This is a genomic window from Aquiflexum gelatinilyticum, assembly GCF_024741135.1.
Classification (GTDB): Bacteria; Bacteroidota; Bacteroidia; order Cytophagales; family Cyclobacteriaceae; genus Cognataquiflexum; species Cognataquiflexum gelatinilyticum.
The window spans coordinates 865,072-919,742 of the sequence record NZ_JANSUY010000001.1 but is presented as its reverse complement, the minus strand read 5'-3'; the positions used below and the strand labels follow the sequence as shown (position 1 = coordinate 919,742).

The following is a 54,671-nucleotide window of genomic DNA, read 5'->3' as shown; positions in this document are numbered from 1 at the left end:
ATTTTTTAGTAAAAGTCACCAACTATTTTTGACCACATTACCAAATAAAAAAATAGACGTAAAAAAAGTCTTCGGAAAACCGAAGACTTTTTTAATATAATAAGCCCTAGTAAAATTTTTCGTTAAAAGCCTAGCCCTAAAGCCATGGCTGTCACATGCACATTGAAATCTGATATTTTTGTCGCTGCCCCAGTACTTAGGTTAATGGTATAAATGGCAGACATATCCCCTACTTTTAAATGAGCAAATGCTGAATTGGATGCTCCACCTATATCAAATCCATTTTCATCCTTGAAGTTGATTCCCAATGAACCAACCGGTACCAATACTCCGTCATTCGGAGGAACCTGCATATATAACATATCAGTTTCTGAATCTAACACATATAGTGTCGTATTTGTAGAACCTGCGAAACTGTTGTTGTATGCAGCTCCATTAACCATTGGAGAACCTGGCTTGAGGTTTCCATCATTGAAGACCACCGATCCCAGATCAGGATGCAACCTGAGGTTTTGTGCTGTGTTACTCACCAAACGGATTCTATCTACGGTAGGATTGAAATCAAATCCAAAAGTTGTACCTGAAAGCATTGGATTTAGTCCTGAACCTATTGGTGTAACTTGCCCATTGGATGTATTTACGGTTAACAACCTACTTTTGTTTGTAATTGCATAAAGGGCCCCATTGATAGGTCTAAAGTCCAAGCCTACTATGTATTCTTCAGCCATCATACCTACCAAATTTATTTTATTCTCCGATGGGGATAATGGATTAAACCTAAAGAATTCATTATCACAATTGGCTGCATATGCTACCGGATTGGTTTTGAATGCTATGCCAATAATCGGCATTTTGAATTTTCCTACCCACTTTGCCCTTCCCGAAGCCAAATCGACAGAAAAAAGTCTCGATTGATTATTCTCAATTGCCACCAAAAGAGCTGATGAATTATCCGGATTGATATCAAAATCACCCATGCCTTTAATGTTGATTTTAAGATCCCCAACTTCCTGAAGACCGCCATCATTGGGAGGAGTTTGGATAAATAGCTTATCCCCTTCAAAATCGATGTCGTACAAAGTTGTCATTGTTGTTCCGGCTACGCTATTGGTATAAGCTACAGCACCGATTTTTGGATTCATTCCTCCATTGATATTCCCATCTGTGGCAACCACTGTTCCCAATTCAGGATGAAGCCTCAGGTTTTGACCTGATTCAGTGACTAATCTGATCCTGTCAACTGTGGGATTAAAATCTATAGAAGCATTTTCTCCTGATATGGCAGGGCTGAAAGAGTTAATCCCCAAAGCAGTAGCCACACCGGAATTTTCATTGATGATATATAATCGACTTGACGAACCTAAAGCGTACAATTGGCCTGTGGCAGGTCGATAATCAATGCTGATAATCATTTCAGAATCAGGTAATCCTGAAATATCCAATATTTCAACCGGTGAGTCCAGGTTTCTAGCCTGATACTTCACAACGCGGTTGTCATCGGTCAAGGCGGTAAACATGACATCAGGGGCCATTTCAGGCAAGTCCACAACAGGCATTCCCTCATTTTTTCTTTCACAGGAAAAAGTCAATCCTGAAACCACAAAGAGAAAAAGCACTCTCGCCATGGTTGCTTTGTTTAATTTGATCATAGTTGGTAAAATTTGGTTAGATGAAGGCAAATACGAAGTGGTTGGCCTTTTTGGATTATGGGGAAAGAAAAAAATGACAATCAGAAAAAAGTAATCAGGTCAATAAGTATTGGTTAATTGGAAATTGGGATGAAATAATGCAGATAAATGAAAAGAGTAGATGCGAGAGGACAGATTGAAAATGAGAAATGAAACCAACAAAAAAATAATAAATCAGAAAATCAGGAGATTAGGGAATATCAGTTGTAATTTGAAGTTGCCGGTTTTGCAAATTCAAAGTTAAGGCATACATTTGCAATCCGTAAACGACCTATCCGTTTTAGAATAAACTTAGAGGAGTGGCAGAGTGGTCGATCGCGGCGGTCTTGAAAACCGTTGTACCGTGAGGTACCGGGGGTTCGAATCCCTCCTCCTCTGCACTTTAAAGCCTGGCTGATGCCGGGCTTTTTGTGTTTGAGTCCTCGGGAGCACACCTGCATCCCGGCCCTGACCTAAAACAGTCCTTCCCTACTCTGAATTAAAAGCAACACGCTTATTTTGGCATTTTTACTATCTCACAATTAGGTCAGGTTCGAGAGTTGTTTTTTAAATTTAAGTGTTAAATTCACACTTATCTCAAATGAGACATGATGCATAATGGTCAATTCAATGAAATTTGATATCAGATCCGGAATTCATAAGGTATACCTTTTCAATAGAAACATAAAATCTAAACCAATATATCAGGCTTTTCTGCTCTTATTTTTGATTCAATTGGTATGTTTCAATTTTCTGTTTGCCCAAAACCCAAAAGCTACGAATCCCATCATCCATGCTGATGTTCCTGATTTGTCCATGGTTAGAGTTGGTGATACTTATTATATGAGTAGCACCACGATGCATATGAGTCCGGGAGTACCAATCATGAAATCGAAAGATCTTGTGAATTGGGAGATCGTCAATTATGCCTATGACATCCTGGATGCAGGGAAAGCCATGGGTCTGGAAAACGGGGAAAATGGGTATGGAAGAGGATCATGGGCTAGCTCGCTCCGATACCACAATGGCACATATTATGTCATGACATTTGCAAAGACAACGGGTAAAACCCATGTGTACACCACCAAGAATATAGAAAAAGGACCTTGGAAATCAATTTCATTTCCACCTTCACTTCATGACCTGACTTTGTTCTTTGAGGAATATGGAAAGGTTTATTTGATTTGGGGCGCAGGAACATTGAAAATTCTTGAATTGGAACCTGACCTGTCCGGCATCAAACCCGGAACCGAAAGAGTTTTGATCGAAAATGCCACTGCCCCTGCCGGAGACAATGTCGGATTGCCTGCAGAAGGTTCACAACTCTTCAAAGTCAATGGCAAGTATTACCTCTTCAACATCGCTTGGCCAAAAGGCGGCATGAGAACCGTCATTGTTCACAGAGCAGACAACATCAATGGACCCTATGAAGGAAAAGTGATGCTTCAAGACAAAGGAGTTGCACAAGGTGGGTTAATTAATACTACGGAAGGCGATTGGTATGCTTATCTCTTCCGCGATTATGGAGCTGTAGGCAGGATACCTTACCTGGTTCCGGTGAAATGGGAAGACGGTTGGCCGGTAATGGGAACTGACGGACTGGTTCCGGATTTTTTGGATCTTTCTCCAAATAAGAGCTTGTTACCCGGAATAGTCGCTTCAGATGATTTTGAAAGAAATGCAGGAGACAAAGAATTGCCTTTGGTTTGGCAATGGAACCATAATCCTGTTCGAGAATTTTGGTCATTGGACGAGCGAAAGGGATTTTTGAGATTGAAAACAAGCCGAGTTGATGATAGTTTTTTAACAGCTAGGAACACCTTGACCCAAAGGACTGTAGGTCCTGAAAGCAGCGGAGAAGTGATGGTGGATGTTTCGAATATGAAGGAAGGAGATTTTGCCGGTTTGGGGCTTTTGCAGAGAGATTATGGAACAATAGGCATCTCTTTTCAAAATGGAAGGAAAAATATTGTGATGAAGAGGGCAGAAAATGGAAGTGAAATTGAAATCCAATCCATTCGGCTCCTTCAAGAAACAATTTATTTAAAAGCAGTCTGTGACTTCAAAAATAAAATTGACAAAGCCAGATTCTATTACAGCCTAGATGGGAATAATTGGATACAAATTGGAGATGTTTTGCAAATGAAGTACACGCTTCCCCATTTTATGGGTTATAGGTTTGCATTGTTCAACTATGCAACCAAGGAAGCCGGAGGTCAAGTGGATTTCGATTATTTCAAAATCAATGTTGACGAGGATCCTTTAGAAATCGGAAATTGAAACAGAAAATCAAATGCTTTTCAAAAAGAAGTACCTTAAATGTAAACCAACAAAAAACCATTGATAACCTTAAACCTATAACCATGAAAATATCCAAACCAATTTTATTGAGCCTCTTTTTTATTTTGCTTTCATTCTCGGGAGCATTCAGTCAGAAGAGCAATGGACCCATATTTTCCAAAACTACTTATCAGGGAAATGACCAAGTCTACAAGGATTATCCATTGGCAGCAGATGAATTTTACAATCCAATCCTACAGGGCTGCTATCCGGATCCTTCCATCACCAGAAAAGGAGGTGACTATTACCTGGTAAATTCGTCCTTTGCGATGTTTCCGGGTGTTCCGATTTTCCATTCCAAAGACCTTGTCAATTGGACCCAAATCGGTCACGTACTTGACAGGAAATCCCAACTTAAAGTGGAAGATTCAGGAATCAGTGCAGGTATTTATGCTCCTGATATCCTGTACAACCAATACAATGATACCTTTTATATGATTACCACGCAGTTTTCGGGAGGAATGGGAAATATCGTTGTGAAGACCAAAGACCCGAAACAAGGATGGAGCGATCCAAATAAACTTAATTTTTCAGGTATTGATCCTGCATTGTTTTTTGATGAAGACGGGAAAGCATACGTCGTCCATAATGATGCACCGGACAAAGGCAAGGAACTCTACAACGGTCACCGCGTGATCAAAATCTGGGAATACGATATGGCGGCAGACCAAGTCATCGAGGGATCTGACAAGATCATTGTTGACGGTGGGGTGGATATCAAACAAAAACCATCCTGGATCGAAGCGCCACATATCTACAAGAAGAACGGAAAATATTACCTGATGTGTGCTGAAGGCGGAACAGGTGGCTGGCACAGCGAAGTGATTTTTGTAAGTGATAATCCCAAGGGCCCATACATCCCAGCTCCAAGCAATCCTATCCTGACACAAAGGTATTTTGCCAAAGACAGAAAGAACAAAGTGGATTGGGCAGGTCATGCGGATCTGGTTTTGGGACCGGATAACAAATACTACGGAGTCTTTTTGGGAATCCGACCAAATACCAAGGATAGGGTGAATTCAGGTCGTGAGACTTTCATTCTTCCTGTAGATTGGTCGGGAGAATTTCCGGTCTTCGAAAATGGCCTGATCCCGATGGAACCCAAAATCAAAATGCCAAAAGGTGTTACAGAAAACAAAACAGGAAAGGATGGCTTTTTTCCAAATGGCAATTTTACCTACACGGAAGAATTCAAATCAGACAAGTTGGATTACCGATGGATCGGTTTGAGAGGTCCAAGGGAGGATTTTATGTCCATTTCCAAATATGGCGTAGAGATCAAACCTTTTGCAGTGAATATCAAGGAGGTAAAACCAATCTCTACCCTATTCTACAGACAACAGCATAAAGATTTCTCCTTTTCCACCACCATGGATTACAAACCTGCTTCAGAAAAAGATCTTGCAGGAATCACCTGTCTTCAAAGTGAGAAATTCCATTATGTTTTTGGTGTCACCAAAAAAGGTAGCGATTTCTATCTCGTCCTTGAAAGAACAGAAAAGGGAACTTCCACCATCATCGCCAGCCAAAAAATTGAGTTGAAAGGAGCCATTCAACTGGAAGTAAAGGCCAAAGGAGATGACCATGAATTCAGCTATAGCATTGATGGCGGCGCAATGAAAAACCTTGGAGGTGTGGTTTCAGGAGATATTTTATCCACCAATGTCGCTGGAGGTTTCACTGGAACCCTGCTCGGATTATACGCCACTGCGGCGAATGATGCAGTACCTCAATAAGTGATCAAGTAGGTTACTTTAATGAAAAGGGCGGAATTAAAAATTCTGCCCTTTTTCTTTTCTAACTAGCACTTGAATTTCAACCAAAACCAAAGATAATCTTTGGTTTTGCTAAAAAGTGAGAATTACAAATTCAAATCATATAAAGCCGTCGTTACAAATCTCGCCTAGCGCCAACTCCATTCTACACCTAGTTGGGAGAGTTCTCAATGATATTCGTTGAAAAACCATTTTAATCTAGATATTTAAACATACAAATTATCTATCTCTCGAATTAATTAAAGGCTTTTTCAAGAAACCATACCAAATTAAAATTCCCAATCCAACCAACCCAAGAAAAGCTACACTGTAAAATTTAGATCTTGGATTTTCGTAAGGAAACAATACAATATTTGATCCATTTAAATACTTCAATTCCTCAATGTCACCAACATTATGTGCCTCACAATAATTTCCTGAAATCCTCTTGATGAAATTCAGGTTTTCGTACGACACTATCATATTGTAATTACTTTTTGTACCCAAGCAAGAATTTGGTATATCTATGATTTGCATTTTTACAATTTTACCATGCTTGTAAACTTCCATTTCTCTCTGGATTTGGATGATGCCGTTTACTGATAAGAAAATAAAAAACATTCCTCCAATTATAAGAATCAGTCTCATCTTAATATTCTAATTGTTCCATCCCCCACAGGGTGTAGTATAACGTTCGATGGTGCTCTGGGTGTAATTTGCAATTACACCCTTTTATCCTAACCAATATGAAATTGGTCTTTTAGACAAAACTCTCAATCGAAAGGTAATTCTAGTTTATTGAATTACAAATTCGAAACCTTAAGAAAGCGTAATTGCAAATCCCTACGCCTAGCAGCAGATTTACTACTTTTTAAAAAAATCCTTTATCGGCAAAATCACGAAATTAAGAAATGTCAATTTTGAAAATGGATAAACCAGTTTAACAATTAAATAATACGACAATGCAGCACCTGGTAGATACAATATCAAATCATACCAACTAAAGAAAAACTTAATTACCACAACTTCCCCGTTTTCAGGAAAAATCTTCCTAATCAAGTTTAAAATTGAAAGAGGAGCTAAAAGGAAAACTATAACGATTACTGCAATATTCGCTAACCCAATAATAATTAGCAAAAGCCATGAAATGAGTTTTAACGGAATTAATACTATCCATTCAATAAGTTTTTTAACCTTCATTTCTTTTATTCTGTCTCCTAATTGTATTGGTTAACATTGAGTTTGGCTAGGGTGTGGGATCTAATCTACTATTCTATTTTAACCAATTTGAAATTGGATTCAAAAGTGAAAGCTCTATTCGAAAGGTAATTCTTGACTAATTGAATTACAAATCATACAAAACAGAAACCTGTAAATACAATCTAAACCAAACTGAAGCTAAGCCAAAACACCTCTGAATTTTATTTGTAGATTTGGCTATACCGCAATCAGGAAGCCATTATGAAACAACAAATCTTATCAGCGATATTATTTTTAATTCCATTTATCGCTATTTCCCAAACCGACAAGTACCACAGTTCATTTAAGGAGAATTTTTCGGACTCAACTTTAATTCACTTTAGATATGGATCAACAGGAAACAAATCTGATTTCAAATATAAAATTGGGGTGGACTCTCCTTCAGAGCCCGGCACCAAAATCCTCTCCTTCAAATTGGATCCAGAAGAAAATGCAGGTGCAGGCCGCGGACCAGAAATCATCTCAAAAGAATTCACACATTTTGGCACCTATTCCGCGCGTCTGAAAGTTCCTGAGGCAGTTTCCATTCAACCCAATGTTGGTGCAGTAGTGGGCTACTTTACCTACCATGTGGACAGTGCGCCGGGTTTGAGCGAAATTGACTTTGAGTGGCTGCTTGCCGATCCCACGATCATTTATGTTGGCACATGGACCGGCCAATCCGGTGCGCTAAGGAGAGTTGGCCGCATCATCAACCTTGCCAAAGGAATTGTTTATGAGACGATTTATAGGGAAAGCGATACCGGATTCAGGACACCGTTATCCGGGATTCAAAATCAGCCTGCCACCATTGAAGCCATTGAGGATTTTGATGCTTCGGCTAAATTTTATACTTATGGATTTGATTGGTATGAGGACCGCATCACTTGGTGGATGGTACATCCTGTCAGTGGTGAGAAAATAGTCTTATGGGATTATCACGGCACTACCATTGGAATACCTCAACATCGGACTAGGTACAGAATGAACTTTTGGCATACTAATGATTGGGCTGTGGAAACCAACCCTAATTCTCTTGAAAAACCCATTCAGCCATTCGAATTGGAGGTAGATTGGATGACGTATGAGCCATTGAATGGTGGTTCAAAGTAAATCATTGGATTTTCCATTTGACGATCCCTTTTTTCTTTACAGCTGCCGGGTTAAGTTCAAATGCCAGGAAGTGGGATTGAGTGGATTCTGATCGCTATCAGTTTGTAATTTCACCATTTCATTCTTTTCCTTCACAACAATTGTCGGGATGGTTTTGGGCCGTTCAACCAAAATTCCTTTTGGAAATCAGATTAATGCCCTTACGCTTTCGACTCTTTGTTTATAGATATCACTAACCTGATCCATACCTATTTTAAGATACTGTTGCGCAGCTGTGAGGTTCGTCCAAATTTCCCTTAGTGCCTCTGTAATCTGACTTCCCTCTGTCTGTTCGATTTCAAATATCCAATCATTAAAACCCAAGTCATAGTACATATGGCCTTTGATGGTATCTTCGGGTTGGCGGAGGTAGAAAAACGGTGTTTCATTGACAGCTGCTATGATAGGAGAATGACATTCAAAACTCAGCACTGCAAGGGCTTTTCGATAAACAGATGCAGCTTCATCAGGAAACCAATAGCCCCGCTTGATAACAAAAGGCTTGATTTCTTCAGGAAGCGGATTTATCAACAGTTCGTCCATAATATCCACCTGATAGGTCATTTCCGGGCATACCAAGACCTTATTTCCCGTTTCTTTTACATAGGCAATCATTGCTTCACGCAACTTGGCATGGTCTTCTTCCTTCTTGGCTGCGTTTACAGTTTCAACCTCTTTTATTTTAGTATCTGACCAACCGTTTTTGTTTGGATTGAATTCGTGGTAAGGTGTAAATCGAAGTCTGGGAATGACGCAGATAAATTTCCTGTCTTCAAGTCCAGCCTCTTTCAAAAACTGATCTCCTTTCTCATCATTTCTGATATCCATAAAAAATGTTGCATCCGGCGCAAACTGGATATGAGAACCGGCTATTCCGACCCTTTCGAGATGCTCGATAGAAAGAGTTTCTCGGGTATAAATAAAACTTGCTTCCTTGAGGATACTTTGGTGATACTCATTTGGGGACTGCAGCGTCGTTCCGAAAACACCAAAGGGTTTGTCCGTATTTTTCATCCAAAAAGCAAGGTTATCCGCAGCTACCAGCAATGGTCCTGATCCATGCACCATTACATCAGCTTGTTTCAACGCTTCCATGATTTCAGGATTATCTACATTTTTTTCCTTATCGACATTTCCATAAATGATTTCCACTTTCGGAAAATACTTTTTTAGCAGTTTACCCACTTCCTCCCCTTTACTTCTTTTCCAAAGAATGATTTTGGCATCAGGCATAAAGGTTTCAAAAACATTCAGAAGCCCCGGCGTGTGGGCAATATCCCCGATATTAACATCTTGCCATCCTGAAACCAATAAAATGGTTTTTGCTGATTTGAGCGTTACTGAAAAGCTTGCAAATGGATCAATCAGGCCTGCAAGAAAAAACAGACTGGTGTTCTTTATTAATGTTCTTCTGGTAATATTTTCCATGTTTTTTCCGCTTTATTGGATGGGGAATTAGAAATCCTGTCTTCAGTGCGTGGTTTAATGTTTGGAAACGGCATTGAATGCAATGGCGAATCCACTCACATACCCTAAACCGCGAAGGTATCAATCAGGATGAAGTTGGAGTCCAAAATATCCCAAAGACAACTAAGGTAATGCCGAAAAGGAGAAATTGCAAATCCCAAATCAACAGAAGACAGTACGATATCTTACCATATTTTGAATATTTGAAAAGACTTAACCCCTTTACCTTGCAGGAAAATTCAAATGATTCGAATCCTCTTTCATGGAAGTTCTATAGATTTATTGGCTTTTTTGTATTCGCATAATTGAATACTTTTATACAGTTCCAAATTCAAAAAACAACCATGCATAAGATAAATCCAATCCTCTCCGTTTTTGCTACCCTCCTACTCTTTGTGGTTGCTTGCAGCCAAAAATCAAACCATGACAAATTACCCCGGATCGGCATTGCAGGCATTGCTATTGAATCGAGTACTTTTTCTCCTGCCGTCAGTGAAATGGATGCCTTTCGGGTAAGTCGTGGAAAAGAAATCTTCAACTTATATCCTTTTTTCTCCGAGGATTCTACCAACCGAAAACGTGCGAATTGGCTTCCTGCTCTGTATGCAAGGGCTATTCCCGGAGGCGCTGTCACCCGGGAAACGTATGAATCCTTGGTCACGGAAATGTTGGATTCCCTTAGAAAAAATTTGCCTTATGACGGTCTTTTTTTGGATATACATGGTGCGATGAGTGTGGTGGGCCTTGATGATCCTGAAGGCGATATGATCATGAGAATCAGAGAAGTCATCGGTACCGAAACAGTGATATCTACTTCCATGGACCTGCACGGGAGCGTTTCTCCAAGGTTGGCTAAGCATACAGATTTGATCACCTGCTATCGTTTGGCACCCCATGAAGATGCCATGGAATCCAAAAAAAGAACGGTGGACAATCTTTTGGGCCGTTTGGAAAAAGGAATGGGAAAACCTGCTTATAAAGCATGGATTGCGGTTCCTATCTTATTGCCGGGTGAAAAAACAAGTACAAGAATAGATCCTGCCAAAAGTCTGTATGCCAAGGTCGCACCAGCTGCAGCTCAGGAAGGGATTACCGATGCAGGCATTTGGATTGGCTATGCATGGGCCGATGAACCCCGAAATCAAGCTTATGTCATGGTTACAGGAGATGATGGTGAATTGGTAAAGAAAACTGCAGCAGAACTTGCCAAAAGCTTTTGGGATGTCAGGCATGAATTTGATTTTATAGCACCGACTGCCACTTTGGAGGAAAGTCTGAATAAGGCGATTTCCAGTGACAAGCGTCCATTTATGATCAGCGACATGGGTGATAATCCCACAGCCGGAGGTGCAGGGGATGTTACCTGGACCTTAAATGAAATCCTGAAGCGGCCTGAATTCAAAAGTGCCGATGGTCCTTCACTGATTTATGCTTCTATTCCCGGTCCAGAGTTTGTGGAAGAAGCTATAGCTGCCGGCATTGGAAGAAAGGTCGAAGGCTATGTGGGTGCGGCTGTGGATTCGAGGTTTTCCCCACCGATTTTCTTATCCGGCACAATAACTTCCATCGTCGAAGGCGATCAACATGCCGTGGCAGAAGTGGTAGTCAAAAGAGGCTCCGTCTCAGTGATCGTAACCAAAAAAAGAAAACCTTACCACTTGGAATCCGATTTCACGAGGTTGGATTTGAATCCAAGGCAAACTGATATTGTGGTGGTCAAAATCGGCTACCTCGTACCCGAGCTTTATGACATGCGCGGAGATTGGATCATGGCACTTACTCCGGGAGGCGTGGATCAGGATCTGGAAAGGATGGAATTCAAGAGGATAAACAGGCCTATGTTTCCTTTTGACAGGGACATGGAAAATCCTGACTTAAATCCAAAATTGATTCCTCTGTCCCACGAAAAATAAGGTTAGATTTTGAAAATCATAACTGGAGGGACTATTGGATAAAAACAGAATGATTTCAAATCTTATTAGGTAATGAAAAATTTTTACACAGATTATTTACAACAAGTTACAAAATGGCATCTAACATCAATTAAATAAGGAAATTGGTAAAGAATTGTTCCTGGTTCTTTGTTTCGGACACTGACCAAATGAAGATTTGTTAGAGCTATTTATCAAATAAGGCAGGCCTGATAGACCTGCCTTATTCATTCTATGAGTTTTAAATTCCATTAGAACCTATACTAAACTGAATTCCATTTTTTTAATCTTATTAATTATCATTTAGAAAAAAATTTGTTCCAAAACTAAATTGAGAAATACCGGAAATACTGAATTGGAAATCTTGGATCAATCAGGTTGAAAATGAGGGATTTGACTGTCAAGAGCAATAAGGCCGATATTCTTTAAAATATTCATCAACATTATTTAAGTCATCCCGAAATTCACACAGATAGAAAAGGTTGAGCTTCTATTTCCTTAATTAGTGTCAATTTTACACTAAAAGTATTACAAGCGGTCAATCCTCCTTTTGACATTCTTTGCTATAATTGATTCTGCACATATATTTAATCCTGCATATTGTTACAAAATCCAAACGTTCAATAAATGGAACATGAACTTTGTAATTAAAATGTAAAGTGCCTATTAACCTTCTTTTGAAATGTTACAAAACCCAAAAAAACCACGCTACTTATCATTATTGATTATTGCCATTCCCTTGGCTATCGGATTATTTTCCGGTTGTAAACAGGAAGATTCAGATCACCATACCTCTTGGACACATTATGGAGGATCACCTGACCAATCCAGGTTTTTCAATGCCCAGGAAATCACCAAAGAAAATGTCTCAGAACTTGAAGTAGCATGGATGTTTCCTACGGGAGACGAATCACCCTATTTCTTCAGCCCAATCATTGTTGATACGACGATGTACCTGATGGGGAAAAATTCCTCCCTGATCGCTGTGAATGTGGTCACGGGAAAGGAAATTTGGATCCATGCAAACTTGAATGGCATCACAAGAAGGGGGATAAATTATTGGGAAAGCAAAGATAAAACCGACAAGCGCTTATTGTTTACCATTAACAATACCCTTCAGGCGATTGATGCCGTCAACGGACAATCCATTCTTAATTTTGGTACCAATGGCTATGTAGATTTAAGGGAAGGACTTGATAGGGACCCAACTTCCATCCGAAGAATGCAGGCCATGATGCCCGGAGTTTTATTTGATGACCTTTTGATATTGGGTTCAGCGCCGGGGGAAAGCTACTTTTCTCCTCCCGGATATGTCCGTGCATACAATGTCGTGACCGGACAACATGTCTGGACTTTCCATACCATCCCGCATCCGGGAGAATACGGGTATGAAACCTGGCCAAAAGACGCTTACAAATACGTAGGTGGCGTCAATGTCTGGAGCGAGATTTCTGTTGATCCAGATAGAGGCATTGCTTATTTGCCCATCGGTTCACCGACATATGATTACTATGGCGCGGACAGGATCGGCAGCAACTTATTTGCAAATTCATTGGTAGCCATCAATGCCCGGACAGGTGAGAGAATCTGGCATTACCAGACTGTTCACCATGACCTGTGGGATTATGACCTTTCCCCTGCACCTCAGTTGATGACGGTAAAGAAAGAGGGAAAAGAAATTGATGCAGTCGCAGTGGCAACCAAGCATGGTTTTGTTTTTGTTTTTGACAGAGTGACCGGTGAACCGGTATTTCCAATCGAAGAAAAACCTTTTCCAAAAAGTGAAATGCCCGGTGAAGAATCTTGGCCAACCCAACCTATCCCATCACTTCCGAGCTTTACTAAGCATGAAGTGACCCTTGGGACTTTAAATCCATATTTTCCTGATAGCCTCAAACAAGTTTGGAATAACAGGATTAATGCAGCAAAATCCGGTTTATACATTCCTCCTTCAGACAAATACGAAACCGTCATGATGCCCGGAGCTTTGGGTGGATCCAATTATGGAAATACTGCTGCCGATCCTGAAAACGGGATCATGTACATTCTGACCCAAGAGCATGCCTCGATTTACAAGCTCAACAAAGTTGAACCTCCAAAAATCAACCTGTCAGATAATGAGCTGAAAAAGGTAAAAACCATGTATGCCACCACTTGCAAAACCTGCCACGGGGAAGATATGTCGGGAGGTGTCGGTCCTTCGCTATTGAATGTCGGCCAACATGTGATCTATGATGAATTCAGAAGTACAGTTATCAACGGCCGTGGGCAGATGCCGGGTTTTGTGCATGTGGATGAAGAGACGCTAAAAGCCATGTACAGGTACCTCGGTGGAAATCCGGCTACTTTCAATTTCCGAAGAAATGCAGAAACCAATACCCCGGAAGGTAATGTGGTAGCTTCTGGAGGCGCTAAAATAAAACCGGATTCGACCAAAGGAGCGCCCATGTCAGACTATCCCGAGGGAGTTGAACACCCTGAGGCTCGCTATACGACCGAGTATGGACTTGAATGGCCCGGATTGGCAACTCCGCCTTGGTCATCCTTATTGGCTTATGACTTAAACAACGGCACGATCAAATGGAGCAAACCGGTCGGTCAGGATTCGCTTTATGTGCAGGGCGACCAGTCTAAAGGCGCTCCGGGAGGTGTTTTGAGAAAAGGGATGGTCGTCACTTCCACAGGTATTGTATTCGCGACCGCAAAGGGAGGGAAACTGTATGCCTTTGATGCTGAGAACGGAAATATCCTTTGGGAGGAAACACTCAGCCATGAATCAAATGCCCAGCCAAGTATGTACACTATTAATGGCAAACAATATCTTGTCATCAATGCTACTTCCAATTTTGCGAAGGACAGTTACAACCATTCCAAGAAGGAAGGTGCTTTGCCCAAAGGCTATATCGTGTATGCACTTCCGGATAAGAAATAAATTCTAAATACCTTTAGAGTAGATCATTCAAATCAGACATCAAAACCCAGACATACCATGAAAAAACTTATTTATGTTTTTGCCTTTTTCCTGACTTTTCAGGTTTCGGCCCAGTCACTCAAGGACCGGATCATCCCAAATGATCCTACCAAATACCGGGAATTAACCGGGGTGCACGCAGGTGCCGGCAAAATGGGATTTACCCAACTGATCGGGAGAACCGAGCTATCCACCAACTTCCTTTATCTCCATGCCGGAAAGATTGAAGCCAAATCAGGGATAGGCCACCATTTCCACCATTCGATTGAGGAGATGTTTGTGATCTTGGATGGTGAAGCCGAATTCACCGTCAATGGTAAAACCTCAAAAATCAAAGCCCCTGCAATCGTTCCCTGCAAAATGGGTGATTCGCATGCGATCTATAATTCCACTGACAAAAGCCTGACCTGGATGAACTTTGCTGTAAGCCGCACCAAAGGAAAAACCGATGCCTTTGACCTTGGAGATACCCGTGTTGGTGCTACGCTTGATCCTGTCCCGACTTTTGTAAATGGAAGGCTGGAAAAGGAAAAAATGAAACCAAACAATCCAGCCTATGCCGGAGAAAATGTCTTGTATCGAAGGATATTGGGACCTGAGATTTTCAGCACAGATTGGAATCATGTCGATCATGTGGTGATTCCTGCCGGGAGTAAAGGCATAAGCAGAAAATTGGAAGGTTTTGAAGAAGTATATTATGTAACCAAAGGAAGCGGATCAATTGCCATGGGCGGCGAAAATGGCAATATCAAAGCCCATGATGCATTTTATGGCTTATTGGGGGAAAGCTTAACCCTTTCCAATTCCGGAACAGAAGACCTTGAGCTTTTGGTGATCGGTATTGCCCCTTCCAAACAAAAGGGATTGGCAATCCAAAAACCATTGGTCGAGCCAAAATCTGTTGCTCTTCAAATGGAATTTGTCGTGCCTGCCGAAAATGCAAAGGCCTTTGAACAAATGTATTATTCTATCTATGTCCCTGCCATGACCGTGCAGCAGGGTTACCTCAGTTCGAAGTTGCTGAGAATTTTCCCAGAAACCATTTCCAAGGAAATCCAGGCTGAACAGACCTCCCACAATTATCAGATCATGATCGAGTTTGATACAGAAGCAAGCCGCAGAAAATGGGTTGCGAGCGATCAGCACCAAATTGCTTGGCCTGCTGCCTCGGGACTTGCCACAAGTTTCAAATGGAAAGGCTACGAAGTGATGGGTGATGATGATCAGAAATGAGATTCTTACATTTCTAAGAAAAACATAAACCAAGTTAATTATGAAATTCTATGTAGTACTTTTTTCATTGGTAATTGTCTCATTGACAAGTACCGTTTCGGCCCAAACTATCTCCAAAGAAGAAATCATTTTCCTTACCTCTGAATGGAAAGGAGAGCGGTTTCCAGATGGCAGGCCAAAGATCTCCGATGAGCTTTTGGAGAGGGCAAAACACATCATGGTCGATGATGCATGGACTGTTCTGAAAAACGAAGGCTATCTCAACCAATATGAAGGAGGCTGGAAAACAGTCAACGATATAATGATGACCGGAAGGGCAGTGACGGCCATGTATTTGCCAAGCCGTCCGGATGTAGAAAAAAACATCAAAGCCCGGGGAGCAAGCCAAGGCAGAAAAGGAAATACCAATGCTTGGCCAATCGATATCCTCACCAAAGGTGACTTGTACGTAGCAGATGCTTATGGCAAAATCTCAGGAGGAAGTATCATGGGAGCTACTTTGGCCAATTCTATTTTGAGTAAATCAGGAAACGGGGTTGTATTTGACGGGGCTGCGAGAGACCTTCAGGAAATCCGGAATATAAAAGGATTCAATGCTTTTGTCCGTGACTTTCATCCTTCTTTTACAGAGGAAATGGTTCTGATGGGATTGAATACTCCAATCCGAATCGGAAATGCAATTGTACTTCCAGGTGACTTGGTAATCGCTACAATAGAGGGAGTCCTTTTTGTTCCCGCTCACATGGCAGAGCAGGTTGTCAGCACTGCTGAATTTGTCATCAGGAAAGACCAGTTTGGTTTCGAAATGGTTCGCGAGGGTATCTATAGCACGGGCGAAATCGACAGCCAATGGACTCCAGAAATCAAAGCTGCATTCCTGACTTGGCTCAAAAAGCATCCTGAATTGGGAACCATGACTTCCGCAGAATTGGATCAGATGATGAGTAAGAGAACCTGGTAATTGGAATGATATTGGAAATGATATTGATGGATATGTAATAGATATTTATAAATGATATTAATTGATATAAGTAGATATTGATTCAGAAATAAGCGTTTCAACTGTGGTAAATATCCAGTATCCATTAATATCAATTTTTGAAAATTATATTCAATTATTTATTCCAAATAATTCACATACCCCTCCTTGTTAGTCTTGATCTTGTAGACTTTGCTGAAACTTACTATAAATAATGTCTTCATATCATCACCCCCAAAGCAAAGACTGACAGGAAAAGTGGGCAAGTTGATCATTCCGACATAAGTACCATGGTTGTTAAATATCTGCACCCCATTGTAAGTGGCGACAAAGACATTACCTTCTTTGTCGATAGCCATGCCATCGGCTCCTGAGGATCTTCCTTTCCTGTCCAATACTTCTCCGTTGAGCAATACTTTTGCAAACTTCCTCCCATTCCTGACCGAGCCGTCCTCGTTCACATCATACGCCCAGATGAAATTGTCCTTTTCACTTTGGACTGGAAACCACGATTCTTTGTCGTAGCAGTTGTTGATATAAAGTGTTTTTTCATCAGGACTTAACAAAATCCCATTGGGCATGGCAAATTCATTGGGTTCGGTAATCCTTGAGATTTCACCTTTTGGGTTCACATAATATACTGCACGTCCAGGTTGAAATTTCTCAGGTTCCATGGTGAATTGCGGATCAGTAAAGTAAAAACCACCTTTGGAATCCGTAATGACATCATTGGGTCCATCGATCGGTTTTCCACCAAATTTATCAGCAAGAACCCTCACAACTTCTCCTTTTATGGTCATTTCGACGACCTGATGTCCCATCATGTCGCAGACGATCAGGTTTCCGTTTTTATAAGGATAAAGCCCATTGGTCTGCATCTTCCCTGCTGTGATGTTGCGATAAGTTCCATAAGGATCCATTTCTACTGTCGAACTCCTTTTTGGATCTGCATTAAAATCCTTGTCAAAAAACATATTGGAGAAATAGACTTTGCCATTCATCCACTTTGGCCCTTCTGTAAAAAACAATTCCGGTTGGGTTTTCTTCCCATCTATGAGCAATTCCAACTTTGCATCTTCAGGAATAATGGCATGAAAGGCAGCTTTCTTCTCTTTTTCTTTTTCCATGTAATCTGCCCGCGAAGGCCAGAAGATATCCATCACATCAGCACCAAGCTCACCGATTTCAGATCCATGCACCATATTTCCTGGAATCCTTACAAGGTCATTGATTCCCATCTGTTTTTTTTCATCCAACAATATCTGATTTACAGAACCCCTCAGTAACATCATCATTTGCTCTTCGGGATGGTTATGATGCCCAAAGACAGAATCCGGATCCATCGAGATAAAGCTCAGCAACATGTTCTTGCCGGAAATCAATCTCGTAAAAGCTCCGGGTGCCAATTCAGTCAGTTGGATGTCATAGAGGTCATACACTTGGTTTGGACTCAGGTTTGGGTTTTGCGGGGATTCTATGTCTACAATTTCTGCAGGAAGGTCTTTTACACCGGCTTTTTGGAGATAATCCAAGCGCAAGGGACTGTAGACTTCTAGCAACTTGCCACCATTTGATCCGGCAGTAATGGCATTTTTACTCCCTTTTTCCAAATAAATAAAATCCGCTCTGGGCGTTCCTCCATTTACCCCATCCGGAGCTTGTCTCTTAATGGCAACCATTTCTTTCATAGAGCCATTGATGAGTTGTTGGACCTCGCCTTCCATCACCATCATGATCCTGTCGGCAGTTAGAATTTCTTCAGGAATGGCTGCATTGGGTTGAAGCTCCACAATACTTCCCATCGCACCGCTACCCCAAAACACTTTTGCCATCACACCGGGATAAAGTTCAACAGATTCGATGCTTTCAATCTTTGTTGGCTGAGCAGCCTCAAGATTTGATGATACTGTTGATTCCGGAAGATTTAGACTCCTTTCTGTCAAGTTATATTGATGGATCAGTTCTTTGTTTTTGCTATCCCAATCAGGAGCAGATGAGGTGCATTGCATCATGACAAATACCAAAGGGACTGACAGTCCCCAAAAAATGGATTTCGAAATTCTTTTGAAGTTCATGGGTTCAATAGGTTGATTTAGAATCCAAAAATTAACCATTATATTTTAATTATTTGGGCAATCAAATTCTGGATAAACCACTTGGATAAGTTTTGAAGACATTTGGTCAATTTTTCACACCTATCATAGCTTAAGGTTGATTAACTTTCATAAAATCAATAGCCTAATTTTTGGCAGGATCTAAAATCAGACCACTGTCCCCAAAGTCAAATCCTTGAGATATAAAATTTCAAAACCATTATAATATGAAATTAAAACTAGCAGCTCTATTCCTAATTGCAATCTTATTTACAGGAACAAAAAGCCAAGCACAGGATCCAAACTTCTACATCTTCCTGAGTTTTGGTCAGTCCAATATGGAAGGGCATGCGAGGTTTGAGCCGCAGGATACCATCTCCAATGAAAGGTTTATGCTCATGCAGGCTGTTGATTGCCCAAATCTTCATAGAGAAAAAGGGAATTGGTACCATGCTGTTCCTCCACTCAGCCGCTGCAATACCGGGCTCACTCCGGGTGATTATTTTGGAAAGACCTTAATCGCAGGTCTACCTGACAGCATCAAAGTTGGGATCATCAATGTCTCTGTAGGAGGCTGCAAGATCGAATTGTTTGACAAGGATAATTACCAAACCTATGCTGAAACAGCTCCCGGATGGATGAAAAACATGATCGCGCAATATGATGGCGATCCTTACAGCAGACTTTTGGAACTTGCCAAATCCGCTCAAAAAGACGGTGTGATCAAAGGCATTTTATTGCATCAGGGAGAATCAAATACCGGCGACAAGGAATGGCCAAACAAAGTGAAGGGGGTTTATGATAACATACTTAATGATCTGGGATTGGAAGCAAACTCAGTCCCTTTACTTGCAGGTGAATTGGTCGGAGCAGCCCAAGGTGGTAAATGTGCAAGCATGAACCCCATCATCCAAACACTCCCAAGGCATATTCCCAATTCATTTGTAATTTCGTCTGAAGACTGCCCTGCAGTTTCAGATGGTCTCCATTTTTCAGCAGAAGGTTACCGAATACTAGGAACAAGATATGGTGAAAAAATGCTTTCTATTTTGGGAAAATAAGGTTTGGAAAAAAACCTCCCGTTCCAAATAATGGGTTAAGACTGAAAAAAACGACCCATACCACTAAAAAAAACCGGGGATTTCTGAAGTTCTTAACCTCAAAAATCCCCAGACCAAAATGCAACCATTTAACCTTTTAATCAAATGAACATGGAAAGTTCATTACCAAAAAACCAAAAACCTGTACTAAACTAAAATTTAATCCTTTAATCTTTTCAATTCCAAAGTGTCAGTTTAGACAGACACTTTCTTGTTTTTTACGCTGTATGACCTCCAATAATACCAAACAAAGCCAAGTTGCGGCGCAATCATCAAAAATGCATTTGGAATGATGGATGAAACATTCTTACCGATTTCAATCCCGACCATGTCATAAAATGTCAGGATCGAAAGGACTGCAAACAGTGCATACAAATTTGCTTTAATAAATTTTGTTTTATTTTTCATAACAATTCGGGTGGGGATTAAACAATACTTCAAATACGAAAACGAAAAGAAATAAGTGTTCATTGGGTGATCAAAATCTCTATTTCGATTCTAATATGGGACAAAAAAATCAAAATACAAACTCTTTGGGCCGTCTTGCTTTGAGTTAAAAATGCCTGAAAATGAAGTAATTAAAACACTTCCCATTACATCATTTGATTATTGTAAATCGATTCAAAAAATCTGCATTTTACTTTTTAAAATGCTCAATTTGGTTATTTCGGGAAGTAGAAAAAAAATTAATTTTTTTTAAAAATAATTTGAAATATATCCTTTGATTGTCAAAATCTGAAAAATAACAGCTTACTAAACAAGAATAATTTCAATCGGGTCAACGGAAATAAATGTGGGCTTGCTCTGTTGCGAAATATTAACCTCGCCTTTCTCTTTCAATGGATTTGACATAAAAATCCTCCACCTTTTTTCTTGCCCAATCTGTCTTCCTCAAAAACTTCAAACTTGAATTTACAGAAGGATCATGGGTAAAGCATCTGAAATTGAATCTGTCGCCAAGGTATTCCCATCCGTGTTTTTTAACCAAATAATCCAAAATATCTGCCAAACGGACGCCATGAAGAGGATTGTTTAGCTGTTTTTCAGCACTGTTTAAGTCATTCTCTTTTTCCATGGAGGCAAATTTATTGTAAAAAGGTTCCGCATACAAACCTCCTGATTTTTAGTCAGGAAAACCGAAAATTAGCGATTGGTGCTGCAGATAGGTCAATCGACAATTTCCCCAAAGCTCAAAACAAGAATCTGCTTTGTATCTGAAAAAGAAGAAGCCTCCAAAAAAACATTTTTTTCATTGTCCACTGTGCCGATATAGACCATTTTGTGAGCGGCCAACATTTTCTTCAACTCACTTAAATCTACCAAAAGATCTGCAGGGATATGCTTACCTACCTCCAAAAGATTGAACTCCGCTCCTTCTGCAAAAGCAAGTTCGGTAAATAACCTATCGAGATTTTTCTGAAAAGAAATCTGTGCGATATACCTTGCCGCAAGTTTGTGGGAAAGCACTGTATTGCTTTTCAGAACATTGGTATTGAGAAGCTGTTCAGTCACTGGATCACCGAGAATCGTGACAATTTTGGTCATAAAGCTCTTGTCATTTCGGTTTTTAGAAACCAATAACATAGTCAGCCTAAATCCCTGTTCATCATCAAGATTGATGATTATATTATCATAATCGACTTCATGGAGACCTTGGAGAAAAGCAGGCATGAAATATTCTGAAGGTTCCTCAAACACAAAATGTGATTCCTCTAAAGAGGCCAAGCTGGACACATCCATAAAATCATCAATGTTTCCCAGGGGCCATGCATTGCCTACCACACAGATTTTTTTACTCGCAGCCTCTTTGGGTGGGATGATTGCTTCGTTTTTGACAAACAATGGTTTAGATGTCAAAGATTTATATTGGAGATCTTTGATGTTTTTGGTTAAAAACAACATCCAATCTGTAGATTTTGCAGTTTCTCCAAATGGGCAAAGGCTCATTTCAAAGCCTCCTTCTTTGTTGACACCAGAAAAACCCAGCAAGGTCCCACCCTCAAAACTGAACAACAGCTGCTCATAATACATCCCTCCAAAATCTCCTTTATCCAAAAACCTTCTAGGGTCAACAAAATGAATGGTGGATCCATCAAATGACAAAATTTCAAAAAAGGCCTTATAGTAAACTACATCCACTTTAGCCCTTGCCAAAATGCTGCCGATGACATCTCCCGGTGTGATGACTGCAAATAAGGCTCCTGCGCCATGGGAAGTCAGTTCCAAAGCAATTTCCCTGCTGTCTGGACTGTTTGACAATTCGATTGAGCATTTGACAGGGTGTCTTGAACCTTGCCTGTCAGATAGGTACTTAAAAAAAGTTTGATTATTTGTAAGGGTTGTTAGGATTTTGAGGTTAAAATTATCTGCTGCAAAATCATCCCCTTCCCTTTCTGGCAATAAAATAACGATCCCTAAGGCATTTGTAATTGACAGCTTTTCGTAGGTTTGAAATGCTAGTGGATTTCCCTGTCTTATAAAAATATCAAGATTTCCCCATCGGTCTTTGTCGAGCAAAGTCCTGAAAGAGGACACTATATTGTTATCAGAAAAAAGAAGAACGACATTTTCAATCGATCCTTTTTCCTTTGCCCTTAAATTAAATTGATCGAGGATTAAAGGAAGTTTGATGTTGTAATTGATAAAAACAGTATGTCCGGTGCCTTTGTAGGGCAAAGAGCCACTTTTGATATTATCGATTAATTTGATCAATGCAGCTGACAAAACCGAAATGATGAAAGAAAATAAAACAAGTCCCAATAAAACAAGGATCAGTCCTGAAGCGATGGGGACAGGACCTTTGGCATCAGAGTAATAAGAAGGATCAGCAAAAATCTTGTATGTCAAAGGCAAGTCTCCCACAAATGGAGAAAAAACAATGATAATGACAGCACTTGTTAGAAAAATCGCTATCAATTGCACCCAAACTGATGCCAATGCAAACCGCTCAGGTGTCAATATCCTGCGTGAGTTTCTTAGAAAAAATTTAAATCTTTCGAGTTTTGGCAAAGTTGCGTTAGGTTTTGCATTAAATATAATAAGCCTATATCACTTTACCACCAATATAAGTTGGTCTATTCATCCAATAGATTAATTTGATAAGAAACTTTATTTGATTTTTGAGTTTCAATATCAAATAAACAATAGAAAAGGTAGTGAATATCAGGATTCAATCATGTCCGTTCATTCCAAGGAAAAATGCTCCACCCACTAAAATAATAAACACCATCGCCTTTATAGCCGTCAATAAATACGGTTTGATATTGCTTTTGGATCGAGATCTGTCAATAAGGTGAAATACAAAACCTGAAATTCCCCCTGCTGCAGGTACCATGATCATAGGAAGTATAATCTGAAGGTCATTTTCATTGTTTGGGACACCTCCAATAAGGCAAAAAAACATCAATAAGAGCCAAGAAAGAATCACAGATTTGAATACTTTTTGTAACATAACGATATCACAATTTTAGTTGGGCTGTACAAACTTAATTAAATATTCCACCAATAAGTGAATTTAAGCACCACAGACCTGTCTTTTGCAAAAAAAGGAGCGGGAAGATAATTATCAGTAAATACAAGAAAGATATCTGAGGCGGGTTTGAATCTCCACTGTACTCTGGTGTTGAGATTGATGTTATCTACCTGTTCATTGTACTGAACAAATGCTGTAACAAAGAATTTATTGGTCAGGGTCAAATCTAATCTGGGTCCTACAAGCCAAAATGTGGTGATTCCCCAAGGTTCAGTTAAATGGATTTCATTGTAATTGGCATTCAAAGTCATACTGAAATAGGGCTGGAACCTATAACCCAATTCCCCACTGACATTGTACCTGTTTCCATCGGCATAATATCCACCTAGCCTACTCACAAAAGCATAGGTAAAAATGCTTTGAGGCTTGGAGGTAAATTCAGTTCCCCAAGCAAACCACTGATGTTCAGTACCCGCTTGCAGTTTTTCTCCTCCAAGGTTTGTAGGATCAAATGGCTTAAGTAGCTTGATATAATCATGTGCAAACCAAGTGGTAAAGACACTTTGGGTCCTGAACCTCACCTTATATGACACATAGGTCTCATTGTCAGTCTGATTCATTTTGGTATCAAAAAATGATTTGGTACTGAATTCAGGTCCATGGCTGAGAATCTTTTTGCTTTCCGGAAAAAACAGGTACCCAACAAGAGGATTAATCTTGTAGAAACCTGTCCTTGGGACATAACCCACTTCGGCAGTATAATTTTCAGAGACATATTCATGCTGGAGATTCCAGTAAAGATTCCCGCTTGTATACCTCAGGTTTGCAGCATAGACAAGGCCGTCGCCACCGGTCATGGGGTTGAACGACTTCAACACAAAGGCTTTTCCTGTCCAAAGGTTATTAGAGGATGCATAATTGAATTCAAGTCCTACATTTCGGTCATATTCGGAAGTGGAAACCGAATCCTCCGGTAAAGGAGGTGTAAACATACCTGCCTGCCTGGTGACAACGATCGCACTCAAGTTTGATCTTGCCAATACCCTGCGCTGTAAGGTGAGAACCGAAAAATTCTGTGCATCGAGGTTTTCCTCTTCCACCTGCCCTGTTTGCATGGTCATGGCGCCTATCCTCCAGTCTTTGTTCAATTTGCCACTGAGCCGGGCACCCGCCTGAATGGGTGCTTTCAGACCGATTCTCCTTGAGAAAAAAGGCCGAATGGTTTCATATCCGAAGTTGGCAAAGAGGTCTCCATTTTCAAGAAAAAACTGCCTCCTCTCAGGGAAAAAGAGCTCAAATCTGTCAAGATTGGTAACCTGCTTGTCTACTTCCACCTGTGAAAAATCAGGATTGACAGTCAGATCAAGGTTAAGGGCAGACCCTAAACCGATTTTGGCGTCCATCCCAAAAGAGTTTCTGTAAACTGGATCTTCCCCTTCTTTCCGGTTTTGGGAAAGACCTCCCAATCCATAAGGAATTACAGAAATATTGGGACCTGCTGCAGGAGGGGGATTGTCCCATACAAGAATACCTGTATAGGCAAGAGAGGCCGATGGGAATTGGCGGGGTACAGGTGCCCAACCTGATTTTTCTGTTGTCTTTAGATCAAGCCGGCTAAAATTGATCCCCCATTCCTTAATTCCTGATTTATATCGGATAGATTTGAATGGAATGGAAGCTTCAAAAACCCACCTATCCTCATAATTTTTTACTTTGGATTCCCACTTATTGTCCCAACTCAAGTCCACCTTTCCGCCATCGTACATGATGCCGTCCCATTGTGCACCTGCTGCATTGGCTCCAAAAGAAAAGCCGTTGATTTGATCATCAAAAGGATCCATAAAGAGCAGGAAGTTGTCGTTTTTCCCAAAACTGAAATCCCGTCTGAGAGACTCTACCATATATGGTCCTTCCATGGCGTGGTAATTGACGACAATCAAGTAAAGGTGTTTGTCATCATAGGCCATCCTGACATCCGTCCTGACATCAGCGTAGCTCGTGTCCATGGGAGTAATCATAAAAAAATCAGTCGCCACTTCTGCCTCATTCCACGATACCTCATCCAATACCCCATCGATCACAATGGGGTCTGTGGTCTTGCGGATATTCAGCCGATATGCATCATTGATTTTTTGGGAAAAAGAGATGGATATTAGACCAAAGCAAATTAAGACCATCAAAATGGCTTTTTTCATGGATTTTGGGGAAATATAGGCGAGCAATGCGAAAGTATTCTAAGCCCCAAGGAATTTAAACAATTCTTTTTCTAAGGTTGGAGTAATTGTTAAGGATGGGTAATTATCAGTTTGAGAAAAATGGAAATGTCGACTTAAAAATCAGTAATATTTGAAACAAGCCTTGTGAATTTTTGACAAAATCACACTATTACACCCTTAAATTGATTTTACTTTTTCGGTATGGATTCAAAGCGTATGCCGGCTTAATATCAAGCCATCTTTCATTGCTTTGAGATAAGTGACCACTTTCCCATCTTCCCCTACTTCGCAAACCCGATATCCCGGATGAGGCGATCCCCAACTTCCCCCAAAATGTCCCGACCATAAATAGGGTTTTTTACTGTTGAACATGATGCCGTCCACATCATGGTCATGGCCATGAAATATGGCTTTGACGTTTGGGTATGCTGCTATCAGTTCCAATACCTCTCCGCAGGAAACACCATGTTTTGTCCAGTCATTTTGGGAAATATGGATGAATAAAAATACATGGGATAGATCTTTGAACTCTTCTAATTTGAATTTAAGAAACTCGGTATTTGCACAAAGGTAATCTCCTTCCTCATTGGAACTATTGGCCAAAATCATTCCATAATTTCCTTTTACTTTAAAGGCAAAATCAGCAGGAATACCCCAAATCCGGTTCCATTCAGCCTCTGAAACCCGGTCATGATTTCCTTTGACCGGAAAGTAAGGCACTTTCAATGTGTCGTAAACTGCTTTGACTTTTGGCATCAAAGCCGGATCATCGTGGATAAGATCTCCATTGAATACGACAAAATCCACGTCCTTTTCACCATTAACGGCCTCTATCAGTCTTGTATGAATTCCTTCAAAATCCGTATTTGGCTGTCCATAATGTCCATCGGAAGCAATGATAAACTTTAAGCTGTTATTTTCAGGAAAATCCATTTTTCCAAAAGCAAAAAAAGGCAGCGCCGAAACAGCAGAAGTTGCTAAAGTCAATTTTTTAAGGAAAGGCCGTCTGTTCATGGTGAGAAGATTTTTATCAGGTATATGCAAGCCAAAGCCGTGATTATTGCCATGGCAAAACTCAGCAAAGTTCCGATCAGGATATATTCGGTCAACTTTCTGTCTTTGGATTCTTTCAGGTCACCAAACCTAAAAACGGATTTGGCAGCGATCAAAAATCCTACGCCCTCCCAATGGTCAGTGAGGATAAAAACAAACACCAAAAGTCTTTCCAATATCCCTATATATTTCCCTGCATTGGGAAGGGAATTTTTTGGGCCATCAGCGATTTTGGAAGACCAAGGTTCCAATAAGGCATTCATTATCACAGGAACTCCAAAGCTCAGAAAACTCACAACTGTGACCACTGTCCAAACAGGGAATTCTTCAATCTTCCACAGCCGGTCCGTTTGAGGATAATCCCAGATAAGGGCAAGACTTATAAGCACAGCTACATGCAGAATTTGGTCAGCTATAAACCAAGCTGTCTTACTTTTCTTAGTCTGGAATTCCAGTTTTGCCCAATCAATCAAAAAATGTGAAATCAAAACCAACAAAGCCAAAAGCCAATATTGAAAGTCCCACAAAAAAACCATGACCAAAATCCCATGAATCAGGACATGGAAATATAATTTTGGAGAAACTGCCTTTCTCTTTTCCTTTTCAATTACCCAAGACTTGGGTTGGAGCAAAAAATCTCCCAAAATATGGGCTAACAGGATTTTGATAAAAATGATCATGGCATCAGTCTCTTTAGTTTTTCTCTATAAAGATCGTGTAGTTCCAGCATTTCGGAATGATATGCCCTTCTCAATCTTGCACTTACTGAGTTCTGTTCAATTCCAAGGATTTCCCCGATTTCTACTTGTTTTAAACCAGGTCTTTCCAAGATAATTTTCATTATTTCTGCCGAATTATTAGACCAGTTGTCCATGATAATCAAAGCTAGCTTGAGCATCAGGTTCATTTCTTTGTCAAAATCTTCCCATGGGGTTTTGACCAATAAGTTCTGTTCCTTTGTTCTCAATTGCTCAAATGCTTCACCCGAATTGATATAAGCAGAACCTGTTCGCATGCCAAGGCTTTCGGCATTTTGTTCCCTCTCTCCTATACCAATAGCCATCCTTACGTCTACGGGGGCAGTTCTTTTCTGTTGGCTTTGGGATTTGATGGATTTTAATGTAGCCTTGATAAACATTGCTTTTTTAAGCGCCTCCAATGAATCTGAGATTTCGACTTGGAAACTGTCCCCGCGGAAAATCTCCCAAGTTTCATTTTTGGGCCCCCATGAATTGAACAATGATTCCAAAGGAAGGTACCAATCTTGTTGATTGGCTAACTTTCTCGAATCTACGATATCTCCTGTGATGACGGCAAGCATAAACAAATATCTATTATTTAATCGATATTTCAAAATATCATCTAATTAATAGATATTTAAATTTATTGATAAATAAGTAGATTTATCCAAAAAGTAAGGCGAGGTGAATGGTTTACTGATCCATCTTGAAAAATTGCCAAATCCCAATTCCCAAGAAATGAATATTTATTTCAAATCCTATGTCTTGGGCAGGACTTAGCAGAAAGGAATTATTTACTTCTAGACATGATTACTCCAATTACCAACATTGCGAGGCTGATAATTACAGGTGTCCAATTGGCAGTACTCACAGCAATATCCATCCCAAATAATTTAAAACTTTCCGAATCCTGCATCGCCTGCATCCCAAATACGAGTGTTCCTATTCCCCCTAGAACTGCCAAAATAACCCCTATTATTTTCATGTTTTGTTTTGTTAATACTGTTCAATTTAAAGATTTAAAGAATGGAAAGCATTACATATTCTTTGGTTTTGAAGTGAGCTGATAATTCCATCCTTTAAACCAATACCCAAATACCAGACCAAAGATTATTTGAGAACAAAAATCCCGCAGAAATTAGAAATCAAGGGAAAGTAAATTCACCATAGATTAAAATTTCTGCAGGATTCAATTCAAGAGGTATTATTGCTATCTCATCCTGTCCCAATTGATGATGGCATTCCATACCATCGGGGCATCGGCATGGTTGAGGTACCGGTGGAGAGGATCGAAAGTAAAGGCAAGGACGTTTCCTTTTCCGACAGGAACATTAAAGACAGCGCCATGACCGATGATTTTATCTTCATTTCTCACCATACCGGCAACCACATAAGGGACATCTTTTCCTTCGGATTTGGCAGGTTTCTCCACTTTGGGCTTATCAGGCATCCCCATTATCGGACCTTCAAATTCCAGTTCATCTTTCAATGGTTTATTACCGTATTGCACGAGCATCAGGTTACGGTTATACTTGTCAGTTTGTAGCAAAGGCCCATTTCCACGGAAAATGGAGAAGGTTTCAGGATACCCATACATTACCGGATGGCCTGTATTCCTCGCTTTGGCATTGACGATAGAACCGGGATGGAATAAGGCACCCTGATCGGCAGGAGTCAAATCGGAAATGATACCAAGCTCTGACATGATGGTGCTGGAATTATCCAAAGTGATAAGCAATCCTCCTTCTTCCGCAAATTTTTTCAAATTGTCCACTCCCAAAAATCCGGGGCCGCCGGTCATATCTGTCGTCGCATCAGGAAAGCCGTGGGATGGAAACTCTGCAGTTTTGGTAAAGGGCATGGGTCCAAATTTCTTATCCACTCCATGCACAAAACGTTTGGCATTACCATTTACCCTTGGCACCAGAATGACATCAAATCGGGTTTTCAAATTGCCGGCCTTCAAGTCATCTTTGTCAATTGAAGTGTATGGAATACCTCTTTCTTCGAAAGTATACCTCGACCAACCTTCATCTTGGGTATTGTACCACGTGTGGTAGATGGCAACTTTCGGCAATTTAACAGCCTGCTGATCCGCCGCAGAGACATCGGCACCTCCTGATTTCAGATCCAATCCAAAATCCGAAGCTATTTTTCGGGCTTGGTCAGCATTGATTTTTTTGATTAAAATGGCTCCTGCCGAAACGGTATCTCCATCGACAACGGTCTGCTTGGGAAGAATGGTGATTTCAGCATTTTTATTGGCAGCTTTGACGGCATACAAAGCCGAAAGCACGGTATTTTGTGCTTTGTATTCCAATAAATAAGTACTTCCCTGACCATCGACCTTTCCTACATATTTTGGATTTTCTGCCAGCAACTTCAGTGAGGAAATATCAAAATCAATGCTGTCTTTGGATACTACCTTTACGCCATAGAGGTATGGCAAAGTCCACGCGATCGCATCATATGGTGGATATTTGGCGTCTTTGGGATATGCCTGCGGGGTCAAAAGTGACACTGCAAGATTTCTATACGGTTGTTCTGACAATACCACGTAATTACTATCTGACTCATGGACTTCGATACCCTGAAGCATCAGCTGCTTCGCAAGGTAAGCCACCATGACAGGATCACGTTGGTCCTTGGCGATGGTGAAAGCTTTTGCACCTTCAGTTTTCCCCTTTTCGACACTGTTATATCCTTTTTTATAGAAATTTTGCAGCAGCATTTTACCATTATTGGCGGCATAGGACAGGGATGCGATGACCCCGGTCATGGTATAGTTGATGTTATTTCTAAATGACCAATAAACCTTTCCTGTGGCAGGATCAGGACGGTACCATTCTTTGGAAGTGACAAGATCTCCAGCAAATCTCGCATTGCTCAAATCTCTCAGGTAAGTATCTGCTCCGGCATTGCCATAAGTTTCATAAAAGCGGCCGTTGGAATTGTGGTTGTTCGCTACCCAAATGCCATAACCCGGCCACCAACCGTCATAAAATGCCCAGGTAAATGCTCCCGGCAAACCTTCAGAAGCAACTTTTGCCACATCATGGTTGGCCATAATCTGCCATTCGCTGACAGTAATCGGGTCCACAAAATCATTATAAGGACCTGTTCCTGTAGAAATGTACAACAAGGGAACCGACTCGTGCAAGTCAAGCATCACCGTAGGATGGAACTCAAAGAAGCCCTTGAAGATGGATTTGGTGATTTCCTGCGAAACCTGCAAACCATCCCTGTTATTGTCATGGAAAACATATTTGGCCCAATAAGGAGAAGAACGGGGAAATCCATCGTCGAATTCTTTCCTTCCTTTGGTATAGCGATAGTACCAATCCACTTGCTTGTCCAAGCCATCCGGTTCGGAGATTGGATTGATGACAGTGATTACATTGTCCCGGATATCTTTGATATCCTGGGCTTGGGAAGTTGCCAATCGGTATGCCAATTCCATGAGCATCTCAGGCGAACCCATTTCGGTGGCATGCATTCCGCCACTGACATAATACACAGGCTTACTGTCCAAAATAATGGTCTCTGCCTGTTCAGGGCTTGTTTTTCGGGGATCCGCTAATTTTGCCAACTGGCTTTTGTAATGATCAAGCCGCTTAATTGCATCCTCATTCCCGATAACAATCAGATAGAAAGGCCTACCCTCTTCGGTTTTTCCCATCTCCTGCATGTGGACCAAAGGGGAAGTTTCCGCGAGTTTTTGGTAATAGCCATAAATTTCGGAAGAGCGGTGAAGTTGTCCCTCTGCTCCGATGATATGGCCAAAATGTTTGAGCGGTGAGGGAATCTTTGGATGATCAACTATATCCAGAAGGAATTCAGGAAGAAAGCGCTTGTCTGTAGTAAATTCCCTGATTTTTTGGTTGTAAACTTCATCGATTTTTTGTGCCTTCAGGGGAAGTACCGCTATAAAAAAAAGCAATACCCCAAAGCGATAAAATCTATTCATGGTGGTTGGATTTAAATGAAATTTCAAGCTACAAAAAATATACAGAACCCAAAGTGGGAATTTATTTGGGAGGCCGATTTTGGAAGGTGGCTATGGGGATATTGGGTTAAAGGTTATTTGGTTAAAAAAAATAAGGGGATTACTCTAGAGTTTTTGAATGGAACCCAGGCAAGCAACCATAGGATCTTGTCAGGATCGTGCTCTAATCTCTTGCTTCTCGTCTCTTGCCTCCCGACTCTAGTTTCTCGCTTCTCGTCTCTTGCTTCTTTAATCGGGTTTTACCACTTCAAACCCATTTTTCCTCCAATCCACAATACCTCCACTGAGGTTATAGACTTTAGAAAATCCATTGTTCAAAAGAATATCTGCGGCTTGTCTGCTTCTGCCCCCTACTGCGCAATAGACATAGACTTCCTTGTCTTTGGGTAAGCTTTGGAGTTTTTCTTCAAATCCACTTTGGTATATATCGATCACATAGGCATCAGGAATGATTCCCTGGGCCACTTCCTCAGGAGTTCTCACATCCAAAACTATCCCATTTCCGGAAGCAATAAGATTTTTGAAAGTAACTGCATCGACTTCTTCCACTTTACCTGAGACCTCAGCGTTGTCAGAAGTTTTTGAATTGCAGCTGCCCAAGAAAGTAAGGGCGAAAAGGAAAATGACAAGGTATTTCATAGTGCTTGGGTTTTGGGATACAAATATACTTGAAAACCAAATTGACCTTTGCGGACAAAAGTCACAAAGAGAAGTCAAACCTCCCCCAAGGTCCTGATCAGCATGGCAATATCCTCTTCTGTGTTGTACAAATGGGCAGAAAAGCGGATGGCCTTGCCGCGGACTGAGACGTAGATTTTGTTTTCCTGCAGCTTTTGAAGCAGTGTCTCCTGAGAAATAGCAGGAGGCAATAAAAATCCAAAAAGGTGTTTTGCCCTGAATTCATCCTCTTCTACCCAATAGCCATTTTCTCTCAGGAAGGCTATCAAAGGTTGGGTAAGTTTATGGCAGTAAGATTGGATGTTTTCTGTTTTCCATTCTAAAATCTGCTCGACGGCCGCGTTCATCATCGGCAGCAGGATAAAGTTGCCGTATTCGCCGACATTGTATCGCCCTGCACCAGGAGCATAATCATCCACGTAATTGGTCAAGCCGGAAAAATTTTGGGCATTGCTTCTGTTGACCCAAGTTTCCTCCAATGGAATCCCATTATTGAAACACTCCGAATAATAGGCTAAACCGATCGAATAAGGCCCCATCAGCCATTTGTACCCTGCGCAAATCAGCGCATCAATCTGACATGCTTCCACATCGATCGGCAAAGCGCCAACAGACTGTGTTCCGTCCAAAATGAATATAGCATCATGCTCTTTACACTTCTTCCCAATTTCGGCAAGGTCAAAAAGTGTCCCATCCGTCCAATGTATCGTCGACATGAGAACTACAGCTGTATCATCATTGATTGCTTCAAGAATTGCATTATTCCATTTCTCACCTCTTCTTTCCAAAGTCTCAGGTGCTTTGATGGTTTGGAGGGATTTATGGTTGTCTCTGCACCATTTCTCAATCGCATAATAACCACTCGGAAATTCGTCAGAGACCACCAAAGCTGTGTTTCCGTTGTCTATAGGAAGGTTGTTGACCGCTGTACTCAATCCATAGGAAGCAGCGGGGATGATGGCGACTTGCTTTGCCTGACAGTTTACCAACTTCCCAAAATTGCTTTTGAGGATCTCGGCATTTTCAAAAAAGTCCTTTGGTTGGATATTAGTGGGATTTCTCTTTCGGATCAATGCCTCAATGCCGATTTCTTCCACTGACCGTAGCAAAGGCGACATGTAAGCGCCATTTAGATAATGGATGTCCTCAGGGAGTTGGAAAAGGTGTTTTTGGTTTTTCATAAGGTAGACACAAAGAAAGAAAATACAGCCCACAAAGACACGGAGGCACAAAGGAAAATTATAAATGTCTCTCGCAAAGACTCAAAGACGCAAAACGATAAAAAGCTCATTAAGACAAAGAGCCACAAAGAACATACGATTTTACTCACGCAAAGACGCAAAAGCGCAAAAGGAAAAAAAATAAAACTTTAAAGTCACATAATGGCTTGCGGCGGGAAAAACCTTCACTTGTCATTTCGAACGAAGAGAGAAATCTTTAAATTAAACCCAAAGACAGAAGGCAGTTTCAAAATATTTCCCTCAAAGACCCAAAGACCGAAACTGACAAACTATGGACTACCTACTATGGTTTTTAAAAACTCACTTTTTCCCAAAATTCATTTCCACAAAATCCATAAAACTACTCCAATCTTCCAAGGTAAGGTTGTGTCTACCTTCACGGATATGGTAGCCCGCATATGGTTGAATTATTGGCTCTTTTTGTTCCTCAAAATCTAATGGAAAATTAACTTCTTTGCCATAAATCAATGGATATATCCTACTTCCCAATTTGATAGAAAGGTACTCACCTTTGGGGTCTGCCCACCTGTCTTCCCTTGCACTGGAAAAATAAACCGCCCGTGGCGCGATCAATGAAACCAACATGTGTTGGTCGATTGGCAACATCTCTTCTTTGCCATTGAATGCTTTAAAATTTTCACTGAACCAAAAGGGGAAACCGTTATTGATCAAATGGACAGTCTCTCCAAACTTTCTCCTGGACAATGTCGCTCCTCCACAACCAGATTCATTTGAGACAGTAACTGCCCATCGGGTATCATTGGCTCCTGCCCAAAGGGCGGCTTTTCCTCCCCGAGAATGTCCTACCAAAATCGCTCTGCTAGCATCAATCAAAGGCTCATTTTCAAAATAATCCATCGCCCGCATTGCTCCCCAAGCCCATGCTCCCAATCCTCGCATTCCGTCTTTCTTACTCAATTGTTCAGGATAAAGTGTCTTAAGAATTCCCTCTGTAAATGTTTCAGGATCATCTGGGGCAACTGTATCTACATCAAATGAAGCAGTAGCATATCCTTTTTCAATCAAATCCACAATTGGCCAAAATCCTGTTTCACCCAGTTCGCTCAAAGGTTCTTGATACCTGTGGTTGATCAGCATAAAAACCGGATAAGGTCCTTTTCCTTTTTTGGGGATATATACATTCAAACGCATCTTATGGCTTTTGCCATTACGCATAACCAGAATATCAATCTCCTTAAAAATTGCTATATCAGGAAACGCATTATCCTTTTCCTTTACTTCAGAAAAAGAAATTGTATCAAAATCCTTTGGAACTTGTCCATAAATATTTTGCTCAAAAAGCCTCAAAATCTCAGGTCTCCGGATATTTTCCCAATCCTCGACGGTCAGTATCGGATTTCCCTTAAGGCTGACAAATGGATCAGGCAAGACCAGGTCAGGAACTTTGCTTTCGTCATAATTAGCAGGGATCTGTGCCATAAGGTTCATTGTTAAAGAGAGAAGCAAAAGGAGAAAACTGATTTTCGGTTTCATGTTGGCTTATTTAAAATGGCTGATTTCAGAGGTTTTGTATCCGATTCTAACTGCCCTAGCGGCAATGTTTTTGGCTCCAGGAATAGGCTCATGGTACAACCTCCATCGCTTCCCTCCTATTTCATCATCCACCTGATAGGCGATACTTGCTCCTTCGGTGGCAGAGGTCAAAGCCATTTTTCCTCCTGAATTTTCAAATACAACCTTTGCTGTCTCAGGCTGAACCATGCCCGGCCACATCATATTGACTAAATCAGATTCCGGCACAAATCCCAAATCTTTTACCTCCAATTGCCACTTGCTCAAGGCAGTACGCATTTCCATCAGCTTTTCCTTGTATTCAGGCAATTGGGCAAGGTTGTGGATTTCGTAAGGATCTTTGGCCAAATCATACAATTCTTCCTGCGGCTTGGTTTTCATGAAAATATAAGCCGCCCCTCCTGTCAACTTTCCTTCTTGTTCCATTTCTATCAACGCCTTGGTCATGTCAATCTGCTCCCGGTAGGCGTTTCGATAAATCAGCGGCAATTCCGGACGAAAATTCCTGATATAAACGAATCTCCCATCTATCACGGAGCGGCTCATGTCCACTGCTTCATCAAAACGGTCAGCAGAACCAAAGGCATATTGGTGTGGGTTTTTGATTTTGTATTTTCCCAAAAAAGCTTTGCCGTGCATGTACTCCAGCGGTTCAATTCCTGCCAATGACATCACCGTGGGTCCCAAGTCCATCAGTGAAACGATGTCTTCTACTTTTGTTCCGGCCATTTGCCCATTTGGCAGGCGGACGATCAACGGGACACGCAGTCCCGAATTCCCGACGGCTCGCTTTTGCCTCAGCAAAGGTCCGCCATGATCCGACCAAAAAAAGATGATGGTCTTTTCCAATAATCCTGCATCCTCGAGTTCCTTCAGCAATGTCCCGACCTGCTGATCAAGTTCCATGATATTGGAATAAACACGCCCGACGTCCTGTCTCACCACAGGCAAATCCGGGAAATAGGTGGGTATTTTGATATTCTGAGTATCTGAAAGCATTGGATCGGCTTTCTTTCCAAAAACCCGCGACTCATGGGTTATTTCATGGTTGAAAACAGCGAAGAATGGCTGACCGGGAGCCCGGTTTTTGTAATGTGCCTCCTTTCCGATTTCATCCCAAGCGGTTAAAGGGGAGTTGAATTGGTAATCGGTCTTGGCGGCATTGGTGGTGAAATAACCTGCAGCACGAAGGTATTCGGTAAAGACTTTGACAAATGGAGGGGGAACAGCCGCATATTCAGGGACATTTTTTCCATTGATGTCTTTCTGTTTGTAGTAGGTCTGGTATACCTCAGCCTCAGGTTCCCGGTAAGCATAATGAGGGCCTGTGCGCATATTATGAGTTCCGATACTCACAGGGTACATCGCCGTAATGATGCTGCTCCGACTTGGTGCACAGACCCCCGCTGTAGCGAATGCATTGGTAAACACAATCCCCTCCTTGGCTAATCGGCTGATATTGGGTGTTTTGATGCTGTTGTCACCATACACATCCAACAGCGGACTGATATCCTCCACCGAAATCCAAAGGATATTGGGCTTTTCGGGAGATTGGGAAAATGAGATTTGAGAAAAGTGAAAAAATAGGATTAATAAAAAAAGACGGATTTTCATGGTTTATTGGGTTTGTAAAGCAATAATATCCGTCAAATACTGAAAATAAACAAGTGCAAAACAAACAATTAAAAATCCTGCCTATTTATCCATTCGGATATTGGGCAGGATTTTTAATTCGATTTTTATTTGGAAGATGAAATTAAATTGTTCCTCTCGCTGAGACTCCTAAGCCACTGCTGATACTGTTTATTAAGAGTGACTTCATTCTTCCTAAATACCTTCGATGTTCAAAAAAAACCTCAAAAGTAACTGTTCTGCAAACTGCGACTGGAAACTGATCACTGAAAACTGAATACTTCCACCTACTCCTTCCAATCAACCTTAGCCTTCTTCACATCCCGAGAGTTTCCTCCGACCATGATTTCAAATTCACCCGGTTCCCAGGCAAAGTTCAGGTCAGAATTATAGAATTTGAGGTCCTCTGGCGTAATTTCAAAAGTTATGGTTTTGGTTTCACCGGATTTCAACAGCACTTTTTGAAAACCTTTCAATTCCATGACAGGTCTGGTCACTGAACCCACAACATCCCTGATGTACAATTGGACTACTTCCTTACCATCATACTTACCGGAATTGGTGAGTTCCACACTTACAGTCAATGTTTGGTCGCCTTGGAGAGCAGTTCCGCTTAATTTGATTTCACCATAATTGAAATCGGTGTAGCTAAGACCAAATCCAAAAGGAAATAACGGTTCATTGGAAACATCGAGGTAATTGGATCGGAATTTTGAGAACCACTGTCCTTCACCAAGTGGTCGGCCGGTATTCTTGTGGTTGTAATAAATTGGGATCTGACCGACATTTTGGGGGAAAGTAGCGGAGAGTTTACCGGATGGATTGACATCTCCAAACAACACATCGGCGATGGCATCCCCCGCCTCACTTCCTGCAAACCATACATTCAGGATCGCAGGCACATTTTCTTCTTCCCAAGTCAAAGCCAAAGGCCTTCCCGTAAACAAGACCATCACAACAGGCTTGCCCGTTTTGAGCAATGCCTTCAATAAATCCCTTTGATTTTCGGGAAGTTCGATATCAGTCCTGCTGGATGATTCGCCTGACATCTCCGCCGATTCACCCAAAGCTGCCACGATGACATCTGCATTTTTTGCAGCGGCCAAAGCTTCCTGAATGAGCATCTCTGCCGGGCGGTTGTCCCGGTAAGTTGGTTTTCCAAAAATGCTGACCCTGGATTCCAATAAAGAATCGGCCACCACATTGGCACCTTTGGCATAAATGACATTTGCTTTGTCTCCAACAGCTTTCCTCAATCCTTCAGACAAAGAAACAGCTTGGTCAAATCTTCCTGCCACACTCCAAGTTCCGGCCATATTCTCCTTGTTGTCGGCAAGCGGCCCAATGAGGGCGATGGTTCCTTTCTTTTGGATAGGTAAAATATTGTCTTTGTTTTTGAGCAACACAAAAGATTGGGCAGCAATTTCTCTTGCAACTTGACGGTGTTCCGCATTAAACACTTCCTTCTTTGTACGCTCAGGATCGGCATACCTGTATGGATCATCGAACAAACCAAGCTTGTATTTGGCAATCAGTATCCTCCGGCAAGCATCATCTATCTGTTTTTCTGTTATTTTTCCCTCATCCAAAGACTGCTTTAGCGTGGTCAAAAAACCTTCTCCCACCATGTCCATGTCTACACCTGCCTTGAGTGAAAGTTCTGATACTTTTTGCAGGTCACCAATTCCATGTTCAACCATTTCATTGATAGAAGTGTAGTCAGTCACCACAAAACCATTGAAACCCCATTGGTCCCTCAGGACATCCGTCATCAGCCATTTATTGGCTGAGGCAGGTACGCCTTCGATTTCATTGAAAGATGTCATCACCGATCCAACTCCGGCATCCACCGCGGCTTTATAGGGTAAAAAGTATTCATTATACATCCTGATGCGGCTCATGTCGACAGTGTTGTAATCCCTTCCTGCTTCCGGTGCACCGTACAAGGCAAAGTGCTTGACACAGGCCATAATCGTGTTGTTCAGGCTGAGGTCATCTCCCTGATAGCCTTTGACCATTGCTTTGGCAATCTGTGCGCCTAGGTATGGATCCTCACCACTACCCTCAGATACCCTTCCCCATCTTGGGTCACGGGAAATATCCGTCATCGGCGAAAAAGTCCAGTTGATCCCATCTGCACTAGCTTCGATGGCAGCGATACGTGCCGATTTCTCTACCAATTCCATATCCCAAATACTTGACATTCCGATCGGAATCGGGAAAAGGGTTTCGTATCCGTGGATGACATCCATCCCAAAAATCAATGGGATTTTCAGACGGCTTTCTACTACCGCAATTTTTTGAACAGCCCTTATTTTTTCAGCGGTTTTGATATTGAACAATCCACCTACACTTCCTGCTTTGATCTTTTCTGCGATATTAGAACTCGAAGCCAAACCTGTGGTAAAATCTCCGGAGGCGGGAAGATTCAGCTGCCCGATTTTTTCTTCCAAAGTCATGATGGCAATGATAGAATCGGCTTTATGGGTATACATTTCCTCCAAAGACATGTCGCCTTTCGATGGATTACAAGCCAATACCAAAGTGAATGCCGCCGGGTAAATCAAAAGCTGAAGAAATCTTTTCATCTTGATGGTTATTTTAAGGTGTGCTAAACAAAATCTTACTACATAGAATACCAATCTAATATCGGGATTTATAGAGGCATTTCCTTTATCAATTTTTTGAAATGCTGAAGATCCATTAATATTTAAACCCAAGCTTATCCAATCCAGCACGAACTTCCTGATCCTTCATAAACAAATCCCATAATAAACCAGATCGGTGATTTTCTATCATGATGATAATCGGACCTTGGTCTATGGCCAAATACGAATCGGCGTACCACTGTTCGGAAATATTGAATGCATCATAAAATCCGTATTGTCCCCAAAGCTTTTCTCCCATTTTGTAATAGAAAAATTGGAGCGCCTTCATGGACTCGGTCGGCGTGTAAGGAAAAGAGGACAAAGCCGCGGTGGGCGAAATCACCCCAAGGTCATTTGTCGGAGAATGGGCGTTATATCCGAGATGGTTATCACTTGCTGTCAATCCCCAACTTGACTCCGAGTAACCTGCAAAACCAAGTGGATTGCTGATGGCATGGGCTTGGTTGATTCGGGAATGGTTTACATTCTGGATCCAATAATTGGCATATTGGTCAGAAAGGTTTCTGGGATCCAATCCGAGAAACGAATAATGGGCAAAAAAGAGAGGCCCGCCAAAATCATATCCCAATGGCAAAGGAATCTGATAAAACATTTTTCCATTTCTCATGGCCCCGTTGTTTGCCCAGCCTTTTTCATACACTGACAAATCAATGGGATGCGTCGGTGAAGCTGCTCCCAAAACATAGACAATGAGTGATTCGTTGTATCCACGGATGGGTAGGTTCATGTCCCAACCAAATTCCGGTGACCAATGCCAATACAAAATATCCTGACCTCCGCGGGTGTACCAATCCCACTCCACACCCCGCCATAGCACATCTATTTTCTCGGTCAAAGAATTTTCCGAATGAATACCTGGATTCAAATAGGCCTTGACAGTCAATAATCCCTGTACCAACAATCCTGTTTCTACCAAATCCCCTCCGTTGTCTTTGGCACTGAAAGGGATTACTTTTCCGGTATTCCCATCCATCCAATGGGCCCAAGCGCCATGGAAGCGGTCTGCCTGCCCAAGAAAATCTGTGATTTTGACAATCCTTTCAATGCCCTGTTGGCGGGTGATGAATCCTCTTTCTATCCCTACCAAAATAGCCATCAAGCCAAATCCTGTTCCTCCAGAAGTCACAAGATTTCCTGAGGTGTTCCTTTCCCTTGCCATACCGCTGTTGGGATGGGCAAAATCCCAAAAATACCGGAAGGTTTGCTCCTGTACTTTAGTGAGCAATTCTTCTTCAGAAATAACAGGAAAAGCATTGTCCGGGCGATGACTTGTGAAGAATTCTTTTTTTACTCCGGCAAATCCTTGACCTTCGGCACCTTTCAATGCATTGGATATTTCGAAAGTGAACTTGGTCAAATCATTCAATAGCGCTGAACTAGTAATAGTAACTTTTTTGTCATTATCGGAAAAAGCAAATTGAAGATTCGGTACGGAAGCACCAGTAATTTTGGTGGCTGAAATCAAAGATTGTTGGTGGACAGGACCGGAAAAATCTATGTTCAGCGAAAAATTCAAAGGAACATTGACTGTCTTGCCTGTTTTGGTTTGTTCGGAATTTTCAAAAACCAAAGAAAGAATCTGAAGGTCTCCTGCATTGGTTTTGAATTTGATTTCTTTACCAGCAAATGTACTATTGTTAGTTCCTTTAATACCTCCTGATATAGAAATGGTATATTCTGTGTTTGTTTTCAGGATACCTACAGGGAAAATCACAACGTTTTTATTCCCGGAATTAAAGCTAATGCTAATGTCTACTGCTTGGTTATTTTCAAGAAGAAAAATAGAATTTGCAGCCGTAGATGGATCTATAGGTAAAGAAAAACCCAAAGTAATGGGACGGTCAAAAGGTAGATTCTCGGAGATTGTCCCAGTCAGATTAATCTGTATGTCTCCGATTTCTACTTTATCAAGTGTTAATGCTGTAGCATCCGTTTCTTTTTCATCACAACTGAAAATCAAAAGGACATAAAATAAAAAAAGGAGCTTTTTCATAAACGAAGACAGAAAAATGAGGATTCCTGACTTTAGGAATCCTCATTCAATTAATAGAAACTTGTGTTAAGATTATGGTTTTTCGGCTGCGATGATGGTTTGGATTTCTGTTTGGGTAAGCGCCTTATTGAAAATTCGGAGCTCATCAAACAAACTTCCATCTGACAAGTGTCCCCATTCAGTAAATCTGGGTGAACCGGAAGCTATAGAAAGGATATTACATCCTGCCCAACTCACACCTGAAAAATTACCTTGGCTAGCCACCTGTCCATTGATGTATACAGCACAACTGCTTCCTGAGATGGTGAATGCCACGTGCGCCCACTCTCCGGCTGCAGGATCGATATCTGCAGCAGGACCTCCATCAAACCAATTGTCTGATGAACCATTGCCTACATTCAGTTTTACTCTTTGTTTGCCACCCGCATTTTCCCTAAATAATCTGAAACCTCCTGTTCTGTTGTTCATATTATTTGGATTATTAGTGTCCGGTGGACCCATCACCATGATCCCTGCACGGTCAGGTGATCCATTTACTTTATACCAAAATACAGCACTGAATTCAGGGTTCTGCAAGTTTGTAGTTGGGAATGCGATATTGGCATTGTTAGCTCCTGAATAAGCCATTCCAATTACCCCTCCGGCAAATCCCGGATTACCGTTTACAGTCGGATTGGTGATAGTGACCAATTCCGTGTAATCTCCATCAAATGGAAGGTAGAAAATTTCCCCATCATATACAGGAGTATAAGGTTCCACTTTTTCAAAATTGACCGTTTTGGTGGTCGTTTTTCCGGAGGTATCTTTTCCTGTAATGGTCAGGACATGGTTGCCATTGGAAAGATTTGGATAAGTGTAGGTTTTGACAAATCTTCTGAAATCCAAGAATTCCTCAAATGAAGCAATTTGCGTCCCATCCAAACTTACTTGGATAGATTCGATTTCGATGTCATCCAAGATTTCAAAATTGATGTTTATCGGAGTGACGTCCTCCACTACCCTTATCAAAGTACCTTCAAGAGGAAAACTGATATTCACCTCCGGAGCAGTTACATCCGGTCCCGGATCAACCCTTACTATTTCATCTATGTAACTATCGGTACAGCCAAAGCTGACCAAAAGCAATCCTATGATTGATAATTTTATATTTTTCATTTTTTCAGATTTTTGATTGACAAATTTCTATCCCTGATTTGAAGCTCCTTTGATTTGCGGCAATATATCTTGCTGCTCAAGAGGATAAGGCAGGAACCTATGGATATTCAACTGGAAGTTTCTGCCATCATAATTCAACTCTGTAGTACGTCCATGTCTTACCAGATCATAGAATCTGATACCCCACTCTGTACCAAACTCCGCATATTTTTCATCCAAAACTACGTCAAGGTTTGCTCCTGAAATGGGATTCAACCCTACTCTCGCCCTTACCTCATTGACGGCGGCATCAGCTGATCTCACCGAACTGTTTGCTCCGCTGACCAATGCTTCTGCATGCATCAGCAAGATTTCCGAATACCTGATGACAGGAAGATTTTTATTTTCACCATAGGTAAATCTTCCTTGGGTCAGTTGGGTAGAAGGCAAATAAAACTTACCACTTAAGAAAAGGTACCTTGGGTGGTTGTTGAATACATCACCATCAGGTGTCACATTGGAAACCCAGCTTGGCAAAGTGGCAAAGTTTGGATCTGCCTGAATGGCCGCCATGCCGGCAGGAGTAAATAAGACTGAAGTCTGAATTCTTTCCTGCTCTCCTCTCTGAAGCATAAACTTGATGTATTTCTGGCTTGGCTCCCAGAAACCCCATCCTCCACCTGCACCTGATCTTGCCGGAGTCCAGCTTGCCGGTCCAAAGAAATCCCATAGATAACGTGTCGAAGTACCTGTCGGTGTCCCAAAATCAGAGTATTGAAGTTCCAGAACATTTTCATTATTTAATTTTCCCGGAATTTTGAACAATTGGTAGTAATCAGGCTCCAGTTCAAACAAACCACTACTGATGACCTGTCCGGTGGCATCTGCCACAGCTTGGTAATCTTTCAATTCCAGATTGGCCATTGCCTTGACCGCCAAAGCTGTAAATCTGGTGATACCACCTCTTACATCAGAACGCTGATTGGGATGGACTGCAGGCAACAGTGGAATAGCTTCATCCATCTGCTCCGAAATATGCTGCATTACTTCCTGGAATGTAGACACCTCCACGTTGAACAAATCACTTGGCTGGGAAGATCTTGTAATCAGGATATTGCCCCAAAGTCTTGCCAGCTGAAGCAATTCAAATGACCTCATTACTTTGATTTCAGCAATGTACTGCTGCGCAGTAGTGGCACTTGCACCGGCGTCTTGGTATTTTTGGATTTCTTCCATGGCACCATGCCAATAAAGCAGATCAGTGTAAAGGTTTAGCCAAGTCGAATTGTACATCCAAAAATTTCTATTGTATCTGAATGCATCTGTTTCTAGCAATGGAAACTGATCTCCAGCTGCATTGACATCATCTCCTCTTACAGCTATGATAGGAAGTGTTTCCCACTGAAGTGAATTCAATTCAGCATAGGCACCATATAGCATCAAGACCATATTTTCAGACTGAGTATAGTCAGTGTTCTCTGCTATAATCTGGTTTTCTAGGGGTTCGTCCAAGAGATCTGAACAGGAAGTGGTGAAGAAAATCACCATTGCCATGGACAGTATATATTTTATATGTTTTGAAGTTCTCATGATTTTTTCGGTTTAGAGTTTGATATTCAGACCCAAAGTATAGATGGCAGGAATCGGATACACCTGACGGTCAATTCCATTTGCCACCTCTGGATTAAACCCGTTGTAATTGAAGATCGTCAGCGGTCTTTCTGCGGTAAAGGTCACCCTTGTATTTGGCATCAATAGGCCAAAAAGCTGCTTTTCTAGAATAGAATAGGATAATCTGACATTTTGGATTCTGAAGTATGAACCGTCTTCAACAAAATAGTCACTCATATTCTGGTTCCAACCTTTTCTCAAACCTGCTGCAGAAGGGTATTTGTTTGAAGTACCTTCGCCTCTCCACAAGTTTTCGATCAATTCGGCATCAAGGTTGGTATCGTTTGTAAATATGATTTCCCCTCTTTTCCTGTTAAGGATATCATAACCTGACTGTCCTTGGATCAAAGCTGCAAAATCAAAGTTTTTGAAGGTGAAACCCATATTGAAGCCATAGGTCAATTTTGGTAAAAAGGAACCTAACACCACCCTATCCTGGTCATTGATGACTCCATCACCGTTTTGGTCTTTGAAATTGAAATCTCCTGGTACCAAATTGGTAGAAGCGATAAATTCAGGCGTGTAGCCACTGTTGTTGATCTGCTCTTGATTTTGAAAAACACCATTGACCTGATAACCATAAAAGGCTTGAAAAGGCTGACCGATGATCGATCTCTGTCGGAATTCGGCAGAACCGCCATCCAAGCCATCTGCTCCACCAAGTCCCCGGACCTCATTCTTCAATGTGGCGAAATTACCACCAATGAAATAAGAGAAATTTTCGTTCAATCTGGTTTCCCAATTAAGGGTTACTTCTATTCCTTGGTTCCTGATTTCACCTACTGACCTTCTTTCGGTAGCTCTGAAAACAGGCGGAATGATACTGACAGCAAGGTTTCTAGTGTCACGGATAAAATAATCCATCTCAAGAGAAAGTCTGTTTTCAAAGAATCTTGAAGTCAATCCAAAGTTCTGCTCCACAGTAGTTTCCCATTGATCGATCAAGTCAAAAGTTGGGTTCAGATTTCTACCGATAGTCAATACATCGTTGATGGCTGTGTTGGTTTCACCCAATGTCGGTGCACCTACTGAAGGTCGGATGCCATCATTACCAAGCTGTCCCCAAGATGCTCTCAGCTTGAGAAAGTCTATACCACTGACATTGAAAAAATCCTCAGAGGACAATACCCAACCGGCACCTATAGTGGCAAAATTACCCCATTTCTTTTGAAATTTATTATTACCATCTCTTCTGAAAGTTCCATAGACCAAGTACTTGTCATCGAAATTGTAGGCTAACCTAGCAAAATAAGACATGAAGAATAATCGGGAATTGATGGTATTTCCACCCCCATCACCTACATCGTTGATGTCGATATTTGTGGCATTGTCAATATACCAAAAGTGCTCCCGGCTTCTGTCCGGAATTGGCGTGATGCCTGTACCTCGGGCAAAGAGGATTTCGCTGTATTCACTCCGGAATGATTGACCTACCACAGCGGTGATATTGTGCTTATCAAAGTTATCGGTGTAAGTGAAGAAGTTATCCCAAATCTGATCAAAGCCTGAGAAATTCTGTCTTCTGATGGAAGATTGAAAAGCTGTCACTCCATCATTATAATCAAATCCGACATTCCTGGTATTGACTACTTCCAAACTGTAATTGTATGCAGTTTTGAAAGAAAGCTTGCTTGGGATAATCTCTATGTTTCCATAAATATTTCCCAAAACCTTTCCGATTTGATTTCTATTGTCCGAATACAATAAGCTATAGAATGGGTTTTGATTTCCCCTGTATCCGATCTGTTGCGCATTCGACAGTTGGAATGGTGATGCATTCGCATTGAGGGGGTCAAAAACAGGAATGATCGGAACAGCAAAATAAGACCTAAACCATGCTCCATCATCTCCATTGAATTGTTGGGCGACGCTGAAATTGAAATTAGTCCCAACAGTTAAACGGTCATTTATATCTGAATCAATTTTTGTTCTAAAATTGATCCTTTTGAATTCGTTTCTTGTATCGTTAAGAAGGCCTTTTTGGTCAAAATAACTTGCTCCTATGGAGTACCTTGTCTTTTCACCACCTCCATTGAAAGAAAGATTGTGATTTTGGATGGCGGCCGGACTCATGATTTCCGCATACCAATCTGTATTGACGTCAGGAAGGTTGGGATCGATACGGCTTCTGCCATATCGTTGCATGGCATTGTTGACAAAAGCGATGTCCGCAGGTGCCCCTGTTTCATTTACATATTGGACAAACTGCTGTGTATTGGCCATTTTCAATACATTCTGAGGAACCTGCATCCCATAGTAGCCATCGTAGACGATTTCGGTTTTTTGGTTATATCCGCCGGATTTGGTCTCAATCAAAACCACCCCGTTAGAAGCCCTGACACCATAGATTGCTGAAGCAGAAGCGTCTTTCAAAACAGAAATGGTTTCGATGTCATTTGGATTAAGAAAGTCAATGTTTTCGAAAAACATGCCATCTACCACATAAAGTGGTGCTGCATTACCTTCAAAGGAACCTACCCCTCTAACCCTAACTGTCGGACTTGCACCCGGTGCTCCATTGCTGACAATCTGAACACCTGCCACACGTCCCTGCAAAGATTGCATAGCATTGGCTGCAGGCGTTTTTACGATCACATCTGATTTGATGGTGGTGATGGCAGAGGTAAGGTCCTTTTCCCTCAATGCACCATAACCTATGACTACAAATTCTTCCAAAGAATCAGTGTCTTGGACAAGATTGACATTGATAATATTGGAAGTGCCGATGGTAACTGATTGCTTGACAAATCCCACAAATGAGAAAACCAAAACATCACCCTGCTCTGCCAAGAGGGAATATTTGCCATCAATGTCGGTAACCGTCCCTGTTCCTTTTCCTTCAAGTAGTACGGTCACACCTGGCAATGGCAACCCTAAATCATCATATACAATCCCTGAAACAGTAATTTCCACTCTTTCGGAACTCACCATCGGCTTTGGCGTGGTCTCCTTTCTGACGTCTATGTTGTTATTGATTTGACGAAAAGAAAGGGTTGTCTGTACTGCTGCTTCTTTTAAAAACTCTTCAACTGTCCCTTCCTTTTGGGTGAGGACAATTGGAATCGAAGCATCAACATCTCTTTTGTCAAAAGAAAACCTGAAAGAAGTCTGACCTTCTATTTGCTTAAAAAACTGACCGAGGCTGTAAGACTTCTTTTGGAAATTGATACTTACCTCATCTATGCTTTTGTATTGTCCGTTGGCATTTGTAGCAAATGTAAAATTGAGTACAAGCAACTGGACAATAAACCCGTATAGGAAGAATTTGGATAACATATATATTATCTTCTGTAGATTATTTTTCATATTATTGAAAGGTTTATTGAATTGAACTATTCACTAAGCATGGTGATTTGATGGTTTCATTCCCCAATGTTTTACATCAAAAAACCAAATCGGGCCGATAGATTTCCCAATCTGTCGGCTTTTTTTATGAGCTGTCTTTTTTTACCATAGTTTGTTAAAATATCATTTCTACATTTTTACCATTTATTTTGTATTTGAATTTTTCAATAAATGCCATACTGTTAAGTACATTTTCTAATATTTGATTTTGGTATTCGCCGGAAAACTTCCAGGTCACTTTATCTGAATTGACCAACTTGATCTCTACACCATACCAATCCTCCAATGCGCTAACAACCTCAGGAAGACCCGCATTCTGAAAAATGATTTTCCCTTCCTTCCAGGCAAGAACATTTTCAGCTTTGAATTTTCTGACTGTCCTTTTTCCTGATTTTCTATCATCGAGAAACTCCAATCCGGGTTCAAGAAAGAATTCCACTCTAGAAATCTCCTCCTCTACTTTCACTTTTCCAGTGATTAAAGAAACTTGTAAGCCTGAGGTTTCTTTGGCCTTTAGGTTAAAGGATGTCCCCAAAGCGGTGGTTACAAAACCGTTTGACACAATCCGAAAGGGTCTTAAGCTGTCTTTCTCGATTTCGAAAAAAGCCTCACCTTCCATTTTTACCAGCCTCTGATCTGCCCCAAATTTTTCGGGATAAGCTATGGTCGAACCTGAGTTGAGCCAGACCCTTGTCCCGTCAGGAAGTGTAAAACTCAATTTTTCTCCTTTGGCTATGTTTTTTACCAAAGTCGGAATGACTTCCTCAACTATTTCTTCTGACTTTTCGAGGTTTGATTTCAAAAAATACATTGGAATCGAAAGGGAAATAAACAAGATAGCCGCGATTCTCGGCACCTGACCAAACTTGTCCCAAAGTCCCTTCTTCTGTGTATTCTGAACGCTTCCAACAGACATTTGCTTTTTGGTTTCAATCTCGTAGTCTTTCAAAATTTTGGATAAAATATCTTCCTTGACACCGGCCTCAGGTTTGATTTTCCCAAAATCTATTGAAGATATGATTTCCTTTGCTGCCAAAATATCCTGAAATGCTTCAGGATTGGCCTCCATCCACATTTCCCAATATTCATCCAAATCTTTATCAGATTCCTTGACCCATCGAACGAATTCAGGGTTGGTCAAGAAAAATTCAATTTTGCTCATATTGATGATCCCTACTTTAAACCAAAAGAAAAAAAAAGCTCAAATGACACCTATCTTTCCTAAAAAAATTAAAAAAATTTGAACGAAGGTTTAACCTTTTTTAGGAACATATGCCACCAACCAATTACTAAAAATACTTAAATACAAAAAGTATGTGCTTATAATCTTTGGGATTATTCTTACTAAAATCACTGATTTACTTTGGTAAAAATTCTGTTATTCCTCAAAAAACCTATTTTAACACCTCTCTCAAAAAATCCAATGCCTTATAGATCAGGTTTCTTGCGGATTTGATATTTTCAAGACCCATGATTTCCTGAATCTGTTGGTAGCTTAATCCTTCATAAAAAAAATAATAAATCACTTCCTTCTTTCTTGGACTGAGTTTTTTGACAGCAAGGTCCAATTTCATAACCTGTTCCTCATCTATCTGTCTGTTGATCAGATGGTGTTCATGAGAAAAGTTGAATGAAAAAAAATAATTGTCATTGATGTCTTCAAGGTTGGAGTACCATTTACCCGATTCCTTGATGATCTTTCTTTTGAGGCATTTGAAAAGGTAAAACTTGATATTATCGGTGTTTCCAAGGTTATTTCTTCCTTTTCGCAATTCAATAAAAAGATCCTGAATAGAATCCTTGACCAAGTCTTTGTCTTTGGTAATCCTCAGCCCATAAGCATAAAGCCGATCAAAATTGCTTTCATATATTTTTATAAATGCAGACTCATTTCCGGATTTAAAAAGGTTCCAAATTGAAGCATCATCAGCTAAATGCCCATTGTCCTTGGAAAAGGAGAAAGGGTTTTCAAATTCTCTGCTATTTTGGAGGTCTTGCATTTTGGGTTTACTCTGAATAATATTTAAAGTTAAAGGTATTCATATAGATTAAAAAAGTTAGGCTTATTTTAATCTTTCTTCCAAGACCATTACCTGCCCATCTGCCTTCAGTCTAGCTTGGATTTTTTCGTAAGTCAAATCCTGAACCGCCATATTTCCGTCAATCGCCAATGCTGCCGCTGTAGCCGCTGATTGTCCCAAAATCATAAAAACAGGTTCCATTCTAATGGAGCCGAATGCGGTATGGGAACTTGAGACGCAGACAGGAACCAAAAGATTTTCGCATTCTTGTTTTTTAGGAACAATGGTTCCATAAGAAATGCTGTAAGGATTCTCGGGATGAACGCCGATATCACCCTCGTTCTGAACGAATCCCTCCTCGGTCACAAAACGCTGTACATTGTGTGAATCCAGGGAGTAAGAGCCCATGCCTACAGATTTTGGCACCTCTTTTCTTCCCAACACATCATGTTCGGTCATCACATAATCTCCGATCATGCGTCTTGCTTCACGGACATAAATCTGATGTGGCCAATTTCCGTTATCCATAAATTCATCTTTTGCCAATCCCCATTTTGATATTTCTTCCTTCACCTTGGCAGGTACTTTTTGGTCATTTGCCAAGAAATACATCAATCCTTTTTGGTAATCTTCATGCTCCTTGATCATCATTTTCCTTTCTTCATAACTGGCTTCTGGATAGCTGTAATTCTTCCCGATATAATCAGTACTGAAAGGACCATGGTTATTGGTGTCGGTTTTTAGATTGGGAATGTCATCAAACTTGTCAAAAGTCTCATCCCAGCCACTTTCAAAAACCCGGGCTAAAAGCTCATATCGTTTAGGATCATAATTCTCCGGTTTTGGAAAAGGAACCCGGTTATCGGGATGCTGACTCAGCGCCATGCGGAAATTATATGCCTGTAGGCGCTGATCCCCCTCACCGTTTTTTCCAGGTGGAAAATCAGAAATTTCAGGCAAAAGTCCACTATTGGGATCATCAGGGATGACGTAAGGACTCACAGGTTCCTTGAAATAATGCCTGTGTTGGAATACTCCGACCTGAACTCCATTCCATGTTTCGCCATAGGTTTCATTGGATTCCCTTCCTACATGATAACTGACGCCTGCCGCAGCCATCAGATCTCCTTCATAAGTCGCGTCGATAAATACTTTTCCTTTGAAGGTTTTTTCTGAAAGCGTTTTGAAGGAAATGATTTTTCCTTTTTCTTTTACGACACCGGTTTCCCTGTCCAGCCATTCATCCCTTAGGACAGTGATTTCATGTTCTCTGACAAAATCTTCAAAAACCATCTCCGCTACATGCGGTTCAAAAATCCACATTGTTCGGGCATTGCCATCGATGGCCGGAGTTCCTTGTCCTTTGTTACCATAATCTTCCCTTTTTTGCCATTTCCAAGCCGAATCATTTTGGTAGTGCATATAAACCCGATGGTAAAACTCTCTTGACAAACCTCCGATCACAGATTTGTCCCCTGTATCGGTAAAGCCCAATCCGCCGGCTGACAATCCTCCAAGGTGAATATCAGGTGAAACTACAATCACTGTTTTTCCCATCTTTTTTGCTTGAACAGCCGCAGTGATTCCTGCCGAAGTACCACCGTAAATGATAAGATCGGCTTCGTAAGAAGAATCGTTTTCTGATTTACAGCCAGAAAACACTATCAGAAGAATTGCTATTAGGAGATTGAGGGTTTTGGACATTGGTTATTAGGTTATTGGTTAATGGTTACTTCGACTGCGCTCAGAACAAGTAATTGGTTAAATGTTTAGGGGTTAATTGGATTACAGTTTTTTGATTTTGATTTCTTTGAATTCAACTCCTTGGCCTTCAGCCTGCAATCCAATATATCCGGATTTCAAAGGCCTGTCTTCTTCAAATAAATCACTTTGATATCCATTGGCCACACCTCCGGAAAGCTTTTGATGTGGTTTTGTATATTGAAGAACAGTATCGCCATTGACCAGGTGAAAAACCAAAGAATCCCCATAAACAATAAGTTCTGCCTTGACCCATTCGTCCCAAGGAAAAGTGGCAGAATTGGAATTGATGCAATGTCGCGGATCGGACTCTCCTTCAAAATAAACTTGGGTGCCGGGAGAACACATATTTCCAGTTGGTCGAGGTTTGCCATCTTCGGCATCGGCCAACATCTGATACTCTACCGAAACAGGCCAATCTTGATCTTTGAGTATGGTTTTGGGATCTTGGGAATGAAACATGACACCACTGTTTCGAAAAGTAAAATCCGGAGCATCAGCCATCCATTGGTCGGTAAACCGATATTCCCATTTGAGATGAAAGGATGAAAAGGGCTCTTTGTAGAATAGATGTCCATATTTTTCCTCAAAAACTTCATATTGGTCATAGTTAACCTGAATCGATCCATCAACGACCCTAAAGGTTTCACCGAAATTGTCGCCTACCTCATGTTTGTGGAATTTAGGAATCCATCCGTTTAGACTTTCTCCATCAAAGAGGGATTGCCATGATTCTGATTCACTTTCATTGGTTTTGCTTTCTCCACATGACAACACGGTCATAATTATTATTGAAGATAAAGTAAGATTTATTGACCTGTTCATTTGTTGGGGTTTTGGGGAGAAGATACAAAATTTATTTCAGAGGCATTATTGATAGCAAATCCTGTTTCTGAACTTCAACATCATGGTTTGCGGTCTTACTTAAATAAGGAATCAGAAGCGCCATATGGAAAGAATCGATAACCACGAATTTTGTCCCTCAACACCTTAAAATTGAAAATGCTCATAAAGGGAATATATGGTTCAAATTATTCCAAATTAACCGGCTCGGAAAACAATATTTTTCGATTGGTTTATTGTTTTTGACCGAAGGCGAAATAAATAGTCCAACGATTTCTCTGATCAATGTTGGTTTCGGAATAAGATAAGCAGGCAGACCGCTAAATCTTTTGATCCAAAAATAAAGTCACTAAAGCACCGAGTATTAAGGATTCAGAAAAAACACAGAACCAGAATGAGAACTGAATCTGTATCGTCAAATAACCGCTGTCCATAGTTGAAAAAATTTCAAAACATCAAATTTCTGGTAAATGAAAGGAACTGCATTACCAAATAATTATTGGGGTTAAATAAAAAACCACATAGCTATTGCTGTTACAGAAAAAATCAAAACCATAAATCAATCAATTTTACAACCCAGAAAAATCTTCCAAATATCTAATCTTCTTTTCAAATGAAATTTTCGTTGACCACCTTCCAAAAAATTTCAGGAGTCAAAGGTTTAGAAATAAATTCCTTAACTCTAGGGACTTTTGCAGCCCTATTGAGATCATCTGGATTAATACTTGTCGTAAGCATGGCTACAACAGCCCTGTCATGAATATCTTTGGATAGTTCATTATACTTTTCCATAAAATCCCAGCCTGACATGCCTGGCATGTTGATGTCCAAAAATATAATGCCCGGTCTTGGACAATTTGAATATCGACCTTTGCAAAGCAGAAAGTCAAGTCCTTCTTTGGCAGAGGACACTGATTGTACAGGCAACCCAGCCCATTCTTCCTCTACTATAAGCGTATGGTAAAAGTTTGTGGCATGATCGTCATCAATTAACAATACGCAATCCAAATTTTTGATTTTTTTACTCATTTTCTTTTCTCAATTGTGAAATTAAAAGAACTCCCAACATCTTTTTTTGAGTTAACCCAAATTCTTCCACCGTGCAATTCAACTATTTTTCGGCAGTAGGCAAGACCCAGTCCGGTACCTTCATATTCTTCCACAGAATGTAACCTTTGGAAGATCAGAAATATTTTTTCATAATCATCTTTATCTATTCCGATGCCATTGTCTTTTATGCAAAACTGATAATGAGAACCTGATTCTGTAAAAGAAACCTGAACTATTGGCGGAACATCCGGTTTATTGAATTTCAAACCATTTCCTATTAAATTTTGGAAAAGCATCCTGAGCTCCACTTGATTTCCTTGAACCACCGGTAATTCACCAACTTCAATACTTCCATTGACTGTTTTCAACGCCATTCCAAAATCCAAAGTAATCATATGTACAAGTTCGTGAATATCTACATCTGTTAATTCCCTTTTATTTCCTATTCTGCTAAATTCCAAAAGCCCTTTAATAAGGTTGATCATTCTTACGGTAGCCGTTGATACATATTCTAAAATTTTTTTTCCTTGATCATCAAAAGTTGAATAGTACTTTTTCTTGATCAGCTGGTTCATATTTCCAATAGTTCTAAGTGGCTCTTGAAGGTCATGGCTTGCAATACTGGTAAACCGCTCCAATTCTCTGTTTTTAACTTCAAGATGGGTGTTTAGTTTTTCAAGTTGGATTTTATGCTCTGACAGCTCTTTTTTTTGGACATCTAATTCTTTCACAGTTTCAAAAAGCTTATAGGCATTTTCTGACAACTGTTTGTTGATTTTTTCAATACTTGAAAAACTGCTCTTGGCAATAAAAACAAGGATTACACATACCCAAATTACAACCAAAGAAATAATAACATTCAATTTTGATAGTTCATTATCGCTCCTACCTATCCCATCTGTATGAATTGCAGAGATTATAGTGAGCAAAGTACATATCAATGCAGCAAAAATCGTCGAGTATTTTCCAGGCAATAACCAGCTGTATAAAATCACCATACAATACATACTCGCTACCGCTATTGTTAGGTCTGTGTTGAAATCCACAATGAACACTATACCTGCAATCACTCCAGCAATGAAAATCAAAGCAGCGTTTTGTAAATACAACATTGATTGGCGGTTGGAAAGCATTATTTTGGCCTATTTTTCAGCAGTTCTTTTAACTCAGAAATCTCCGCTTCATACTGCTTCAATTGTTTTTCCAGTTGATAAGTTTTCAACTCATCCTCCGGTCTTTCTTCTATTAATTTTGGTAATTCTCTAATGAGCATAAGCGCCGTTGCCATGCTTACCAGGGCAGTCATTACCCTCAAGAGTGCACTTAGTCTATATCCAGGCCACCAAAACATCACGGCATCCATCAAATGTGTACTTCCACAGAGGATGATAAAAGCCCCGAATAACCAAAAAACAGGTAAAAATGGAAGGTTGTGTCTTTTTTGGACGAAAAAAATAATGATAGCCGGAATTACAAAATATGCCAACCAGATTGCTATATCACTTGTAATATAAATCCAACCATGAAAAGATGACCACTTTCCACAAACCCACCTCGCAGGCCAATCCTCAGCGGAAAATAGTTTAGAAATAAATTCTCCTACCTGTTCCATAAGCTATTTTTGGTTTAGTTTAAATAAATATAAAGACTTTTGGATAAAGTTGGCCATAAAATCAACTAAAAAACC

At 40.8% G+C, this 54,671-nt stretch carries 38 protein-coding genes and 1 tRNA gene; 9 read left to right on the top strand and 30 right to left on the bottom strand.

Annotation, left to right across the window (positions count from 1 at the left end):
- Positions 1–122 precede the first annotated feature (122 nt).
- Entirely contained in the window at positions 123–1,649 is a 1,527-nt protein-coding gene (locus NU887_RS03880) for a DUF4394 domain-containing protein (RefSeq protein ID WP_258422033.1), read from the bottom strand.
- 332 nt (positions 1,650–1,981) lie between these two features.
- Between NU887_RS03880 and NU887_RS03875 the strand changes: the two genes are divergently transcribed.
- From NU887_RS03875 to NU887_RS03865, 3 genes are all read left to right on the top strand, one after another.
- Positions 1,982–2,066: transfer RNA gene (locus NU887_RS03875), tRNA-Ser, on the top strand.
- Between the two features lie 231 nt (positions 2,067–2,297).
- Entirely contained in the window at positions 2,298–3,947 is a 1,650-nt protein-coding gene (locus tag NU887_RS03870) for a glycoside hydrolase family 43 protein (protein ID WP_258422032.1), read from the top strand.
- Between the two features lie 83 nt (positions 3,948–4,030).
- Entirely contained in the window at positions 4,031–5,743 is a 1,713-nt protein-coding gene (locus tag NU887_RS03865) for a glycoside hydrolase family 43 protein (RefSeq protein WP_258422031.1), read from the top strand.
- Positions 5,744–6,001: 258 nt separating this feature from the next.
- On the opposite strand, the gene NU887_RS03860 is transcribed toward NU887_RS03865, so the two are convergent.
- Positions 6,002–6,331 (bottom strand): hypothetical protein, encoded by a 330-nt coding sequence (locus NU887_RS03860; RefSeq protein ID WP_258422030.1) that lies wholly within the window; start codon positions 6,329–6,331, stop codon positions 6,002–6,004.
- An 891-nt stretch (positions 6,332–7,222) separates the two neighbouring features.
- On the opposite strand from NU887_RS03860, the gene NU887_RS03855 reads away from it, so the two are divergent.
- Complete coding sequence (locus NU887_RS03855) at positions 7,223–8,113, top strand: glycoside hydrolase family 16 protein (RefSeq protein ID WP_258422029.1); 891 nt, start codon at positions 7,223–7,225, stop codon at positions 8,111–8,113.
- Between the two features lie 186 nt (positions 8,114–8,299).
- Here the strand turns inward: NU887_RS03855 and NU887_RS03850 are convergent, their stop codons facing one another.
- Positions 8,300–9,580, bottom strand: a complete 1,281-nt coding sequence (locus tag NU887_RS03850; RefSeq protein WP_258422028.1) for a polysaccharide pyruvyl transferase family protein — start codon at positions 9,578–9,580, stop codon at positions 8,300–8,302.
- A gap of 383 nt (positions 9,581–9,963) precedes the next feature.
- On the opposite strand from NU887_RS03850, the gene NU887_RS03845 reads away from it, so the two are divergent.
- The 4 genes from NU887_RS03845 (at position 9,964) to NU887_RS03830 (ending at position 16,715) form a co-directional block, all read left to right on the top strand.
- Positions 9,964–11,532 carry a M81 family metallopeptidase gene (locus tag NU887_RS03845; protein WP_258422027.1) on the top strand — a complete coding sequence of 523 codons (1,569 nt, stop codon included), beginning with the start codon at positions 9,964–9,966 and terminating at the stop codon, positions 11,530–11,532.
- 700 nt (positions 11,533–12,232) lie between these two features.
- Entirely contained in the window at positions 12,233–14,482 is a 2,250-nt protein-coding gene (locus tag NU887_RS03840; RefSeq protein ID WP_258422026.1) for an outer membrane protein assembly factor BamB family protein, read from the top strand.
- A 57-nt stretch (positions 14,483–14,539) separates the two neighbouring features.
- On the top strand, positions 14,540–15,754 hold the full coding sequence (locus tag NU887_RS03835; RefSeq protein WP_258422025.1) for a cupin domain-containing protein: 1,215 nt from the start codon (positions 14,540–14,542) through the stop codon (positions 15,752–15,754).
- 40 nt (positions 15,755–15,794) lie between these two features.
- Positions 15,795–16,715 (top strand): RraA family protein, encoded by a 921-nt coding sequence (locus tag NU887_RS03830; protein WP_258422024.1) that lies wholly within the window; start codon positions 15,795–15,797, stop codon positions 16,713–16,715.
- Between the two features lie 158 nt (positions 16,716–16,873).
- On the opposite strand, the gene NU887_RS03825 is transcribed toward NU887_RS03830, so the two are convergent.
- Entirely contained in the window at positions 16,874–18,808 is a 1,935-nt protein-coding gene (locus NU887_RS03825; RefSeq protein WP_258422023.1) for an SMP-30/gluconolactonase/LRE family protein, read from the bottom strand.
- Positions 18,809–19,053: 245 nt separating this feature from the next.
- On the opposite strand from NU887_RS03825, the gene NU887_RS03820 reads away from it, so the two are divergent.
- The gene (locus NU887_RS03820) at positions 19,054–19,887 is read left to right on the top strand and encodes a sialate O-acetylesterase (RefSeq protein WP_258422022.1); all 834 of its coding nucleotides are present in this window, start codon (positions 19,054–19,056) and stop codon (positions 19,885–19,887) included.
- A 234-nt stretch (positions 19,888–20,121) separates the two neighbouring features.
- Here NU887_RS03820 and NU887_RS03815 read toward each other — a convergent pair whose 3' ends face one another.
- From NU887_RS03815 to NU887_RS03690, 26 genes are all read right to left on the bottom strand, one after another.
- The gene (locus NU887_RS03815) at positions 20,122–20,334 is read right to left on the bottom strand and encodes a hypothetical protein (protein ID WP_258422021.1); all 213 of its coding nucleotides are present in this window, start codon (positions 20,332–20,334) and stop codon (positions 20,122–20,124) included.
- Between the two features lie 409 nt (positions 20,335–20,743).
- Positions 20,744–21,001 (bottom strand): VF530 family protein, encoded by a 258-nt coding sequence (locus tag NU887_RS03810; protein ID WP_258422020.1) that lies wholly within the window; start codon positions 20,999–21,001, stop codon positions 20,744–20,746.
- Between the two features lie 92 nt (positions 21,002–21,093).
- A complete protein-coding gene (locus NU887_RS03805) occupies positions 21,094–22,935 on the bottom strand; it encodes a hypothetical protein (protein ID WP_258422019.1) in 1,842 nt (613 codons plus the stop codon).
- 160 nt (positions 22,936–23,095) lie between these two features.
- Complete coding sequence (locus NU887_RS03800; protein WP_258422018.1) at positions 23,096–23,377, bottom strand: hypothetical protein; 282 nt, start codon at positions 23,375–23,377, stop codon at positions 23,096–23,098.
- 38 nt (positions 23,378–23,415) lie between these two features.
- Positions 23,416–25,593 (bottom strand): carbohydrate binding family 9 domain-containing protein, encoded by a 2,178-nt coding sequence (locus NU887_RS03795; RefSeq protein WP_258422017.1) that lies wholly within the window; start codon positions 25,591–25,593, stop codon positions 23,416–23,418.
- Between the two features lie 228 nt (positions 25,594–25,821).
- A complete protein-coding gene (locus tag NU887_RS03790) occupies positions 25,822–26,628 on the bottom strand; it encodes a metallophosphoesterase family protein (protein ID WP_258422016.1) in 807 nt (268 codons plus the stop codon).
- Positions 26,625–27,347, bottom strand: coding sequence for a DUF3307 domain-containing protein (locus tag NU887_RS03785; RefSeq protein ID WP_258422015.1), 723 nt, complete (start codon positions 27,345–27,347; stop codon positions 26,625–26,627). Before NU887_RS03785 ends, NU887_RS03790 begins: the two co-directional genes overlap by 4 nt.
- Entirely contained in the window at positions 27,344–27,988 is a 645-nt protein-coding gene (locus tag NU887_RS03780; RefSeq protein ID WP_258422014.1) for a SatD family protein, read from the bottom strand. Before NU887_RS03780 ends, NU887_RS03785 begins: the two co-directional genes overlap by 4 nt.
- Positions 27,989–28,197: 209 nt before the next feature.
- Positions 28,198–28,392 (bottom strand): hypothetical protein, encoded by a 195-nt coding sequence (locus tag NU887_RS03775; RefSeq protein WP_258422013.1) that lies wholly within the window; start codon positions 28,390–28,392, stop codon positions 28,198–28,200.
- A 225-nt stretch (positions 28,393–28,617) separates the two neighbouring features.
- The gene (locus NU887_RS03770; RefSeq protein ID WP_258422012.1) at positions 28,618–31,374 is read right to left on the bottom strand and encodes a M14 family zinc carboxypeptidase; all 2,757 of its coding nucleotides are present in this window, start codon (positions 31,372–31,374) and stop codon (positions 28,618–28,620) included.
- A gap of 267 nt (positions 31,375–31,641) precedes the next feature.
- Entirely contained in the window at positions 31,642–32,052 is a 411-nt protein-coding gene (locus NU887_RS03765; protein WP_258422011.1) for a rhodanese-like domain-containing protein, read from the bottom strand.
- A gap of 74 nt (positions 32,053–32,126) precedes the next feature.
- Positions 32,127–33,272: an aminotransferase class V-fold PLP-dependent enzyme gene (locus NU887_RS03760; RefSeq protein ID WP_258422010.1), complete on the bottom strand. Its 1,146-nt coding sequence runs from the start codon at positions 33,270–33,272 to the stop codon at positions 32,127–32,129.
- Between the two features lie 360 nt (positions 33,273–33,632).
- A complete protein-coding gene (locus tag NU887_RS03755) occupies positions 33,633–34,826 on the bottom strand; it encodes an alpha/beta hydrolase family protein (protein WP_258422009.1) in 1,194 nt (397 codons plus the stop codon).
- Positions 34,827–34,832: 6 nt separating this feature from the next.
- Complete coding sequence (locus NU887_RS03750; RefSeq protein WP_258422008.1) at positions 34,833–36,479, bottom strand: sulfatase family protein; 1,647 nt, start codon at positions 36,477–36,479, stop codon at positions 34,833–34,835.
- Between the two features lie 305 nt (positions 36,480–36,784).
- A complete protein-coding gene (gene bglX, locus NU887_RS03745; RefSeq protein ID WP_258422007.1) occupies positions 36,785–39,085 on the bottom strand; it encodes a beta-glucosidase BglX in 2,301 nt (766 codons plus the stop codon).
- A 115-nt stretch (positions 39,086–39,200) separates the two neighbouring features.
- The gene (locus tag NU887_RS03740; protein ID WP_258422006.1) at positions 39,201–41,159 is read right to left on the bottom strand and encodes a glucoamylase family protein; all 1,959 of its coding nucleotides are present in this window, start codon (positions 41,157–41,159) and stop codon (positions 39,201–39,203) included.
- Positions 41,160–41,231: 72 nt separating this feature from the next.
- The gene (locus tag NU887_RS03735; RefSeq protein ID WP_258422005.1) at positions 41,232–42,314 is read right to left on the bottom strand and encodes a LamG-like jellyroll fold domain-containing protein; all 1,083 of its coding nucleotides are present in this window, start codon (positions 42,312–42,314) and stop codon (positions 41,232–41,234) included.
- A gap of 27 nt (positions 42,315–42,341) precedes the next feature.
- A complete protein-coding gene (locus NU887_RS03730) occupies positions 42,342–43,883 on the bottom strand; it encodes a RagB/SusD family nutrient uptake outer membrane protein (RefSeq protein ID WP_258422004.1) in 1,542 nt (513 codons plus the stop codon).
- Positions 43,884–43,895: 12 nt separating this feature from the next.
- Positions 43,896–47,270: a SusC/RagA family TonB-linked outer membrane protein gene (locus tag NU887_RS03725; RefSeq protein WP_258422003.1), complete on the bottom strand. Its 3,375-nt coding sequence runs from the start codon at positions 47,268–47,270 to the stop codon at positions 43,896–43,898.
- Between the two features lie 154 nt (positions 47,271–47,424).
- On the bottom strand, positions 47,425–48,471 hold the full coding sequence (locus NU887_RS03720; protein ID WP_258422002.1) for a FecR family protein: 1,047 nt from the start codon (positions 48,469–48,471) through the stop codon (positions 47,425–47,427).
- 232 nt (positions 48,472–48,703) lie between these two features.
- On the bottom strand, positions 48,704–49,309 hold the full coding sequence (locus NU887_RS03715) for an RNA polymerase sigma factor (protein WP_258422001.1): 606 nt from the start codon (positions 49,307–49,309) through the stop codon (positions 48,704–48,706).
- A 63-nt stretch (positions 49,310–49,372) separates the two neighbouring features.
- Complete coding sequence (locus NU887_RS03710) at positions 49,373–51,034, bottom strand: FAD-dependent oxidoreductase (protein ID WP_258422000.1); 1,662 nt, start codon at positions 51,032–51,034, stop codon at positions 49,373–49,375.
- An 81-nt stretch (positions 51,035–51,115) separates the two neighbouring features.
- Positions 51,116–51,916 (bottom strand): 3-keto-disaccharide hydrolase, encoded by an 801-nt coding sequence (locus tag NU887_RS03705; protein ID WP_258421999.1) that lies wholly within the window; start codon positions 51,914–51,916, stop codon positions 51,116–51,118.
- Positions 51,917–52,543: 627 nt separating this feature from the next.
- A complete protein-coding gene (locus tag NU887_RS03700; RefSeq protein WP_258421998.1) occupies positions 52,544–52,963 on the bottom strand; it encodes a response regulator in 420 nt (139 codons plus the stop codon).
- On the bottom strand, positions 52,960–54,096 hold the full coding sequence (locus NU887_RS03695) for a sensor histidine kinase (protein ID WP_258421997.1): 1,137 nt from the start codon (positions 54,094–54,096) through the stop codon (positions 52,960–52,962). The genes NU887_RS03700 and NU887_RS03695 overlap by 4 nt, the downstream gene beginning before the upstream one ends.
- 20 nt (positions 54,097–54,116) lie before the next feature.
- On the bottom strand, positions 54,117–54,596 hold the full coding sequence (locus NU887_RS03690; protein ID WP_258421996.1) for a hypothetical protein: 480 nt from the start codon (positions 54,594–54,596) through the stop codon (positions 54,117–54,119).
- Positions 54,597–54,671: the final 75 nt, after the last annotated feature.

Coding starts and splice junctions, on each gene's coding strand:
- NU887_RS03880 (WP_258422033.1), bottom strand. CDS start 1,649: ATGATCAAATTAAACAAAGCAACCATGGCGAGAGTGCTTTTTCTCTTT.
- NU887_RS03870 (WP_258422032.1), top strand. CDS start 2,298: ATGAAATTTGATATCAGATCCGGAATTCATAAGGTATACCTTTTCAAT.
- NU887_RS03865 (WP_258422031.1), top strand. CDS start 4,031: ATGAAAATATCCAAACCAATTTTATTGAGCCTCTTTTTTATTTTGCTT.
- NU887_RS03860 (WP_258422030.1), bottom strand. CDS start 6,331: ATGGAAGTTTACAAGCATGGTAAAATTGTAAAAATGCAAATCATAGAT.
- NU887_RS03855 (WP_258422029.1), top strand. CDS start 7,223: ATGAAACAACAAATCTTATCAGCGATATTATTTTTAATTCCATTTATC.
- NU887_RS03850 (WP_258422028.1), bottom strand. CDS start 9,580: ATGGAAAATATTACCAGAAGAACATTAATAAAGAACACCAGTCTGTTT.
- NU887_RS03845 (WP_258422027.1), top strand. CDS start 9,964: ATGCATAAGATAAATCCAATCCTCTCCGTTTTTGCTACCCTCCTACTC.
- NU887_RS03840 (WP_258422026.1), top strand. CDS start 12,233: ATGTTACAAAACCCAAAAAAACCACGCTACTTATCATTATTGATTATT.
- NU887_RS03835 (WP_258422025.1), top strand. CDS start 14,540: ATGAAAAAACTTATTTATGTTTTTGCCTTTTTCCTGACTTTTCAGGTT.
- NU887_RS03830 (WP_258422024.1), top strand. CDS start 15,795: ATGAAATTCTATGTAGTACTTTTTTCATTGGTAATTGTCTCATTGACA.
- NU887_RS03825 (WP_258422023.1), bottom strand. CDS start 18,808: ATGAACTTCAAAAGAATTTCGAAATCCATTTTTTGGGGACTGTCAGTC.
- NU887_RS03820 (WP_258422022.1), top strand. CDS start 19,054: ATGAAATTAAAACTAGCAGCTCTATTCCTAATTGCAATCTTATTTACA.
- NU887_RS03815 (WP_258422021.1), bottom strand. CDS start 20,334: ATGAAAAATAAAACAAAATTTATTAAAGCAAATTTGTATGCACTGTTT.
- NU887_RS03810 (WP_258422020.1), bottom strand. CDS start 21,001: ATGGAAAAAGAGAATGACTTAAACAGTGCTGAAAAACAGCTAAACAAT.
- NU887_RS03800 (WP_258422018.1), bottom strand. CDS start 23,377: ATGTTACAAAAAGTATTCAAATCTGTGATTCTTTCTTGGCTCTTATTG.
- NU887_RS03795 (WP_258422017.1), bottom strand. CDS start 25,593: ATGAAAAAAGCCATTTTGATGGTCTTAATTTGCTTTGGTCTAATATCC.
- NU887_RS03790 (WP_258422016.1), bottom strand. CDS start 26,628: ATGAACAGACGGCCTTTCCTTAAAAAATTGACTTTAGCAACTTCTGCT.
- NU887_RS03785 (WP_258422015.1), bottom strand. CDS start 27,347: ATGATCATTTTTATCAAAATCCTGTTAGCCCATATTTTGGGAGATTTT.
- NU887_RS03780 (WP_258422014.1), bottom strand. CDS start 27,988: ATGCTTGCCGTCATCACAGGAGATATCGTAGATTCGAGAAAGTTAGCC.
- NU887_RS03775 (WP_258422013.1), bottom strand. CDS start 28,392: ATGAAAATAATAGGGGTTATTTTGGCAGTTCTAGGGGGAATAGGAACA.
- NU887_RS03770 (WP_258422012.1), bottom strand. CDS start 31,374: ATGAATAGATTTTATCGCTTTGGGGTATTGCTTTTTTTTATAGCGGTA.
- NU887_RS03765 (WP_258422011.1), bottom strand. CDS start 32,052: ATGAAATACCTTGTCATTTTCCTTTTCGCCCTTACTTTCTTGGGCAGC.
- NU887_RS03760 (WP_258422010.1), bottom strand. CDS start 33,272: ATGAAAAACCAAAAACACCTTTTCCAACTCCCTGAGGACATCCATTAT.
- NU887_RS03755 (WP_258422009.1), bottom strand. CDS start 34,826: ATGAAACCGAAAATCAGTTTTCTCCTTTTGCTTCTCTCTTTAACAATG.
- NU887_RS03750 (WP_258422008.1), bottom strand. CDS start 36,479: ATGAAAATCCGTCTTTTTTTATTAATCCTATTTTTTCACTTTTCTCAA.
- bglX (WP_258422007.1), bottom strand. CDS start 39,085: ATGAAAAGATTTCTTCAGCTTTTGATTTACCCGGCGGCATTCACTTTG.
- NU887_RS03740 (WP_258422006.1), bottom strand. CDS start 41,159: ATGAAAAAGCTCCTTTTTTTATTTTATGTCCTTTTGATTTTCAGTTGT.
- NU887_RS03735 (WP_258422005.1), bottom strand. CDS start 42,314: ATGAAAAATATAAAATTATCAATCATAGGATTGCTTTTGGTCAGCTTT.
- NU887_RS03730 (WP_258422004.1), bottom strand. CDS start 43,883: ATGAGAACTTCAAAACATATAAAATATATACTGTCCATGGCAATGGTG.
- NU887_RS03725 (WP_258422003.1), bottom strand. CDS start 47,270: ATGAAAAATAATCTACAGAAGATAATATATATGTTATCCAAATTCTTC.
- NU887_RS03720 (WP_258422002.1), bottom strand. CDS start 48,471: ATGAGCAAAATTGAATTTTTCTTGACCAACCCTGAATTCGTTCGATGG.
- NU887_RS03715 (WP_258422001.1), bottom strand. CDS start 49,309: ATGCAAGACCTCCAAAATAGCAGAGAATTTGAAAACCCTTTCTCCTTT.
- NU887_RS03710 (WP_258422000.1), bottom strand. CDS start 51,034: ATGTCCAAAACCCTCAATCTCCTAATAGCAATTCTTCTGATAGTGTTT.
- NU887_RS03705 (WP_258421999.1), bottom strand. CDS start 51,916: ATGAACAGGTCAATAAATCTTACTTTATCTTCAATAATAATTATGACC.
- NU887_RS03700 (WP_258421998.1), bottom strand. CDS start 52,963: ATGAGTAAAAAAATCAAAAATTTGGATTGCGTATTGTTAATTGATGAC.
- NU887_RS03695 (WP_258421997.1), bottom strand. CDS start 54,096: ATGTTGTATTTACAAAACGCTGCTTTGATTTTCATTGCTGGAGTGATT.
- NU887_RS03690 (WP_258421996.1), bottom strand. CDS start 54,596: ATGGAACAGGTAGGAGAATTTATTTCTAAACTATTTTCCGCTGAGGAT.